32 protein-coding genes and 3 pseudogenes are annotated in these 43,832 nt (G+C 66.7%); 13 read left to right on the forward strand and 22 right to left on the reverse strand.

What is annotated here, in order from left to right; all coding sequences use genetic code 11:
- Positions 1 to 144, forward strand: a pseudogene (locus tag A9W95_RS26500) (cytochrome P450); the annotation flags it as partial.
- Positions 144 to 398 (forward strand): annotated as a pseudogene (locus A9W95_RS26505) (TetR/AcrR family transcriptional regulator); the annotation flags it as partial. The pseudogenes A9W95_RS26500 and A9W95_RS26505, both read left to right, overlap by 1 nt.
- On the opposite strand, the pseudogene A9W95_RS19945 reads toward A9W95_RS26505, so the two are convergent.
- The 3 genes and pseudogenes from A9W95_RS19945 to A9W95_RS19955 all read right to left on the reverse strand — a co-directional run.
- A pseudogene (locus tag A9W95_RS19945) lies at positions 387 to 1,553 on the reverse strand (cytochrome P450); the annotation flags it as partial. The pseudogenes A9W95_RS26505 and A9W95_RS19945 overlap by 12 nt on opposite strands.
- Before the next feature lie 154 nt (positions 1,554 to 1,707).
- Positions 1,708 to 3,075 (reverse strand): FAD-binding oxidoreductase, encoded by a 1,368-nt coding sequence (locus tag A9W95_RS19950; RefSeq protein ID WP_067416688.1) that lies wholly within the window; start codon positions 3,073 to 3,075, stop codon positions 1,708 to 1,710.
- Between the two features lie 9 nt (positions 3,076 to 3,084).
- Positions 3,085 to 4,332, reverse strand: a complete 1,248-nt coding sequence (locus A9W95_RS19955; protein WP_067416766.1) for an MFS transporter — start codon at positions 4,330 to 4,332, stop codon at positions 3,085 to 3,087.
- Positions 4,333 to 4,407: 75 nt separating this feature from the next.
- Here A9W95_RS19955 and A9W95_RS19960 point away from each other — a divergent pair, with 75 nt between their 5' ends.
- Genes A9W95_RS19960 through A9W95_RS19970 form a run of 3 tightly spaced genes read left to right on the forward strand, consistent with a single transcriptional unit; the run spans position 4,408 to position 7,416 of the window.
- On the forward strand, positions 4,408 to 5,220 hold the full coding sequence (locus A9W95_RS19960) for a uracil-DNA glycosylase (protein ID WP_067416692.1): 813 nt from the start codon (positions 4,408 to 4,410) through the stop codon (positions 5,218 to 5,220).
- A complete protein-coding gene (locus A9W95_RS19965) occupies positions 5,217 to 6,335 on the forward strand; it encodes an FAD-binding protein (protein WP_067416695.1) in 1,119 nt (372 codons plus the stop codon). The genes A9W95_RS19960 and A9W95_RS19965 overlap by 4 nt, the downstream gene beginning before the upstream one ends.
- Before the next feature lie 49 nt (positions 6,336 to 6,384).
- The gene (locus tag A9W95_RS19970) at positions 6,385 to 7,416 is read left to right on the forward strand and encodes an LLM class flavin-dependent oxidoreductase (RefSeq protein ID WP_067416698.1); all 1,032 of its coding nucleotides are present in this window, start codon (positions 6,385 to 6,387) and stop codon (positions 7,414 to 7,416) included.
- A gap of 7 nt (positions 7,417 to 7,423) precedes the next feature.
- Here the strand turns inward: A9W95_RS19970 and A9W95_RS19975 are convergent, their stop codons facing one another.
- From A9W95_RS19975 to A9W95_RS19985, 3 genes are all read right to left on the reverse strand, one after another.
- Complete coding sequence (locus A9W95_RS19975; protein WP_067416769.1) at positions 7,424 to 11,299, reverse strand: bifunctional diguanylate cyclase/phosphodiesterase; 3,876 nt, start codon at positions 11,297 to 11,299, stop codon at positions 7,424 to 7,426.
- 150 nt (positions 11,300 to 11,449) lie between these two features.
- On the reverse strand, positions 11,450 to 11,896 hold the full coding sequence (locus tag A9W95_RS19980; RefSeq protein ID WP_067416701.1) for a nitroreductase family deazaflavin-dependent oxidoreductase: 447 nt from the start codon (positions 11,894 to 11,896) through the stop codon (positions 11,450 to 11,452).
- Between the two features lie 4 nt (positions 11,897 to 11,900).
- Entirely contained in the window at positions 11,901 to 12,335 is a 435-nt protein-coding gene (locus tag A9W95_RS19985; RefSeq protein WP_067416704.1) for an HIT family protein, read from the reverse strand.
- 71 nt (positions 12,336 to 12,406) lie between these two features.
- Here A9W95_RS19985 and A9W95_RS19990 point away from each other — a divergent pair, with 71 nt between their 5' ends.
- From A9W95_RS19990 to A9W95_RS20000, 3 genes are all read left to right on the forward strand, one after another.
- A complete protein-coding gene (locus A9W95_RS19990; protein WP_067416707.1) occupies positions 12,407 to 13,798 on the forward strand; it encodes an amidase in 1,392 nt (463 codons plus the stop codon).
- A 69-nt stretch (positions 13,799 to 13,867) separates the two neighbouring features.
- A complete protein-coding gene (locus A9W95_RS19995) occupies positions 13,868 to 14,980 on the forward strand; it encodes an adenylate/guanylate cyclase domain-containing protein (RefSeq protein ID WP_067416709.1) in 1,113 nt (370 codons plus the stop codon).
- Positions 14,981 to 15,231: 251 nt separating this feature from the next.
- On the forward strand, positions 15,232 to 15,813 hold the full coding sequence (locus tag A9W95_RS20000) for a hypothetical protein (protein WP_067416712.1): 582 nt from the start codon (positions 15,232 to 15,234) through the stop codon (positions 15,811 to 15,813).
- A 3-nt stretch (positions 15,814 to 15,816) separates the two neighbouring features.
- Here A9W95_RS20000 and A9W95_RS20005 read toward each other — a convergent pair whose 3' ends face one another.
- The 11 genes from A9W95_RS20005 to A9W95_RS20055 form a co-directional block, all read right to left on the reverse strand.
- Complete coding sequence (locus tag A9W95_RS20005; protein ID WP_067416714.1) at positions 15,817 to 17,748, reverse strand: serine/threonine-protein kinase PknH/PknJ; 1,932 nt, start codon at positions 17,746 to 17,748, stop codon at positions 15,817 to 15,819.
- A 95-nt stretch (positions 17,749 to 17,843) separates the two neighbouring features.
- Positions 17,844 to 20,180 carry an FHA domain-containing protein gene (locus A9W95_RS20010; RefSeq protein WP_067416772.1) on the reverse strand — a complete coding sequence of 779 codons (2,337 nt, stop codon included), beginning with the start codon at positions 20,178 to 20,180 and terminating at the stop codon, positions 17,844 to 17,846.
- A complete protein-coding gene (locus A9W95_RS20015; RefSeq protein ID WP_082983218.1) occupies positions 20,177 to 21,886 on the reverse strand; it encodes a serine/threonine-protein kinase in 1,710 nt (569 codons plus the stop codon). Before A9W95_RS20015 ends, A9W95_RS20010 begins: the two co-directional genes overlap by 4 nt.
- 104 nt (positions 21,887 to 21,990) lie before the next feature.
- Positions 21,991 to 23,769: a serine/threonine-protein kinase gene (locus tag A9W95_RS20020; protein ID WP_067416774.1), complete on the reverse strand. Its 1,779-nt coding sequence runs from the start codon at positions 23,767 to 23,769 to the stop codon at positions 21,991 to 21,993.
- Positions 23,770 to 24,006: 237 nt separating this feature from the next.
- Positions 24,007 to 25,167 carry an ATPase/transcriptional regulator EmbR gene (gene embR / locus A9W95_RS20025; RefSeq protein WP_067416719.1) on the reverse strand — a complete coding sequence of 387 codons (1,161 nt, stop codon included), beginning with the start codon at positions 25,165 to 25,167 and terminating at the stop codon, positions 24,007 to 24,009.
- Between the two features lie 101 nt (positions 25,168 to 25,268).
- A complete protein-coding gene (locus tag A9W95_RS20030) occupies positions 25,269 to 25,979 on the reverse strand; it encodes a C39 family peptidase (protein WP_067416722.1) in 711 nt (236 codons plus the stop codon).
- Between the two features lie 94 nt (positions 25,980 to 26,073).
- Positions 26,074 to 26,442, reverse strand: a complete 369-nt coding sequence (locus A9W95_RS20035) for a DUF4189 domain-containing protein (RefSeq protein ID WP_067416725.1) — start codon at positions 26,440 to 26,442, stop codon at positions 26,074 to 26,076.
- A gap of 25 nt (positions 26,443 to 26,467) precedes the next feature.
- Positions 26,468 to 27,196, reverse strand: coding sequence for an LppX_LprAFG lipoprotein (locus A9W95_RS20040; protein WP_253851711.1), 729 nt, complete (start codon positions 27,194 to 27,196; stop codon positions 26,468 to 26,470).
- Positions 27,197 to 27,320: 124 nt separating this feature from the next.
- Entirely contained in the window at positions 27,321 to 27,653 is a 333-nt protein-coding gene (locus A9W95_RS20045; RefSeq protein WP_067416730.1) for a DUF732 domain-containing protein, read from the reverse strand.
- 102 nt (positions 27,654 to 27,755) lie between these two features.
- On the reverse strand, positions 27,756 to 29,663 hold the full coding sequence (locus tag A9W95_RS20050) for an ABC transporter ATP-binding protein (protein ID WP_156746302.1): 1,908 nt from the start codon (positions 29,661 to 29,663) through the stop codon (positions 27,756 to 27,758).
- A complete protein-coding gene (locus A9W95_RS20055) occupies positions 29,660 to 31,399 on the reverse strand; it encodes an ABC transporter ATP-binding protein (RefSeq protein ID WP_067416732.1) in 1,740 nt (579 codons plus the stop codon). Before A9W95_RS20055 ends, A9W95_RS20050 begins: the two co-directional genes overlap by 4 nt.
- A 162-nt stretch (positions 31,400 to 31,561) precedes the next feature.
- Here A9W95_RS20055 and A9W95_RS20060 point away from each other — a divergent pair, with 162 nt between their 5' ends.
- Together A9W95_RS20060 and A9W95_RS20065 are read left to right on the forward strand one after the other, a co-directional pair.
- On the forward strand, positions 31,562 to 32,119 hold the full coding sequence (locus tag A9W95_RS20060; protein ID WP_067416735.1) for a DUF3558 domain-containing protein: 558 nt from the start codon (positions 31,562 to 31,564) through the stop codon (positions 32,117 to 32,119).
- Positions 32,116 to 32,673 (forward strand): DUF3558 domain-containing protein, encoded by a 558-nt coding sequence (locus A9W95_RS20065; protein WP_067416740.1) that lies wholly within the window; start codon positions 32,116 to 32,118, stop codon positions 32,671 to 32,673. Before A9W95_RS20060 ends, A9W95_RS20065 begins: the two co-directional genes overlap by 4 nt.
- Here A9W95_RS20065 and A9W95_RS20070 read toward each other — a convergent pair.
- Together A9W95_RS20070 and A9W95_RS20075 are read right to left on the reverse strand one after the other, a co-directional pair.
- Positions 32,670 to 33,173, reverse strand: coding sequence for a histidine phosphatase family protein (locus A9W95_RS20070; RefSeq protein WP_067416743.1), 504 nt, complete (start codon positions 33,171 to 33,173; stop codon positions 32,670 to 32,672). The two genes, A9W95_RS20065 and A9W95_RS20070, sit on opposite strands and share 4 nt — an antisense overlap.
- A gap of 27 nt (positions 33,174 to 33,200) precedes the next feature.
- A complete protein-coding gene (locus A9W95_RS20075) occupies positions 33,201 to 34,592 on the reverse strand; it encodes an HNH endonuclease signature motif containing protein (RefSeq protein WP_067416748.1) in 1,392 nt (463 codons plus the stop codon).
- Positions 34,593 to 34,782: 190 nt separating this feature from the next.
- On the opposite strand from A9W95_RS20075, the gene A9W95_RS20080 reads away from it, so the two are divergent.
- From A9W95_RS20080 to A9W95_RS20090, 3 genes are all read left to right on the forward strand, one after another.
- Entirely contained in the window at positions 34,783 to 35,934 is a 1,152-nt protein-coding gene (locus A9W95_RS20080; RefSeq protein WP_067416752.1) for an exonuclease SbcCD subunit D, read from the forward strand.
- Positions 35,931 to 38,552 carry an AAA family ATPase gene (locus tag A9W95_RS20085; RefSeq protein ID WP_067416755.1) on the forward strand — a complete coding sequence of 874 codons (2,622 nt, stop codon included), beginning with the start codon at positions 35,931 to 35,933 and terminating at the stop codon, positions 38,550 to 38,552. The genes A9W95_RS20080 and A9W95_RS20085 overlap by 4 nt, the downstream gene beginning before the upstream one ends.
- A 77-nt stretch (positions 38,553 to 38,629) precedes the next feature.
- Entirely contained in the window at positions 38,630 to 39,898 is a 1,269-nt protein-coding gene (locus A9W95_RS20090) for an alpha/beta hydrolase (RefSeq protein ID WP_067416757.1), read from the forward strand.
- Here A9W95_RS20090 and A9W95_RS20095 read toward each other — a convergent pair.
- The 3 genes from A9W95_RS20095 to A9W95_RS20105 all read right to left on the reverse strand — a co-directional run.
- Complete coding sequence (locus A9W95_RS20095; RefSeq protein ID WP_067416761.1) at positions 39,885 to 41,549, reverse strand: ABC transporter family substrate-binding protein; 1,665 nt, start codon at positions 41,547 to 41,549, stop codon at positions 39,885 to 39,887. The genes A9W95_RS20090 and A9W95_RS20095 overlap by 14 nt on opposite strands.
- Positions 41,542 to 43,380 carry an ABC transporter ATP-binding protein gene (locus tag A9W95_RS20100; RefSeq protein ID WP_067416763.1) on the reverse strand — a complete coding sequence of 613 codons (1,839 nt, stop codon included), beginning with the start codon at positions 43,378 to 43,380 and terminating at the stop codon, positions 41,542 to 41,544. Before A9W95_RS20100 ends, A9W95_RS20095 begins: the two co-directional genes overlap by 8 nt.
- Positions 43,377 to 43,832, reverse strand: a 456-nt coding sequence (locus tag A9W95_RS20105; protein WP_082983219.1) for an ABC transporter permease, incomplete at its 5' end; no start/stop codon positions are given. The genes A9W95_RS20100 and A9W95_RS20105, both read right to left, overlap by 4 nt.

The following is a 43,832-nucleotide window of genomic DNA, read 5'->3' on the forward strand; positions in this document are numbered from 1 at the left end:
GCCGCCCGCATGCAATCACGGGTCGCCCTGACCGAGTTGTTGACCCGGTGCCCGGATTTCGAGATCGACGAGGCCGGCATCGTGTGGTCGGGCGGCAGTTACGTCCGGCGCCCGTTGTCGGTGCCGTTTCGAGTGACGTCCTGATGGGCGGTGACTGGCTGGGCCCGCGGCGCATCGAGGTAGCCGCGGACCGGATCCTCGATGCCGCCGCGGGGCTGTTCGCCGAGCGTGATCCGGCCTCCATCGGCATGAACGAGATCGCCAGTGCGGCAGGCTGTTCCCGGGCGACGTTGTACCGCTACTTCGAAAATCGCGAGGCCTTGCGAACCGCCTATGTGCACCGCGAGACCTACCGGGTCACTGACGCGATCAAGCAGCAAGTGTCCGGCCTCGTCGATCTCGAAATCCGGGCACCGGGTCAACAACTCGGTCAGGGCGACCCGTGATTGCATGCGGGCGGCCGCGGCGCCCAGGCAGTGGTGCGCGCCGTGACTGAAGGTGAGGATGTTGCGGGGGCGGCGGGTGACGTCGAGTTCGGCTGCGTCCGAACCGTATTGGCGTTCGTCGCGGTTGGCCGATCCGTACAGCAGCAGCACCTTGCGGCCGGCGGGAATGGTGGTGTCGCCGACGGTGACGTCGCGGGTGGTGGTGCGCGCCAAGCCTTGCACCGGCGAGGTGAGCCGCAGCAATTCGTCGACCGCGTCGCGAATCAACCCCGGATCCTCGACCAGTAGTCGCCGCTGGTCGGGACGCTGGTGCAGCAGCGGCATGGAACCGCCCAACATGCCGGTAGTGGTGTCGTTGCCGCCGGTGACCATGGTGAAGGTGAACGCGAGCACCGACAGCGTGCCGGCGATGTCGCCGTCGGCGCCGACACCCGCGGCCACCAGGTGCGAAATGGTGTCGTCTTCGGGTTCGGTGCGCCGGCGTTCGATCAGGCCGGTGAAGTAGGCCATCATCGATCCGACCGCGTCGCCGACAGTCTCCAGCGCGCCCGCGATGCCGCCGTCGCCGGTGTTGGCCGCGACGATCGTGTCGGTCCACCCGTCGAATTGGGCTCGGTCTTCCTCTGGCACACCGAGGTAGTGGGCGACCACCATCGATGGCAGCGGCTTGAACAACTCGGTGACGATGTCACCGCCGCCGTCGGCCCGTAGCTTCTCTATCCGGTCGACGACGAAGGCCCGCACCTTGGGCTCGACCGCCTCGACCTGTCGCGGGGTGAAGCCGCGGGCCACCAGCTTGCGAAACTCGGTGTGCACCGGCGGGTCCTGCATCACCATCGGCGGATTGTCTTGCAGCCCAATCATTTCCAGGTCGCCGTAATTGACCGTCAGGCCTTGGGCGGAGGAGAACGTCTCGTGGTCGCGCGCCGCCGACCAGATGTCGGCATGCCGAGACAGCACGTAGTAGTCCTGGTCGGGACGGCCGGGCGGCACCACATGGTGCACCGGGTCGTGGTCGCGCAGCGCCCGGTACATCGGCCACGGGTTGGGCCAGGTCTCGGCGGTGGCGAGTTGGAACTCGACGGGTTGAGACAAAGTAGCGGGCATGTCTCATGGATACGACATCCGGCTCGAAATGTCAATCGCTGGACGTGCCTCCACGGCGTCGACAGTGAACAAGCGGCGGCGCGCACGCCGAAATCGCGCCCTGGACGCTCACTCACCGCCCAGGGCGCACACTCGACGTACACAGCAAGAAAGATCAGATCCCCGCGCCCGGATTCAGAATCCCCAACGGGTCCAGCGCCTGCTTGATCCGCCGGTTGAGGTCCATCACGTCGGGACCCAGATAGTCGCCCAACCACGGCCGCTTCAACCGGCCGACGCCGTGCTCGCCGGTGATCGTTCCGCCCAGCCCGACGGCCAGGTCCATGATTTCCCCGTACGCCACCTGGGCCCGCTCGGCCATCGCCGCATCGGCGGGGTCGAACACCAGCAGCGGGTGGGTGTTGCCGTCACCGGCGTGCGCGATCACCGAGATCATCAGGTCGCGTTCGTCAGCGATGCGCGCGATCCCGGTGACCAGTCGGCCCAGGGCGGGCAGCGGCACGCCGACGTCTTCCAGGAGCAGCGATCCCTTGCTCTCCACCGCCGGGATGCAGAACCGGCGCGCGGCGACGAACGCTTCGCCCTCGTCGGGATCGTCGGTGGAAAACACCTCGGTGGCGCCGTTTTCGGCGAAGACGGCGGCCATCACCTCGGCGTCTTCGGTGCCGGCCAACCCGCGTTCGTCCGAGCCGGCCACCAGCATGGCCGCCGCGGACCGATCCAGGTCCATGCGCAGCGTGTCTTCGACGGCGTTGATGGCCACCGAGTCCATGAACTCCAGCATCGCCGGACGCAGACGCGCGGTGACGCCGAGCACCGCGTCGATCGCCGAGGAAACCGACGGGAAGCTGGCCACCACGACACTCAACGCGTTCTGCGCCGGCATCAGCCGCAACGTCACCTCGGTGACGACGCCCAGCGTGCCCTCGCTGCCCACGAACAGCTTGGTCAAGCTCAGCCCGGCGACGTCCTTGATCCGCGGGCCGCCCAGCCGTACCGCGGTGCCGTCGGCCAACACCACCTGCATGCCCAGCACGTAGTCGGTGGTGACGCCGTACTTCACGCAGCACAGGCCGCCGGCGTTGGTGGCGATGTTGCCGCCGATGCTGCAGATCTCATACGACGACGGGTCCGGTGGGTACCACAGCCCGTGTTCGGCCGCGGCCTTCTTCACTTCGGCGTTGAACAGCCCCGGCTGACAGACCGCGGTCCGGGTGACCGGATCGATGGTGATGTCGCGCATCTTCTCGGTGGACAGCACGATCCCGTCGTCGACAGCGGTCGCGCCGCCCGACAGGCCACTGCCGGCGCCGCGGGTCACCACCGGCACCCGGTGCGCGGCCGCCCAGCGCAGCACGGTCTGCACCTCTTCGGTGCGCCGGGGCCGCACCACGGCCAGCGGTTTCCCCGCCGCCGGGTCCAACGCGCGGTCTTGCCGGTAACCCTCGGTCACCGCGGGATCGGTGACGACCATGCCCTCGGGCAGCTCGGCAATCAGCTCCGCCAGCACCCCTACGCTCACGGGCCGATCTTACGGCCCGGCACCGGCGACGAACTCCGGCTCGCGGTCCAGCTCCCGCAACGACGGCAACCGGACGCAGACCAGCCCGGCGAGCAGGATCGGCAGCGCCAGGGCGAAGAAGGTGGCCCGCAGCCCCGCCGCGTCGGTCAGCGGGCCGGCCAGCAACAACCCCAGCGGCCCGGCGGCGTACGCCAGCGACGTCATCACGCCGAACACCCGGCCCCGCAGGTGGTGCGGCGCCCGGGTCTGCATCACGTAGTTGTAGATGGGCTGGATGGGTCCGTAGACCAGCCCGATCAGCGCGCACAGCAGCAAAATGACCGGCAACGGCGGCAGCAGCGCGATCACCGTCGTCGCCACTCCGAGGGTGATCACCGCGGTCAGCATTATCGTGCGCCGGGACAAGATCTTCGACACCATGGCGTAGCCCAGAGCGCCGATCAGCCCGCCGATGGACAGCGCCATCAGCACCGATCCCAGCTGGGCCGGCTGGTGGCGGTCGGTGAAGTACTTGGGGAACAGCACGCTCTCCATGGGCAGGTACAGCGCGGTGACGCACAGGTCGGTCAGCGCCAGGACCCGCAGCACCCGCAGGCTCCAGACGAACCGCAACCCCTCGGCCACCCCGGACACCAACCCCTCGGGGCGAGTCGTGTGGTGCGGCTTGCCCGCTCCTTCCAGCCGCAGCGCGGCGATCGCCAGGATGGACAACCCGAAGGCCGAGGCGGTGAGCCACATGGTGGCGATGCCCCCGACCGTCGCGATCATCAGCCCGCCGATGCCCGGCCCCACCACAAAGCCCAGGTTGAGGATCGCCTCGTAGCTGCTGTTGACCGAATCCAGTGACCAGCCCGCCCGCGCCGCCGCCTCGGGCAGCATCGACTGCCGCGCGGTGATCCCCGCCGGGTCAAAGGCGGCCGCGCAGGCACCCAATGCGGCCAGCACCGCGACGTTCACGGCGTCGACACCCCAGGTCCAGGCCACCAGCGGGACGGCCGCCACCGCGGTGCCCGAGAGCGCATCGGTGACCATCGACACCCGGCGACGACCGAAATAGTCGACGGCTGTGCCGGCGACCAGGGTGGAAAACAACAGCGGTAACGTCGTCGCGCCGGCCACGATGGAGGCCTGCCCGGCGCTGCCCTGACGCTGCAACACCAGCCACGGGAACGCGACAATCGAGATGCCATCGCCCGCACACGCCGTCAGGGTGGCGAACAGGACCAGAATCGCCGGGCCTCGGCTGCTGTTGCTCATGGGAATCGGGGCTGAATCTAACGCCGAATCGGTGACCGAGACCACCGATTTTCCCCGGCCGGGCAGGATGTTGCTGTGCTCAAGCATCCCTTCACCGGTCAGAGCTTCGGTTCACCGGTTGCGCCCGGAACCGGCTGGCCCGGTGATCTCGCGACGGCGCAGACGCCAGTGGCCGCCGATGCGGCCGCGGTGTCGACGCTGGCCGCCCGGGTCGGCTCTATTCCGGAACTCGACGCGATGGTCAGCGTGTGCCGGGCCTGCCCGCGGCTGGTCACCTGGCGCGAGGAGGTCGCGGTGGTCAAACGCCGCGCCTTCCTCGACCAACCGTACTGGGGCCGGCCGGTCCCGGGATGGGGGTCCGAACGGCCGCGGCTGTTGATCGTTGGCCTGGCTCCGGCCGCACACGGCGCCAACCGCACCGGACGGATGTTCACCGGCGACCGGTCGGGCGACCAGTTGTACGCGGCACTGCACCGCGCCGGGCTGGTCAACCAGCCCACCAGTGTGCATGCCGCAGATGGGTTGCAGGCGAATCAAATTCGGATCACCGCGCCGGTGCGCTGCGCGCCGCCGGCCAACGCGCCGACGCCGCAGGAGCGGGTGACGTGCTCGTCCTGGCTGGAGGCCGAGTGGGGCTTGATCGCCGACCATGTCCGAGTGATCGTCGCGTTGGGCGGCTTCGGCTGGCAGGTGGCGCTGCGGCTGCCGCCGGCGGCCGGCCTCCCCAAGCCGCGCTTCGGCCACGGCGTCGTGGCACCGCTTACCGACGGCGTGCGTTTGCTGGGCTGCTACCACCCGAGCCAGCAGAATATGTTCACCGGTAGGTTGACTCCGGTGATGCTCGACGACGTCTTCAGGAACGCGAAGAAGCTGGCAGGGATCAAGTGAGAGACGTTCTGGTATCCGGCGCCAGCGTCGCCGGCACGGCGCTGGCGTATTGGCTTGGCCGGCATGGTTATTCCGTCACTGTGGTGGAGCGTCATCCGGGGCTGCGGCCGGGCGGCCAGGCGATCGATGTGCGTGGTCCGGCCCTCACGGTGTTGGACGCCATGGGTTTGCTGGCCGCCGCCCGGGAGCGCAAGACCGGCATCCGCGGCGCCTCGGTCGTCGATCGCGACGGAAACGAACTGTCCCGGGACACCGAGTCCACGCCGACCGGCGGTCCGATCGACAACCCCGACATCGAGCTGTTGCGCGACGATCTTGTCGAATTGCTCTACGGCGCAGCCAAAGACAACACCCAATACCTCTTCGACGACAGCATCGTCAGCGTGGCCAACCGAGGCCCGGCGGTCGATGTGACGTTCCAGAATGCACCGCCCCGTAGCTACGACTTGGTCATCGGCGCCGACGGGTTGCATTCCAATGTGCGCAGCCTGGTGTTCGGCCCCGAAGAGCGTTTCGTCAAGAGGCTGGGCACCTACGCCGCCATCTTCACCGTGCCCAATTTCCTGGACCTGGACCACTGGCAGATGTGGCACTACGGGGACGTCAGCATGGCCGGGGTCTACAGCGCCCGCAACAACACCGAAGCCCGCGCCATGTTGGGCTTCATGGATTCTGACTTGCGCATCGACTACCGCGACACTGAAGCGCAATTGGCCGAGGTGGAGCGGCGGCTGGCCGACGACGGCTGGGTGCGCCCGGAGTTGCTGCGCTACATGCGGTCTGCGCCCGACTTCTACTTCGACGAGATGTCGCAGATCGTGATGGACCACTGGTCGATCGGCCGGGTGGCGCTGGTGGGTGATGCCGCATACTGTTGCTCACCGCTGTCCGGTCAAGGCACCAGCGTCGCGCTGCTCGGCGCATACATCCTTGCCGGCGAGCTCAAATACGCCGGTGACGATCACGGGCTGGGGTACACGAACTACTTCAAGCGGTTTCACGCCTACACCGAGCGCACCCAATTCCTGGCCACCGACAACATCCCCGGCGGTGCACCCATCTCACAGGAACAGTTCGAGCTCATCGTCAACTCGATCACGTTGATGAACTACTGAAGCCCCCCCGCCCGGGAACGTTCGCACGGCCGCATGCGTTGACGCCAACGTGCGACTTTCCGTCCTTGATCTGGTGCCGGTGCGAAGTGACCAGTCGACCAGCGACGCGCTGGCGGCCACGGTGGCGCTGGCTCAAGCCGCCGACCGCCTGGGCTTCACCCGGTACTGGGTCGCCGAACACCACAACATGCCGTCGGTGGGGGCCACCAGTCCACCGGTGCTGATCGCCTACCTGGCCGCCCAGACCTCGCAGGTGCGCCTGGGTTCCGGTGGAGTCATGCTGCCCAACCACGCACCGCTGGCGGTGGCCGAACAGTTCGCGCTGCTGGAGGCCGCCGCGCCCGGACGCATCGACCTCGGTATCGGTCGTGCGCCCGGCTCCGACCCGGTGACCTCCTATGCGCTACGCGGCGGGCGCGACGACCGAGACATCGAACACTTTCCCGAATACCTCGACGACGTCGCGGCGCTGATGAGCGCACGCGGAGTGCGGGTGCCGCTGCGGTCCGGCAATTACATCCTCAAGGCCACCCCGGCCGCGAGCAGCGAGCCGCGGCTGTGGCTGCTCGGCTCGTCGATGTACTCCGCGCATCTGGCCGCGGCCAAGGGGCTGCCCTACGTGTTCGCGCATCACTTCTCCGGCAACGGAACCGAAGAGGCGCTGGCCGTATACCGGTCCCGCTTCCAGCCCAGTGAGCTGGCCCCCGAGCCGGTGACGTTCCTGACGGTGAACGCCGCTGTAGCCGAAACACGCGAAGAGGCAATGGCTTTGATGCTGCCGAACCTGCACATGATGGCGCGGCTGCGCACCGGACAACCGTTGGGCCCAGTGCAACTGGTGGAGGAGACTCAAGATGACCAACTCACCCCAGAGCAGCAGCGCATCGTCACCGGTGGTTTGGAGCGCGCCGTCGTCGGCGCACCGGCCGAAGCCGCCGAACAACTACACCGGCTGGCCGATCGATTCGGCGTCGACGAGGTGATGGTCCATCCGGTCGCCTCGGCGCACCGCGGTACCGATCCCGCGACCGCACCCGCGCGCGTCGACACCCTCGAGTTGTTGGCCAAAGAACTGTTCTAGACCGGCCTCAATCCGACACCGCCTGCGGCGACGGACGCCCGGCCGCTGGTGCCGACCGGCCGATGATCCACTCGCGTAAGTCCTTGGCCGGCAACGGCGGGCTGTGCACGAAGCCCTGGGTGATCGTGCAGCCGTACTGGCGCAGTTTGCTCAACGTCACCTCGTCTTCGACGCCTTCGGCCACCAGGTCGGCCCCGAGGCTGCGGGCCAGCGCCACCGTGGATCGCACGATCGCCACCGAGCGCGGGTCACTGGCCAGTCGGCCCACGAATACCCGATCGAGTTTGAGCTCGTCGACCGAGACGTCCTGCAGCCGCGCCAGCGACGACCAGCCGGTGCCGTAGTCGTCCAGCGAAATCCGAACTCCCAAGCGCTGCAACGCCGCCACGGTGTTGCGGGAGCGCACCGAGTCCACCAGCGTGCTCTCGGTGATTTCGATGATCAGGGTCTTGGCGGGCACGTCGTGGTCGCTCAGCAGGCGCTCGATCGTGCCCACCAGATCGAGGTCGAGCAGATTGGTCGTCGACAAATTCACCGCGACAGTCAGCGGCATGCCGTCGGCGCGCCAGGATTGGGCTTCGGCCAGCACCATGCTGAGCGTGCGATAGGCGACCTTGCGCATGAGCCCGGCGCGCTCGGCGGCCGGCAGGAACTCCTCTGGAAGCAGTAGGCCGCGGCTGGGATGGTGCCAGCGCAACAGCGCCTCGACGCTATGCACGCCATCGTCGCTCGCGTTGATCTTCGGCTGGTAGTGGCACGTCAACTCGTCACCGCTGGACAGGGCGGCGCGTAATTCCTCGATCAGGTTGGGGTCGTTGTCGCGATACAGCTCGTACGTCGAGTCGTACACCGCCATCTTGCTACTCACCGATTTGGCATGTGGCAGTGCGGTTTCGGCTCGGCTCAGCAGCTCCTGCGGGTGATCGCAGTGATCGGGACACAGCGCAATGGCGATGCGAGCATCGACCTGGACGGTGATGGGGTCCAACGTGAACGGTTCGCTGAGGGCCTCGAGCAGACGGCCGGCCTGGGCGCGCGCCGCGACCAGGTCCGCTCCTTCGGCCAGCAAGATGGCGAACGCGTCCTCTCCGACGCGGGCCAGGAAATCTTCGCGACGGACGTTGTTGGACAAGCGGTTCGCGACATCACACAACAACTGGTCGCTGAAGTGGTGGCCGATCGAGTCGCTGATCTCCCGAAACTCGTAGAGCTCCAACAGCAACAGCGCTCGCCGTGCCGGTGTTCTGGTCGACAACGACGGACTCACCGGTGCGGTGGTCGGCACCGTCGTCAACGCGGTGGCCAGCGATCGCCGATTCGGCAGCGAGGTCAACTCGTCGGTCATCGCGCTCTTGTGACTTTCGGCCAGCACGCTGACGTCGCGGAAGGTGAATGAGAAGCGCGCGGCGACGGCCACCAAACTCAACGCCGCCAGCGTCGCCGCCAGTCGTGAACTCGGCCCCGCCACGGTGACCCCAAGCGCGACCACGGTGCACGCGACCGGTGCGGCGTACGAGCCGAGTCCGCGCTTGGGCGTCGGCGGTGTCGAGGAGCGCGGCGCCCAGGAAGCCATCGCCACCAGCAACGCCGACAAGGGCCATCCGACATCGAGCAAGGTGCCGGCCCGATAGTCACCGGCTGAAGTCTCGAACAGATACCGCGTGTCGGCCAGCGCGACGAGGATGAATCCGGCGGCCAGTACGCCCCAACGCAACTCGTGGCGCCACCCGAGAATCGGCAGCATCCCGGCGGCCAGCGCCAGCAGCACCAGGTCACCCCACGGGTAGACCAGTCCGACCAAAACGGTGGCCGGTGCCCGCAGCGCCGCAGCGTGGACGGGGCCGGCCGCCAGCGCGGCGGCCACCGCCGCCGCCGCCAGCCCGCACACCAGCGAGTCGAGCCGCAGCGGAATCGGAACCCCTTGCAGGCGCGCCCGCATGAGCAGCAACAAGCCGGCGTAAGCCAGCGGATAGAAGGCGAGATACAACGGGTCGGCGGCCGACGGCGACTGACCGTCCGGCACCCACAGGGTGTAGACGACGTCGCCCAACGCCGAGATGGCCAGGGCGGCCGCAATCAGGCTCCACGCCAACCGGTCCGCGGCGACCCGCGCGGCCCGCAGCCCGACCAGCAAGGCCGCCGCGGCGTTCAAGATCGGGTAGAGGATGTCGACGAAGAAGGTTTCGTAACGGGCATGGTCGTCCAGCACGCTCGACACCGTGAAAGCCGACACGCCCAGGGTCACTGCGGCGATCGCAAGCCGGATCGTCACGGGAGGCCACCGCACGCCATCGGCCGGTAGCTGCGCCCTCTCATCAGGTGCGGAGGTCACCTCGGCCAGGGGCCCCAGGGTTCGGGTGAGCACCGCGGCGGTATGCGCCGCGTTCCCCGGCGTGGAGTTACCGCTTAACGCGGTCGCTCCGCCGGCCGGCTGGGGCAAGGCGTACGGGAACGGGGCATCCGGCACAAAGCTGCGAATGCACTGTCCGCCTTCCCGTTTGGCCGCGTACATGGCCAGGTCGGCGTGCCGCAGCAGTTCGTCGACGGTGCATCCGGAGGTGGACGCGGCCGCGGTGAAGCCGATGCTCGGGCGAATGCTCAACGGGACGCCGTCGATAACGATCGCGGCGGTGAATGCGTCGAGCACCCGATGCGCTGCGGCTTGGGACTCCTCGACCGAATCTTGCAGCAGCACCGCGAACTCATCGCCACCGAGCCGCGCGACGGTGCCCGAGCTACCGACCGCGGTGGTGAGACGGCCCGCCACCCGGATCAGAAGTTCATCGCCGGCGGGATGCCCCAACGCGTCGTTGACCGACTTGAAGTTGTCGAGGTCCAGGCACAGCACCGCGATGGGCGCGCTGTCTTGGCGTTGATCGGCGACGGCTTCTTCCAGTCGGTGCAGGAAGTGGGCCCGGTTGGCCAGGCCGGTCAGGCTATCGCGGAACGCTTCTCGCGCGACCTCGCTCAACAGCTCCTGATTCTCGACCAGCACCACGAACTGCCTGGCCAGCACCGCCACGGCCAAAACACCCAGTGCGCCGAGCAGCGGGCCGTGCTCCATGTGGCCCATCGCGTGACCCAGCCCCACGGCGGTGGCCAACAGCAGCGGAAGATAGGGCAACCAGAGCCGGGCGCGGAACCCGATGTGTTCTCGCGAGGCAGCTGTGGGCGCCTCGTGGACACTGGACAGCCCGGCCACCGCCATCATTCCGAGGCCGGCCACTCGCCCCAGGGCGGCCAGGTCGCCGACGTGATAGCTGCCCATGCCGGTCTGGAACACCATGGTGATGTCGGCGATACCGACTGCGGTGATCCCGCCGGACAGCAAGCTTCGGCTCGGCAGATCGCCGGGACGAACCCGCGACAGCATCAGGATCCCCGTCGTCATGAGCACGACATCGGCGAAAACCTGGACCAGGGTCGCCGGTTGTGCGCCGCTGTCTTCGCGCAGCAGCTTGTCCAGGACGAACACCCAGGACACCACGAACAGCGACGTCGCCACGATGAGGCCGTCCAGCACGACGCGCCGATGACTGTGCCGCGACAGGTTCGACAACAGCACCAGGGCCGCCATGGCGCCGATCGGGTACAGCAGCAGCACTATCTCCCCTGCCGCCGGATGCTTGGCGTGATCCGCCTCGGGGCGCACGTCGTACCACGCCCAGATGATTTCGCCGGCCGCCCAGCCGAGCAGTGCCGTCAGCAACGCCACCCAGCCCAGCCGGCGCCGCGTTCCAGCCGTGCCGCGGGCGGCATACCCGGCGCAACCGGCGGCGAAGGTCACGCACAGCAGCGTGACCAGTTGGTCGACCGTCCGGCGACCGTCAACGGCCAGCCAGATCGGAGCGGTGGCCACCACCAGCAGCGCGACGACGTACAGTCCGACAGCCACCCAGCCCACTGGTGCGCGCAGCCCGAAGCGCTGCCACGGATTGCCCGTCCAGCGTGTCAAGATCGCTCCAGCCGGTTGGTGTGCTGCGGTGCCGGCCCGCGGTAGCAGAATAAGCCGCGTGCGCTCGTCGTGGCTCGGTTACCGCGGCGTCATGGCAAAGATCGGGATGGGTCGAGACGTCTTGCGCTGATAGTTGCTGTAACGGTCGGAGTTGTTCTCGTTGACCACCCGCCAGAGGCGCGGGTAGTCCGAGTCCTCCGGGGTGATGCGGCGGGCCCGCACCGCCAGCCGCTTCGGCCCGACGTTGATTTCGCAATCCGGGTGTTTGCGCAGGTTGTGGTACCAGCCGGGGTAGCGCTTCGCGCCGGCGTTCGACGCCACGATCAGATACGACTCGCCGTCGCGCGCGTAGGTCAATGAGTTGGTGCGGGGCTGCCCCGTTTTGGCACCCACGGTATGCAGCAGCAGGCTGGGCGGTACGCCCGGGATCTTGTGCCCGATGCGGCCATTGGTCTTCTGGTAGAGGGTGTCGTGCAGACGCAGCAGCCGGAAGGCCAGTCGCTGCAGCGTGACTCGTGTGCTCATGGGATCAGTCTTGCTGACTGGCGTCGATGCGGGCGAGCGCCTCCCGCAGCAACTGACCGGTGGCTTCGCGGTCCGGATCCCGTCGCACCAGCAGACCCTTGGCGACCGACAGCTTGTCGCCGTTGCGCCGCGGCAGCACGTGCAAATGGATGTGGTTCACCGTCTGGAAAGCCGCCCGGCCGTCGTTGATGCCGATGTTGGTGGCGTCGGCCAACTCGGTGGAACGGGCCGCCCGTGCGACCCGTTGGCCGATGGTGATCATGTCCGCCAGCGTCTGCGGCGGAGTGTCGGTGAGGTCCACGGTGTGCCGTTTGGGCACTACCAGGGTGTGGCCCCGGGTGAACGGGCGGATGTCGAGGATCGCCAGGTAGCCGTCGTCTTCGAAAATCCGGATGGCCGGCGCCTCACCGGCCGCGATCGCACAGAACACGCAGGACATAGCGCCACGGTAGCTGAGCCCGCGGCGAGGACCTCCGCAACGCCGGCTTCGGGTCGGGATACGCTGCGGCAGTGGACGCTCGCGAGTTGGCCTTCCTCGGCGCCGCCGCGCAGGTGCAACTGCTGGCCGACGGCGACATCACTGCGCCGATGCTGCTGGAGACCTATCTGGAACGCATCGAGCGGCTGGACAGCGAATTGCGCGCCTACCGCGTCGTGCTCTACGACAGCGCCCGCCAAGAAGCCGAGGTTGCCCAGCAACGCCTCGACGACGGTGAATGCCGGCCGCTGCTGGGTGTCCCGATCGCCATCAAGGACGACGTCGACATCGCCGGCGAGGTGACGACGTTCGGCAGCGGCGGACATGGTCCGGCCGTCACGGCCGACGCCGCGGTCGTGCGCCAGTTGCGCGCGGCCGGCGCGGTCATCATCGGCAAGACCAACGTGCCCGAACTGATGATGATGCCCTACACCGAATCGCTGACCTTCGGTGCGACCCGTAATCCATGGCACGCGGGCCGCACACCGGGCGGCAGTAGCGGTGGCAGCGCGGCCGCGGTCGCCGCCGGGTTGGCCTCGCTGGCGTTGGGATCCGACGGCGGGGGCTCCATCCGCATCCCGTCGGCATGGTGCGGCCTGTATGGCCTGAAACCGCAACGCGATCGAATCTCGTTGGAGCCGCACGACGACGCGTGGTACGGGCTGAGCGTCAACGGGCCGATCGCGCGGTCGGTCACCGACGCCGCGCTGTTTCTGGATGCGACGACCACGCTGCCGGGTCCCGAGGGCGAGTTCGCCGCCGCGGCGCAGCGTGCCCCGGGACGGCTCCGGATCGCTCTGAGCACAAAGACTCCAACGCCGTTTCCGATCAGGTGCGGTAATGCTCAGCGCGCAGCGGTGCACCAGGCCGGTGCGCTGCTGCGCGAACTCGGCCATGAGGTCATCGTGCGGGATCCGCCGTACCCGACCGCCCAGATCTACGCCAACTTCCTGCCGCGGTACCTACGCGGCATCAGCGATGAAGCCGACGGGCAGGCGCATCCAGAACGTCTGGAACCGCGCACCCGCAACATGGCCCGGATGGGTTCGGTTTTCTCCGACCGGCGCATGGCGGCGGTGCGGGCCGCGGAGTCCGCTGTCAGCAGCCGAATTCAGTCGATCTTCGACGACGTCGACGTCGTCATCACCCCGGCCACCGCGGCGGGTCCGTCGCGCATCGGCGCATACCAGCGTCGTGGCGCGCTGTCCACGTTGCTACTGGTGGGTCAGCGAGTTCCCTATCTGCAGGTATGGAACATGACCGGCCAGCCCGCGGCGGTGGTGCCGTGGGACTTCGACGGGGACGGGCTGCCCATGGCGGTACAACTCGTCGGCCGGCCTTACGACGAGGCGACGCTCCTGTCGCTTTCCGCGCAGATCGAGACGGCCCGCCCGTGGGCCCACCGCCGGCCTCCGGTGTCCTGAAATGGCTGTGGCGCAAGCTTTCTGATTCGATCCCAGCGGCGGCAGTACCGGTGTGCGAACCTTGATCGCGTGGACGAGAAGGTCGACATCGACGGGTTACTCGACGGATTGGCTGGCACCGCGCGCGCCGAGCGCGCCGAGTTGGTCGAGTGGTTGCTCGAACAGGGCATCACCGCCGACGAGATCCGCACCACCAACCCACCCCTGTTGCTGGCCACCCGCCACCTCATCGGTGATGACGGCAGCTATGTGTCCGCGCGCGAAATCAGCGAAAGCCACGGTGTCGACCTCGAGTTGCTGCAGCGGGTGCAGCGCGCCATCGGGCTGGTCCGGGTGGACGATCCAGACGCGGCCGTCCACATGCGTGCCGACGGTGAAACCGCCGCGCACGCCCAACGTTTCGTCGACGTGGGCCTGCATCCTGACCAAGTGGTCCTGGTGGTGCGAACGTTGGCCGAGGGCTTGTCACACGCGGCTGAGGTGATGCGGTACACCGCGCTGTCGGCAATCATGCGTCCCGGGCTCAGCGAACTGCAGATCGCCCAGGCGTCCAAGGCCCTGGTCACCCAGATCGCGCCGCTGTTGGGCCCGATGATTCAGGACATGCTGTTCCTTCAGCTGCGGCACATGATGGAGACCGAAGCGGTCAACGCCGGTGAGCGCGCGGCCGGCAAGCCACTGCCGGGGGCGCGTCAGGTCACTGTCGCGTTCGCCGATCTGGTCGGTTTCACCAAGCTTGGCGAGGTGGTGTCGCCCGAGGAACTCGGCCAACTCGCCAACCGCCTGGCCGACCTTGCCCGGGACGTCACCGAGCCGCCGGTGCGGTTCATCAAGACGATCGGCGACGCGGTGATGTTGGTCTGCTCCGACCCGTTGCCGTTGCTGGACACCGTGCTCAAACTGGTCGAAGCCGTGGACACCGACAACGACTTCCCGCGGTTGCGTGCCGGAGTCGCCTGCGGCATGGCGGTCAGCCGGGCCGGCGATTGGTTCGGTAGTCCGGTGAACGTGGCGAGCCGGGTCACCGCCGCGGCGCGGCCGGGCACCGTGCTGGTCGCCGACTCGGTAGCCGAGCACGTGGGCGACGACGCTGGGTACGGCTGGTCGTTCGCTGGGGCGCGGCGCCTCAAAGGCATCAAGGGAGAAACCAAGCTCTTCCGCGTCCGACGGGGCGACAGCTAAGAGCTACCGAGACATAGGGCAGGCCCGGAGGACTCTGAGGGGGCGTACTGACTCCGTCGTATGCGGGTCGACGCGGCCGGCTCTCACCCCGTTCCCCGGCACTTCGAATTGGTCACTTCCGGGCCTGCTTCGCTAACAAAATACAACGCCACCTAACCGCGAGCAACGGTTTCGGAGATCATCGAGAACCCCTCATTTCACCTACGGAGAACACTCTTTCGTTGCTCGTGTAACGGTGTAATCATGTAATCATGACACGCCAACACATGCATGGACGCCGTTACGGCCGCCCGGGAGGGTGGCAGCAGGCGCAACAACCCGATGCCAGTGGCGCGGCGGAGTGGTTCGCCGGACGCCTGCCGGAAGACTGGTTCGACGGCGATCCCACCGTCGTCGTGGACCGCGAAGAAATCACCGTGCTCGGCCGACTGCCCAACTCCGACAACGCCGAAGAAGCAAGCGCCGCGCGCGCTGAGGGCAGAGCGTCGCGGTTTCGCGAGGAGACCCGCGGTGAGCGGATGAACATCGCCGACGAAGCTCAAGCCCGCTACGGCCGCACGGTCTCCTGGGGCGTCGAGGTTCCCGCTGAAGGCGGCGCCAAGCGAATCCTGTTCACCCACATCGCCGTTCCGGTCATGACGCGATTGAAGCAACCGGAGCGCCAGGTACTGGACACCCTCGTCGACGCTGGAGTCGCGCGGTCCCGCGCCGACGCGCTGGCCTGGTCGGTCAAGCTGGTCGGCGAGCACGCCGAGGAGTGGCTGGCGAAATTACGCAGCGCCATGTCCGCGGTGGACGACCTGCGCGCGCAGGGGCCTGACCTGCAGAACTGAGGGTCAGCCCTGATTGACCTTGGCGATGATCTTGTCGGCGATCTGCGAACCTTGGTCGATGACGTGATAGCCGCAGGCGTTGACGTCGACGATCACGTTGTTCGCCACACTCATCGCGCGCTGGCACTCCCAGCCGTCGGCGCCTTCCTGGGTGTCCACCACCGTGATCTTGGGCGGGCTGCCCTTGACGTCGGCGAACGTCCACCGGTAGGTCTTGCCCTTGTTGGTGACGGTGACGGTCTTGCCGGCGCAGTTCTTCCACCGATTGGCCGACCTCTGCAGGAACGCCTTGGCTTTGTCGACCGACGGGAACGCCACCGCGGCCTGGTTGACCCAGTGGTCGTAGTTGTCGCCGGGTTCGGAGGAGACCAATCCGCTGATGCCGGTGTAACCCGACCCGGCGTATGCCGGAGACTGGCTGGTGTAAAGCGCGCCCTGACAGTCGGGCAGCGACACCGTGACGGTCGAGGTGTCCATCGACGTGATCGGTTTGCCCGGCTGCATGCTGGAGGACCCCATCACCGAGTTCACCTCTGAGGGCGACAACAGCAGCGAACTCAACCGGTCCTCGGCGATGGGCTTGGGCGGCGGCTTCGGGTCGGGCCGGGTGACCAGCCAGATGCCGACCCCGCCGACGACGAGCACCAACACAATCACGACGGCCGCGACGATGGGCCACGGATTACGCTTCCGAGCCGGGGGCATCGGATGTCCAGGGGCCCAGTGTGGAGGACCGCCGAGTTGTTGCGGCGGTGGCGTGCCGCCCCAGCCGCCGCCCGGGTAGTACTGCGGGCCGCTGACGGGTTGGGCAGGCGTGGGGATGGGGCCGCTCGGTGGGATCCACCCCGGCTGGCCGCCGGGCGGGCGTTGCTGGGGTATCGGGCCCGATGGACCGGCCGGCCCCGAATGGCCGGAACCGAGCGCGCCGGCGTACGGCGACTGCTGCACCCGCGCAGCGGGCGGCGGCGTGATCGGGGTCTGTCGTGGGGGAGGCGCCAGGGCGGTGGCCGGCAGGGTGGCGTTGGGAACCTCCGCCGGCGGCTCGTTGACCGTCGCTTCCTGGCTGCGGCGCAGGATGTCGGCGGCGTGGTTCTGATCGGGGTCGCTGAGCGCCTCATGCGCGGCTAGGGCTAGGTCGCCGGCGCTGGCGTAACGGTCTTCGGGCTTCTTGGCCATGGCGCGGGCGATGACGGCGTCGAATGCCTTGGGGATACCGGCCCGGGCCGTGCTGGGCCGCGGGATGGGATCCATCAAGTGGGCGGTGACCAGCGTCCCGGCACTGTCCGCGCGGTAGGGCGGGGCCCCGGTCAGGCACTCGTGCAGGACGCAGCCCAGTGCATAGATGTCGGCGCGATAGGTGACTTCGTCGTTCGAAAACCGTTCGGGCGCCATGTATTTCCACGTGCCGACCGCGGTGCCCAACTGGGTCAGCTTCTCGTCGGTGGTGGCGCTGGCGATGCCGAAGTCCACCAGATATGCGAAGTCCTCGCGGGTGACCAGGATGTTCTGGGGCTTGACGTCACGGTGCATGACACCGGCGGCGTGCGCGGCGTCCAGCGCGGAGGCGATCTGGATGACAATGGCTACCGCGCGGGGCGGGGTGAGCGGACCGAATCGCTTGAGCACGCTGTCCAGGTCGGTGCCTTCGACCAGGCGCATCTCCAAGAACAATTGGCCGTCGTATTCGCCGTAGTCGTGAATCGGCACCACGTGTGGTTCTTGCAGGCGACCGGCGATGCGGGCCTCCCGCTTCATCCGCTCCCGAAAGATCGGGTCCTTGCTGAACTCGGTGGACATCAGCTTGAGCGCCACGGTCCATTCCTTGACCGTGTGCTCGGCCTCGTAGACCTCGCCCATCCCGCCGCGCCCCAGCAACCGCGTCAAGCGGTAGGGCCCGAACATCGACCCCACGCGCGAGCTTTGCGCGTCGCTCATCGCTGATCCTCCCAGTCAACCCGCAGTGCCGCCGACACTATCAACACCTGCGGCGACGACCGCGTCGTTTCAGTCGTGGCCGGGTCTGCCAAACCTCACGTGCGGGCTTTGCGCTGCGGGTCGAGCTGACGCAGCCGTACCGCGATCAGCACGATCAACACCAGCGCCTGCACCGCGCACGCCGCGGCGGCCAGTACCCAGCTGCCGATCTTGTAGTCCCACAACGGGTCTTGCTCCCCACCCGGAATGGTCCTGCGCAAGTCGTTGAGGTCGACGGTCGACGCGCTCATCGCAAACGCCCACCGCGACGGTGACAACCAGGCCAGCTGTTCCAGCGGGACGCGGCCACGCACGCCGAACATGCCGCCGCACAGCACCAGTTCGGCCATCACCACCAGCACCAGCAGCGGCATGCCGCGGTCGGCGTTGCCGATCAGCGCCGAGATCAGCAGTCCGATCATCATCGAGACGACGGTCACCGCAACCACCGCCACGGCGATTTCCAGGATGGGCCAAGGTAGTACCACCGACTGGTCGGCGGGGGGCAGGAAGGCGGGTCCGAGGAAACCGAGGACCAGCCCCTGCACCGTCGTCAACACGGTGAGGACTGCCAGTTTCGACGCCAGATATGCGCCGCCGGAAAGGCCGATGCCGTGTTCACGGCGATAGATCGCCTGCTCCTTGACGATCTCGCGGATGGAGGCCGCACAGCCCATCAGCGCGCCGCCGATGATCAACAGCACCAGCAATTGCGCGGGCTGCGTCGACTTCTGTTCGATCGCTTTGGTCAGCGAAAGACCCGCCCCACCGGGGACGGCATGAGCGAACAGGCTCAACAGCAGTGGCAGCGCCAGCAGGAACACCGAGTACTGCCGGTCGGCGGCGATGACGGCCAAGTATCGCCGGCACAAGATCGCGAACTGGATGGCTGCGCTCTGCTGTGCTACCGGCTTGGTGGGTGCCGAGTCATGCTGCGGCGCAGGCTGGTTGGGGCGGGGTGCGATCGCCGCGCGTAGTGGTGAGGCGATGAAATTCGCGGTCCAGTCGGTGGTCGTGTCGTGTTCGAGCAGGGTGAACAAGTCCGCGTAGTCGCCGCAGTCGAAGTAACGCAGCGCCTGCTGCGGCGGACCGAAGTAGGCCAGCCGCCCCCCGGGAGCCAGGATCAGCAGCCGGTCGCACATGTTCAAATGGGCGATGTTGTGGGTGACCACCACCACCGAGCGGCCGTCGTCGGCCAGCGTCCGCAAGGTCTGCATCACCGACTTCTCATACCCTGGGTCCAGGCCGGAGGTGGGTTCGTCCAAGAACAACAGCGACGGTTTGGTCAGCAACTCCAGTGCGACGCTGGTGCGCTTGCGTTGTCCACCCGACAGACTGTCGATGCGCTGATCGGCCTGGGTGGCAAGCCCGAGTTCGTCCAATACTTCCTCGATGCGCTGATTGCGCTCTGCGGCCGAAACGTCCTGCGGAAACCGAAGACGCGCAGCATATTTCAGTGCCCGACGCACGGTCAGCGGGGTATGCAGGATGTCATCCTGCGGCACGAAACCGATGCGGTGCCGCAGCTCGGCGTAGTTGTCGTAGAGGTCGCGGTCGTCGTAGCGCACCGTGCCGCTGCCGGCGGGCTGAAATCCGGTCAACGCGCCCAGGAGCGTCGACTTGCCGGCACCGCTCGGGCCCACCACCGCCAGCAGACTCCGTTGCGGCAGAACAAAACTCACCCCTGAGAGCAGCACGCGACCCTGCTTGGTGACGACCCGCAGGTCGGTCGCCTGGTACGACACGTCACCGGTGTCGATGTACTCGACCAGCCGATCACCGGACAGGTGCAACAGTTGATGCCCGATGCCGACGATGTCGTTGCGCCCGATCACCCCCCGGCTGATCCGATTGCCGTTGACATAGGTGCCGTTGGCGCTGTGGTTGTCGACAAGCTCCCAGCGGTCATTCGAGCGTCGCAAGAGGGCGTGCCGACGCGACACCAGCAGGTCGTTGAGTACGACGTGGTTGTCGGGTGCGCGGCCGATCGTGACCACCACCTGGTCGATGGCGTGCACCGCCGAGGGGGAGCGCGAGACCGTCGTTTCGGCCTGACCGTCGGTGGACGGCACCGGCTCGGCCGACGGGGCTATCTCCACCAACTGTCCGGACGACGCCGAACCCAGCAATACCTGGACGGCGCCGCTGATCGGCAGCCGTTCCACCCGCCGGCCGTCGACGAACACGCCGTTGCTGCTGCGATTGACCAACGTCCACCCGTCCGGTGACGGCTCCAACACCGCGTGGTGCCGCGATACCCGCGGGTTGTCCAGACAGATATCGGTTTCGCTGGCCCGGCCGATGGTCCAGGCACGGTCAGCGGTGGTGCGCCAGGACCGACCCGCGGCGCACACCTGTAACCGCGGCGGCTCGGTCGCGTCGTCGGTGCTCACGAGTGCTTGGCCCACCACTTATAGAGCTGGTCGAGGGTGGGTCCCTGCGGGCTGCCCGCCACCAGGGCGTAGACCAGCGTTTGCTCGTTGCTCCACATAACCTGCGGCTCATCGCCTTTGTAGTTGCCGCACGCCAGTTGGCCCAGGACGGTGTTCGGGTCCTGGGTGTGCCACCACGTACCCGGTGAGGCTTTGCCGCCCGGGCAGCCGGCGAGGGTGAAAGTTCCGGTGAAGCTGGTGAACGCTTTCTTCAGCGCCGCTACGTCGGAGTACAAGCCGTACGCCGAGACGCGGGGCCCGTTGACCTCGGTGTTCTGTCCGCAGCTGACCGACACCAACGCACCGGGCATGGGGCGGCTATCCGGTGTGCAACTGCCGGCGGGATAGCCCGACGGCACCAGGCTCAACAGCCGGGCCTGGGCGGCCGAGCCGGTCGACGTCGGCGGGCTCGTGGTCGTGGTGGTTGTCCGGGTGCTGGTTCTGGTCGTCGTGCTGGTGCTCCTGCGACCGCTCGCGTTGTCGTCGCCGCCGTCCTTGGTGGCCGCCCAGATTCCGATCGCTCCGAGAATGAGCACCAGCACCAGCGCGGCGACGACGGTGACGATCAACCACGGGTTGCGGGGTCGCGGCGACGATTGAGGCAAGCCCGGAGGCAAGCCGGGGTTCCAGGCCGGTGGGCCGGCGAAGTGTTGCGGCGGGAGGGCCATCGGGGCCGGCGGTGGTGCCGGCGGACCGGGCGGCGCGGCGGGGTACCTGAGGGGTGCGGGTTGCGGCGGCCGCGGGTGCTGCAGGGTGGCCGGCTCGGCCGGCGGGGCCGGCAGCACGGCTTCCTGGCTACGCCGCAGGATCGTCGCGGCCCGGTTCTGGTCGGGAGCGCTCAGCGCCGCGTGCGCGGCGCGCGTCAGCTCGCCCGCACTGGCGTAGCGGTCGGCGGGCCGTTTGGCCATCCCGCGCGCAACCACCTCGTCGAGCGCGCCGGGGATACCGGAGCGGGCGCCGCTGGGCCGCGGGATGGGTTCCATCATGTGCGCGCTGATGAGTACCCCGGCGCTTTCCGACGAATACGGCGGGGAACCGGTCAGGCACTCGTACAGCACGCAGGCCAACGAATAGATGTCGGCGCGAAAGGTCACCTTGTCGTTCGTAAAGCGTTCCGGCGCCATGTATTTCCAGGTGCCCACCGCGGTCCCCAGTTGGGTCAGTCGCTCGTCTGCGGTGGCACTGGCGATACCGAAATCGACCAGGTAGGCGAAGTCGTCGCGGGTGACCAGGATGTTGGGCGGTTTGATGTCGCGGTGTGTCACCCCGGCTGCGTGCGCGGCGTCCAACGCCGAGGCGACTTGGCTGAGGATGGCCACCGCGCGCGGCGGGGCCAATGGACCGGATTGCTTGAGCATGGCGTCCAGGTCGGTGCCCTCGACCAGGCGCATCTCCAAGAACAGCTGCCCGTCGATTTCGCCGTAGTCGTGAATGGGCACCACATGGGGTTCCTGCAGACGACCGGTGATGCGGGCCTCACGCTTCATCCGTTCCCGAAACACCGGGTCGTTGCTGAACTCTCGGGACAGCAGCTTGACCGCGACCGTCCACCCTTTGCCGGTGTGTTCGGCCTCGTAGACTTCGCCCATGCCGCCGCGGCCCAGCGGCCGTTTGAGGAGGTAGGGGCCGAACATCGACCCTGCCCGCGAGTCGCGTGCCTCACTCACCGCTGATCCTCCCCAGCTAGCCCTGATACCGGCAACGCCCCGCCGGCGGCGGCTAGCACTGTCTCAATCGCGCTGCGCTCCAAACGCTTTCGCGATGCGTAACGTCAGCCGTACTTGCCCCACCAGGCGTGCAGATCCGCCAAGGTGACTGGGTCGCCGAAGGTGTCACTGAGCGTCAATTTGGCCTCATTGCTCCAGACGATGTTCGGATGGCCATGGTAGGTGCCGCAGGCGAGTTGGCCGGCGGTGACATTAGGCGACTTCTCGTAGTGCCAGCCCTCAGGCGATTTACCACCGTCAGGGCAGTCCGACAGCTCGATCTGGCCGATGTCGTTCTTGAAGGCCTGCTGCAACACCTCGACGCTGGGAAACAGCCCGTAGACCGCGTGGTTCGGGCCGCCCTGGTTGGTGTTCTGCCCGCAGCTGACCATGGCCACGGCAGTGGCCCAGACGGTGTCGGGCTTGGGTGTGGTCGGCTTACAGACGCCGGCGGGGTAGCCCACCGGCAGGTTGCTCATCAGCCGACTCTGGGCGTCACCGCCGGGCGTCGTCGAAGACGGCGTGGTGGACGTGACGCTGCTCGGCGTGGTGACCGGCGTAGTGGTGTCCTTGCCGTTGTTGTCGCCGCCGTCGCCCTTAGTGGCCAGCCATATCCCGATACCGGCGGCGACCAGGACGACCACCAGCGCCGCCGCCCCAGCCACGATGGGCCAGGGACTGCGCTTGGGAGCGGGTTGGTTGCTCTGGTTCCACGACGGCGGACCCCCGGGCTGACCGGGCGGCGGCCCACCCCAGCCGCTGCCTTGAAAAAACTGCGGGGTCTGCGTCGGCTGATTCGGGACGGGGCCGCTGGCCCATGCCGGCTGCGCCGGACGCTGCTGCGGGCCGGAACTGAACGGGTCTGCGCCGTACCCGGATTGCTGAGGAGGCGGCGCGGCCATCGGCGGTGTTCCGCTCGGGCGAGCCAGTTGCGGCGCGGCGGCCATGGTGCCGGGCAGCGTCGACTCCTGGCTGCGACGCAAGATGTCCTCGGCGTGGTCCTGATCGGGGTCGCTGAGCGCCTCATGGGCGGCCCGCGCCAAGTCACCGGCACTGGCGAAGCGATCTTCGGGCTTCTTCGCCATGCCCCGCGCGATGACGTTGTCAAACGCCCTCGGGATTCCCGCGCGCACCGTACTGACCTGCGGGACGGGGTCCATCAGATGCGCGGTGACCAAGGTCGTCGCGCTGTCGGCGCGGAAGGGCGGGGTTCCGGTCAGGGCTTCGTACAGCACGCACGCCAGGGCGTAGATGTCTGCCCGGTAGGTCACCTCGTCATTCGAAAATCGTTCCGGCGCCATGTATTTCCACGTCCCGACGGCGGTCCCTAACTGAGTCAGCTTTTCGTCGGTGGTGGCGCTGGCAATGCCGAAGTCCACCAGATAGGCGAAGTCGTCGCGGGTCACCAGGATGTTGGGCGGTTTGACGTCGCGATGCATGACGCCGGCGGCGTGTGCGGCGTCGAGAGCCGAGGCGATCTGGGTGATGATGGCGACCGCCCGGGGCGGGGTGAGCGGTCCGTACCTTTTCAGGACGCTGTCGAGGTCGGTGCCCTCGATCATGCGCATCTCGAGGTACATCTGCCCGTCGATTTCGCCGTAGTCGTGAATGGGCACCACGTGCGGTTCTTGCAGGCGGCCGGCAATGCGAGCCTCGCGCTTCATCCGCTCCCGAAACACCGGGTCCTTGCTGAACTCGGCGGTCATCAGTTTGACCGCGACGGTCCATTCCTTGACGGTGTGTTCGGCCTCGTACACCTCGCCCATTCCGCCGCGGCCGAGCAGCCGTTTGAGGTGGTACGGGCCAAACATCGACCCCACTCGCGAGTCTGGCCCGTCACTCATCGTTTGACCCTCCTCATACCAACCCGAATCCGCCGACACTATCAATCGCCGCAAATGATCGCATCGAACACAACCAACGGGTCCAGCAACCATGACCGTAGCCGGGCCGGTGAGCGCTTGCCAATATGACCGCGCCAAATTCGTCGGATCAGGCCGCTCGCAGCAACTCGGGTAAGCAGCCGATGACGTGGCCGATTATTGCGTTGTGCCGCATGGCGATCGTGTGCCCGAGTCAGTTCAGCCGTGCGCCTCGGCAGTGACTCGGAAGGTGAATTCGTGGTCGCAGATGCGGATATGGTCACCGTCGTTGAGGGTGGCCGCCGCCCGAATGCGTTGGTGCTCCACGTACACGCCGTTGGAGGACCGAAGATCGTTGATGATGTAGTTGGTGCCGGTGTCGACGATGACGGCGTGGTGACGGCTGACGTTGGGGCTGTCCAGGACGATGTCGTTGTCACTGAGGCGCCCGATGCGCGTCGCCGCCTGTCGCAGCGCGTAATCCCCGCCGGTAGCGATGTCGTGCAGGTAGGCGACGACACTCTGGCCGGGGGCCATCGTGCGCAGGTCGAGTGCGGTGACCGTGCCGACGGCGGTGACTTTCGCGTTGTGCTTGGCATCCAACGGTTCCTGCCGCAGGATGCGTTCGTTCAACGTGCGCAGGGTGGGGCCAGGATCGATGCCGAGGTCTTCGGCCAGCGTTGTCTTGACCCGGCGATAGGCGTTCAACGCGTCGGATTGGCGGTCGGTGAGGTAGTAGGCGGTGATCAGTTGCACCCACAGCGGTTCGCGGTACGGATGCTCGACGGTCAGCGCCTCCAACTCGGCGATGACACCTGAAGCGCGCCCGCAGGCGATCTCCGCCTCCGCTTTGGCCGTGTGAACCAGGATCTTGTCCTCGACGAGGGCGGTGGCGAACGAGTTGACGAACTGAAAGTCGCGCAGGTCATCCAGCACCGCACCCCGCCATTCCCGCAGCGCTGCCGACAGATGCCTACTGGCCTCGTCGAACCGGCCGACGGCGGCCGCGTGCGTACCCGCGTTCTTGGCCGCGACGAACCGACCCAGGTCACAGGTCTCGTCGGCGATACTGAGCCGATATCCCGGCGGTGCGGCCGCCAGCACAACACGGGGATCAATTCCCCCGCCGCCGAGCAGTTTTCGCAGATTCGACACATAGGAGTGAATGCTGGCTCGGGCGCCCGCGGGCGGCCACTCCTCCCACAGGGCGGTGATGAGCGCGTCGACCCCTACCGGTCGATTCCGGTTGATGACCAGCATGGCCAGCACCGCCCGCTGTTTGGGCGTGCCCAGAGGCACCAATCTGCCATCAATGGTCATCTCCAGCGGTCCGAGCAATCCGAACTGCAGACGTTTGTCCACCATCGCGCTACCAGCCATTCGGGTCCTCCGCGGCGTCAATTGCCAAGGTGCCAGCAAAGCCATTGTCGGTCATTGTGCTGGCAACGGCGCGGATTGGGTAGCAACTATGTCCCAACGGTTCACCTGCGGGATTCCTTGGTGACGGTCAGGAAGTTGTGGCTGGTGGCCCAGGCCTTGACGAAGACGTCCATCCGTACCTGCTCGTCGCGGCCGTCACGACTGCCGCTGTCGTTGAGGTGCACGATGCCATTTGCGGTGTCGACACCGGTGACGACAACCGCGTGGTCGGCGCGCGGTTTGCCGTCTTTGCCCGTGGTTTCGACCGGCCGATTCCAGATCATCTCGGCGTTCAAACCGACGATGACCGCGTGCCCGCCGCCCAGGTAGTGCTCGAGTGCCTCCATACCGGTGGCCACACCGGTCTGGCCCGCGGCCTCAGCGTCGGTGTTCACAGCGTCAATCCCGTAGTGCGACAGCAGCGTCGGCAGGTCGTCCGGGTCGGTGCCCATACCGGAATTCGGGTCGTTCTTGTCCGCCGGCTTGACGTAGACCGAACCGGGGTGAGTAGTGCTGGGCGTGGACTGGGCCACCTTGATGATTTCGCGTTCCGACGGCAGCTTGCCGGTGATCTGACCGACAACGTCGGCGCTGGACATGATCGCGCAGTCGTCGAAGTTCTGGTGACGCCAGTACTTGGCGACCGCTGTCGGGTCGCCGTACATGGTGCCGCCCGCGGATGCTGCTGCGGGGCTGGCCAATCCGACTGCGATAGCACCGGCGACGGTGGCGAAGATGGCGGTCTTGGCGGCGTTGGCGATCGTGGCCTTCATCGTCGTGTCCTTCTCTCGTTCCGCGGTGCGGAGGGATGTTGAGAAAAGGTTCTGACGGGGGCCTGTTCGTTATCTCAAGGAATTCTTGACGTGACTAATTGCAGGCCCAGGTGTCGATGTAACCGCCGCTGAGCTTGCTCAGCGCGTCCTTCATGGCGGCGCTCAGATCGGCGCCGGTGCCACCCTGGTAAGCGTGGTCCTTGGCGGCGACGGCACCGCAGGCGGTGAATGTGGTCAGCACTTTGCAGTCGGAGTAGCCGCAGGACTTGACGGCCGTCGCTTCGGCGGCCGCTCTGGTCGGGTAGGCGTAGGACCGGCCCCAGGATCCGTTGCCGGAGTAGGCGATTGCGCCGTAGGAGTCCGCGGCATGGGCTGCGGGAGCCAGCGCGACGGCAAGCACGGTGACGCTGGCCACGCGGGCGACGGACATCGCCAAGCGCCGGCGTGTCGTCATCGTCGTCATTGGTAGGTCCTTTCCGTGTGCCGAGCTAGACCGGTTTGGTGGCGGTGACCTGCTTGCCCCAATCGGACATCGTCAACGTCACCGAAGTGTCTGCGGTCGGGACGATCTGGATCTGCACCAGGTGCGACGAGCCGTCCGAAGCGGTCCAAATGGTGGTGGGGACTGTGGTGACGTTCTGATCAGTCAGTCGGGAACCGGCAAGGGTGGCGATGTCGTCGGCCGACGAGTCGCCGGTGATCTTGGTGGTGGCCACGCCGTTCATCTGCTGACTGCCTGCCACTGACCCGTTTTTGAGGTTGGTCAACAGATTGGCCAACCCCTTGTTGGGGTCGAGCAGCACTGACACGTTGTAGATGGAGGCGCCGTTGCCGAAGTCGGTGTACGAGCCGGGTTGACCCAGATCCGAGTAGAGATGGCCGTCGACGAAGACGAATCGGGCGTCTTCGCTGTTGCTGCCGACGAGCAGCGTCGCGACGCCGGTGGCAACGGTTTGCGGCGTGTTGGAGATGTCGCCGTCGAGCTTGGTCACCCGGAGGTTCGCGACGTCGCCCTGCACGGTGAGGTTGACGTGCATCCCGGTGACCTTGCGCATCACGTCGGCGGCCTGCTTGAGCAGCGTCGCTGCCTCCCCACTGGTGGCGGTGGCGGTGGCGCTGGACGACTTGGCGCCCGTCGGCCCCGGGTTGCCGCAACCGGCGACCACACAAACGACAGCAAAGGCGGCCAGGCCGGTCAGGAGGGTTCGAAGCTTCATCGACATCTCCTTAGGTTGGTCGACGAACCCCGAGCTTAGTGAGGTCTCCATTGCCGATCCGGGGCACTCCACGACGCAATGCGGGGATCCCGATACCGGGATCCCCGCACGCTGGTTGGGACGATCAGGTCAACTGGCTGGCGTACTGCGGGCAGTACGCGTTGGTGGCGTTGACGACCAAGTAGGCGGCCTGCTTCGAGGTGAGGTCGGTGTGGTTGAGCACGTCCTTGGCAACTTCGGTGCCGGACTTGCCGCTGGCCAACTCGCTGCAGACGTGATGGCCATCCTGGGCGGCGGCCTGCGGTGAGGAGAAGGTCACCCCGACCGACGCCATCCGGGCGATGAAGGCGTCGTCGGTGGTGCTGGCCCCCGCAGCACCGGCGGTCGCGACGGCGATGCCGACAGCGCCCGCGGCGAGTGCGGTGGTGATGCCTGCGGTGATGCGGGGAGAGAACATTGCCCTGATCCTTTGTTTCGTAGCGTGTCGTTGGACAAGCTCAGGTTCAGGCGGCCCGCTCGGCGGATCCTTGGAAGATTCTTGGCGGCCGGGCTGCAGCCGTTAAGCGCGGGTCATCTCGTAGTAGGCGCCACGGCGGGCCAGCAGTTCGGTGTGACTGCCCTGCTCGACAATCCGGCCGGCCTGCATCACCAAGATACGGTCGGCGTCGTGGATGGTCGAAAGACGGTGCGCGATGACGAAACTCGTTCGGTCTCTACGCAATTCGCACATCGCGCGCTGGATCAGCGCTTCGGTACGGGTGTCGACCGAGCTGGTGGCTTCGTCGAGGATCAGCAACTGCGGTCGGGCCAGAAACGCCCGCGCGATCGTGATCAGCTGTTTTTCTCCGGCGCTGACGTTGCCGCCGTCGCCGCTGATGCGGGTCTGGTAGCCCGCGGGAAGGCTGTGCACGAAGCGGTCGACATAGGCGGCCGTGGCGGCCCGCACGATCTCGTCGTGACTGGCGTCCGGCCGCCCGTAAGCGATGTTCTCTTCGATCGTTCCGTCGAACAACCAGGTGTCTTGCAGCACCATGCCGATTCGAGACCGCACCGCGTGCCTGCTCAGCGACGCGATATCGATGCCGTCGAGCAGGATGCGGCCGGAGTCGACGTCGTAAAAGCGCATGAGCAGGTTCACCAGCGTCGTTTTCCCTACGCCGGTCGGACCCACGATCGCTACCGTGCTGCCCGGTTCGGCTATCAGGGACAGATCCTGGATCACCGGATGCCCAGGGCGATACGAGAAGCTGACGTGTTCGAACTCGACGCGTCCGGCAGTCACCCGGTCCTGCTGCGCCGCCCGCTCGGGGTCGGGGGACTCTTCGGGTTCGTCGAGCAGGTCGAAGACTCGTTCGGCGCTGGCCACTCCCGATTGCAAGGTGTTGTACATCCCGGCGACTTGACCCAGCGGCGTATTGAATTGGCGGACGTACTGGATGAAAGCCTGGATGCCGCCGAGGGTGATCTGGCCGCTGGCGACCTGAAGGCCGCCGATGACGGCGACCGCGACGTAGCCCAGGTTGCCGATAAACGATGTCGCCGGTGCTACCAGGCCGGAGAAGAACTGCGCTCCGAAGCTGGCGCGGTAAACGTCGTCGTTCAGTTTGCCGAACTGCTCTCGGGCCGCCGCCTGGTGGCCGAAGGTCTTGACCACCGTGAACCCGCTGTAGGTCTCTTCGATATGTGCGTTGAGCCGCCCGGTGCTGGCCCAGTGCGCGGCGAACAGCGGTTGGGAGCGACGCGTGATCGCACGGGTCGCCAGCAGCGACAACGGCACCGTCAGCACGGTGATGAGGGCTAACAGAGGCGAAATCCACACCATCATCGCCAGCACCGAGATGACCGTGAGGACGGAGGTGACGAGTTGGCTGATCGTCATCGACAGCGACGACTGCATGTTGTCGATGTCATTGGTGACTCGGCTGAGCAACTCACCACGCTGCCGTCGGTCGAAGGAGGACAGCGGAAGCCGGTGCAATTTGTCCTCGACGTCGGAGCGCAACGCGGTGATGGTCCGCTGCACGACACTGTTGAGCAGTCGGGCCTGCGCCCAAATCAAGCCCGCGGCAATCACATACAACACCAGCGCCAGGGCCAGCGTGCGCAGCACCGCGCCGAAGTCGACGCCGCGGCCGGGCACCACGTTCATGCCGGACAACAAATCGGCGAAGGCGTTGTCGCCGCGAGCGCGAGCGGCGGCGACCGCTTGGGCTTTGGTGATGCCGGGTGGCAGTTGACGACCGATCACGCCGTTGAACAGCAGGTCGGTGGCGTGGCCGAGGATCCGTGGTACGACGACGCCGACCGCGGTGCCGGCAATGCCCAGGATGATGACGGCAAAGCTCAGACGGCGCTGCGGCGCAAGCCGTTTCACCAGTCTGGTCGCCGACCCCCAGAAGTTACGCGACCGCATGTTCGGCGGCGCCGGGGCCGAGCCGCGGGCGCGGGCGGTCATCGGGGCGCTCACCAGGGGCCACCGACGCTGGCGCCCACCGATTGCGACGCGGCGAACTCGGCATAGGTGGGGCACTGGGCGAGCAACGCCTCGTGACTGCCGGCGCCCACCAGCTTTCCGTTGTCGACGACGATCACCTGGTCGGCCTGTGCGGCGGTCGAAATGCGTTGCGTGACAACGATGACGGTGGCGTCCTGGCTGACGGCGCGCAGCGCGGCGCGCACCCGCGCGTCGGTGTGTACGTCGAGGGCCGAGAACGCGTCGTCGATCAGATAGATCCGCGGCCGGCGGATGACGGCTCGGGCGATCGCAAGGCGTTGCCGTTGTCCGCCGGAAACGTTGACGCCGCCTTGGGCGATGGGCATCTGTAACCCGTGGGGGCGCACGAAGTCGTCGGCGGCCGCCACGCGCAGCGCTTCCCACATCTGTTCGTCGGTGGCGTCGTGCTTGCCGTAGCGCAGGTTGTCGGCCACCGTGCCGGAGAACAGGAAGCCGCGTTGAGGGATCAGACCGATCGCCGACCACAACCGCTCGGTGTGGTAGTCACGGACGTCGATGCCGTCGACCAGCACGGCGCCGTCGGTGACGTCGTAGAGCCGGCAGATCAGCGAGATCAGGGTGGACTTGCCGGAGCCGGTGCCGCCCACGATCGCCGTCGTCGTGCCCGGTCGCGCGGTGAACGAGATGTCGTGTAGCACAGAGGCATCGGCGCCTGGGTAGGTGAACGCCACCGCGTGCAGTGCGACGACGCCTTGGATTGCGCCGGACGGATATTTCGGGTCCGGGGGGCTGTTGACGGCGGCCGTGGTGCGCAGTACTTCGGTGATGCGGTCGGCGCAGACCGACGCGCGCGGCAGCACGACCAGCGTCATGGTCGCCATCAGCACCGCCATGAGTATCTGAGCGAAGTAGGACAGGAAGGCGATCAGCGAGCCCACCTGCATCTGCCCGCGATCGATGCGCAGTCCGCCGAACCAGATCAGTGCCACGCTGGAAACGTTGATGGTCAACGTGGTCACCGGCAGCATCAGGGCTTGCCAATTGCCGGCCGTCAGCGCCGTGTTCGACAGCGCGGTGTTGGCCTTGGCGAACTTCTCCTGCTCGAATTGTTCGCGGGTGAAGGCACGGACCACTCGCACGCCGGACAGCTGGTCGCGCAGCACGCGGTTGATGCCGTCGATCAGCCGCTGCATGTTGCGGAACAGCGGCAGCATGTGCGTCATGACCCGGTAGTTGGCCGCGGCCATGACCGGCACGCTCACCAGCAGCAGCCAAGTCAGCGCCGCCTCCTGGTGGAGGGCCATGACCACCCCGCCGACACACATGATGGGCGCGGTGACCAAGACCGTAGCCGTCATCTGCACCAGGAACACGATCTGCCGTACGTCGTTGGTGGTACGGGTTAGCAACGTCGACGCGCCGAAGCGGGCGGTCTCTTGCTCGGAGAAGGTGATGACGTGTTCGAACATTGCGGCGCGCAGGTCGCGCCCGAATCCGGTGCCGGTTCGCGCGCCGAAGTAGGTGGCGCCGACGGCGCAGAGCACTTGGAACCCGGTGACCGCGAGCATCACCACGCCCAGTCGGACGATGGCGGCGGTGTCACCTTTGGCTACGCCGTCATCGATGATCGCCGCGTTGATCGTAGGTAGGTACAGCGATGCCAGGGTGCTGACCAGCTGCAGCACCATCAGCACCGCAACCAGCCGTCGATACGGCCGGATGTACTGGCGCAGCAGTGCCAGGAGCATTGGGTAACTGTCGCACATCGGGCCGTCTCGGTGCCCGGTAGCTCGCGACCGCCGCCGAGTTGGCATCAGGCGCCGAAACGCCTGCTCAGGTGGCGTGTCGGTGGTTGACCCGCAAGGCTGCCGCTACAGTGCATCGTGTGACCAGCAGTAGGAGAGGCAGCCGTGCGGCGTAATGTGACGACGCTGGCCCTGGCCGTGTCGGCGTTGATGGCGTTCAGCCCGGCGGTCGCGGGGTGCTCCAAGTCTGGCGGCGACAATCCCGGGGCGAGTGCCTCGTCCACGGCTAATGGCTCAGAGGGCCGGCACGGCCCGATGTTCCCGCAGTGCGGGGGTGTCAGCGACGAGACGGTCACTCAGCTCACCAAGATCACCGGGCTGATCAATACCGCAAAGAACTCCGTGGGTTGCCAGTGGCTGGCCGGTGGGGGGATCTTGGGTCCGCACTTCTCCTTCTCCTGGTATCGCGGCAGCCCGATCGGGCGCGAGCGCAAGACCGAGGAGCTGTCGCGCGCGAGTGTCGAGGACATCAACATCAACGGCCACGGGGGTTTCATCGCCGTCGGGAACGAGCCCACGCTCGGTGATTCGCTGTGTGAGGTCGGCATTCAATTCCAGGACGACTTCATCGAGTGGTCGATCAGCTTCAGTCAGAAGCCGTTCCCGCCGCCGTGCGACATCGCCAAAGAACTGGCCCGGCAATCGATTGCGAATTCAAAATGAGGCGTGCAGGAGGACGGGTCGTCCTGGTCGGGATCGCGGCACTAATGGCAGTGCTGGTGGTGTTGACCGGGTGTTCGAGGTCGGTTTCGGGCACCGCGGTCAAGGCGGGTGGAGGCGGCGTTCCGCGTAATGACAACTCCGAGAAGCAGTATCCGAACCTGCTCAAGGAGTGCGAGGTGCTGACCACCGACGTGCTGGCCAAGACCGTCGGCGCCGACCCGCAGGACATTCAGAGCACGTTCGTCGGGGCCATTTGCCGGTGGCAGGCGGCGAACCCGGCCGGACTGATCGACATCAGCCGGTTCTGGTTCGAGCAGGGCAGCCTGAGCAACGAGCGCAAGGTGGCGGAGTACCTGAAGTATCAGGTCGAGACCCGCCAGATTCAGGGCATCGACTCGATCGTGATGCGACCCAACGATCCGAACGGCTCATGCGGTGTCGCCAGCGACGCGGCCGGAGTGGTCGGCTGGTGGGTCAACCCTCAGGCACCCGGGATCGACGCCTGCGGCCAAGCGCTCAAGTTGATGGAGCTGACGCTCGCCACCAACGCCTAACGCGGCACGTGGAAGCCGATCAGTGTGGCGCCGCCGGGTTCCAGATCGCCCCACCGGCCGGGCACGCTGAGCACCGCAATGCCCGACGTTGGAAACTTCTCCGAGATCCGTTCTGCCGCTTGGAGGTTCGATCCGTCGCGGCCGCACAGGATGAGCGCTAGCGAGGACGTCGTCGGTTCGTGTCCGACAACGAGCAGGGCCGAGACATCGTCTGCTACCCGGTTGATCTCCTCGATCACCATGCCCGGCGTGGCGCCGTAGAGCCGTTCGGTATACCGCACCGAAGCGTCAACCCCGCTGCGCGCCAATGTTTCTCGGGTACGGGTGGCCGTCGAGCACAGCACGCCATCAATCGGCGGAACGTTGGCGCGCAGCCACTCGCCGGCCAGCCCCGCCTCCCGGATTCCGCGCCCGGCCAACGGCCGCTCATGGTCGGCGACACCGTCCGGATACGCCGACTTGGCGTGCCGCATCAGCACCAGAGTTCGCTGTCCTTCCATCGGCCTCACGTTAATCCACTGTGTGATCTATGCCGCGTCCTCCTCCTCGTCGTCGTCGCCGTCCGCCTCGTCGTCGCCGTCGCAGAGCAGTTTTTCTGGGTGGTGGTAGGTGTTGGTGCGGGGTTGGCCGTAATCGAGGTGGGGTGGGGGGATCCATTCGGTGTCGCCGTGGGTGTTTTGACGGGTGAGGTAGCCCTTTTCGGCCAGGGCGTGGTCGCCGCCACAGGCGAAGGTCAGGTCGTTGATGTCGGTGGTGTGGCATTGGGCATAGGGGGTGACGTGGTGGACTTCACAGTAGTAGCCGGGGACGTCGCAACCGGGGGCGCTGCAGCCACGGACTTTGCTGTACAACACGATTCGTTGCGCGGGGGAGGCGAGGCGTTTGGTGTGGTAGAGCGCTAGGGCTTTGCCGCGCTCGAAGATCGCCAGATAGTGATGGGCGTGGCGGGACAGCCGGATGACATCGGACATGGGCAACAGGGTGCCGCCTCCGGTCAGGCCTTTGCCGGCGGCGGCTTCGAGCTCGCGCAGGGTGGTGGTGACGATGATCGAGGCGGGCAGGCCGTTGTGCTGGCCCAGGTTGCCGCTGCACAGCAGGGCGCGGCAGGCGGCCAAGACACCGTCGTGGTTACGTTGGGCCGCCGAGCGCAGGTCGCCTTTGATGCCTTGCTCGGACGGCGTGCCGCTGACGCACGGTGTTTCGTCGTCGGGGTTGCACATGCCCGGCGCGGCCAACTTGGCCAGCACCGCTTCCAGGGTGGCGCGGGCTTCAGGAGTCAGGTAGCCGCTCAACCGCGACATCCCATCGACGTCTTGCTTGCCCAACATCAGGCCGCGGCGGCGGGCGCGGTCGTCGTCGGTATAGTCCCCGTCGGGGTGTAGGCAGTCCATCAGCCGCTCGGCGAGCTTGGCCAGCTGATCGGGCCGATACTGACCGGCCAGCTGGGCGAGGTGGGCTTCGGCTTTCTCCTCGGTCTCTACATCGACATGGGCGGGCAGCCGGTGGAAGAACTCGCGGATCACCCGCACCTGGCCCTCACCGATGCGGCCCTCGCGTTGGCCGTGGGCGGTGGCGCTCAATCGCGGCGCCAACACCTCCCCGGTCAGCGCGCGCCGCTCACCGAGGTCGGCGGCTTCCCCGATGCGCCGGTTGGCTTCCGCGCGGGTGATCCGCAACCGGGCCGCCAACGCCGCGGGCAACCGACCACCCAGTTCTTCCTCGCTGGCTTGGGCGACAAGCTGGTTGATCAATTCGTGCCGCGCCGCGGGCAACCGGCGCGCCACCCGCTCCACCCGCTCGAGCACCCGCAGCCGCTCGGGGGTGGTCAGCGCATCGAAAGACAACTGACACAAACGATCCACCGCAGCATCGAGCACGCTGAAGACCTCCACAATCTCCTCACGCGTACTCGAACTCATGTTCGAATAATACGTCCGCGGCCCGACAAGACTTGCCGCCCTGAGACCAAAGTGACTAACGGTTCAAAAGATACTCAAGGGATTGTCTGCCTCACCGACGTGCCGATCGGCTTCCCAAGACTTGTCGGTCCCCACTTTTATGCTCGCCATGCCTTGAACGACACGACGTTTCGGAAAGGGGGTCGCCGGCATGAAATTCCTGCATACCGCCGATTGGCAACTGGGTATGACGCGACACTTCCTGGCCGGCGACGCGCAGCCGCGCTACTCGGCGGCCCGCCGCGACGCGGTCGCCGGGCTCGGTGCACTGGCCCGCGAAGTCGGTGCCGAGTTCGTCGTCGTCTCCGGTGACGTTTTCGAACACAACCAACTCGCGCCGCAGGTCGTCAGTCAGTCGCTGGAAGCCATGCGCGCCATAGGCATTCCGGTTTACCTGTTGCCGGGCAACCACGACCCGCTGGACGCGTCTTCGGTTTACACCAACCCCCTGTTCACCGCCGAATGCCCCGACAACGTCGTCGTGCTCGACCGCGCCGGCGTACACGAGGTTCGACCGGGGCTGGAAATCGTCGCTGTACCTTGGCGGTCCAAGGCGCCCACCACCGATCTGGTCGCAGAAGTACTGAAAGACATACGCCCAGACGACGTCACCCGGATACTCGTCGCGCACGGCGGTGTTGACTTGCTGGACCCGGACCCGGACAAGACATCTCTGATCCGCCTCGCCAACGTTGATGCCGCCCTTTGCGCCGGCGCGATTCACTATGTCGCACTAGGGGATAAACACTCACTCACCCAAGTCGGAGGCAGCGGCCGCATCTGGTATTCCGGCTCACCGGAAGTCACGAACTTCGATGACATCGAGGCTGCCCCCGGCCATGTCCTCGTAGTCGACATCGACGAGAGCGATCCGCAACGACCAACCACCGTCGAAGCCCGCCACATTGGGCGCTGGCGGTTTCTGACCCTACACAGGCAGGTCGACGACAACCGCGAGATCGCCGACCTTGACATCAATCTCGACCAACTGGCAGACAAGGAACGCACCGTCGTGCGGCTCGCGCTGACCGGTACGTTGACGGTTACCGACCGCGCCGCCCTCGATGCATGCCTGGACAGGTACGCACGGCTGTTCGCCTGGCTCGGGTTGTGGGAGCGTCACACCCATCTCGCGGTCATGCCTGCCGATGGTGAATTCAGCGATCTCGGCCTGGGGGGCTTCGCCGCCGCAGCTGTGGAGGAGCTGGTCGAGACGGCGCGCACCGGCGACGCCGAGTCCGCTAGCAACGCGCAAGCGGCGCTGGCACTTCTGCTGCGACTCACCGATCGGGGCGCGGCATGAAACTACACCGGCTGACATTGACCAACTACCGCGGCATTGCACACCGCGAGATCGAGTTCCCCGAACAAGGCGTGGTAGTGGTATGCGGCGCCAACGAGATCGGCAAGTCGTCAATGATCGAGGCGCTGGACCTGCTGCTGGAATTCAAGGACCGGTCGACCAAAAAAGAAGTCAAGCAGGTCAAGCCGACCAACGCGGACGCGGGCTCCGAAGTGACCGCCGAAATCAGCAGCGGGCCGTATCGATTCGTCTATCGCAAGCGCTTCCACAAGAAGTATGAGACGGCGCTGACGGTGCTGGCTCCCCGCCGCGAGCAGTTGACCGGCGACGAGGCGCACGACCGGGTCCGCGCGATGTTGGCAGAGACGGTGGACGCCGAGTTGTGGCGGGCCCAACGGGTTCTGCAAGCCGCGTCCACCGCCGCGGTCGACCTCTCGTGCTGCGATGCGTTGTCGCGCGCGCTCGATATCGCCGCCGGAGACGCCGCGACGTTCTCGGGTGCAGAGCCATTACTCATCGAGCGCATCGACGCCGAATATGCGCGCTACTTCACCGCTACCGGGAGGCCGACCGGGGAATGGGCCGCCGCGATCAACCGACTCACTGCCGCGGAGAAGACTGTGTCCGAGTGCGCCGCGGCCGTCGCGGAAGTGGATGACCGGGTGGCTCGTCACGCGGACCTCACCCAACAGGTGGCCGGCCTGTCGCAGCAACTGCATGACGTTGCCCCGAGGCTCGCGGCCGCGCAAGCAGCGGCGGCCGAGATCGCCGCCCTGAACGACAAAGTGCACGACGCAAACCTGATTGCGGCCGCGGCCGCCGCGACCAGCGCCGCCTCCAAGGCCGCGCACGCCGCACGCCTCGCTCTCTGCGCCGAAATCGAAACGCGCACAGCGGCTTTGAAGGCCACTGAAGAAGAATGCACAGCCGCCGCTACCGAGTTGGCAACGGTCACCACCCACGCCCAAGCGTGCGACGGCGCCATGCAGGACGCCGAACGAACCTCGACCGCCGCCCAACAGCGCGTCGAAGCGGCTCGTCACACGCTCGACCAGATCGCCGCCCGCGAGGAGGCCGACCGGTTGACCACCCGCCTCGCCAAGATCGACGAAATCGAACTCGCCCGAACACAAGTAGCCGCCGACCTAGCCGCCATCACCTTGACCGACGAGCTGCTCCGCCGCATCGAAGACGCCGCGGCGGTGGTCGATCGCACCGGCTGCCAGCTCGAACTGCTCTCCGCCGTCGTCGAATTCACCGCGGAGTCCGACATCGAGCTCACCGTTGACGCCGAATGCGTGTCACTGCGATCCGGGGACTCGTGGTCCACCACCGCCACCGGTCCCACCGAGGTCCGAGTGCCCGGCATACTGACTGCTCGCATCACCCCTGGCGTGACCGCGCTGGACATCCGAGCCGAACACGTTGCCGCACAAGACAACCTCACCGCAGTCCTGCAGGCTGCCGCGGTCACCGACCGCGCCGCAGCGCGATCTCTGAACCAGCGGCGCAGGGAACTGGAGGGCATCCGCGACCAACTCGCCGCCACGCTGACCGGCCTGCGCGGCGACGAGCAAGTCGACCAACTCCGAGCCCGACTTGCGCAATTGCAAGCCACTCAACCCGCCGAACCGGACTTGTTCACCACGGACGCCGCCACCGCCCGCGCCGGCCTTGCCGCCGCCGAGGCGGCCCGCAAAGTCGCCGAGAAGGATTGTGAAACCACTCGGCAAAACGCCGCGGCCGCCAGTCGGCGGCTCGCCGAATCGACCACGAAGGCAACAGTTCTGCAGAACACCCTCCAAACCCAACGCGCCGCCTTGGACGCGGACACGACGCGCCTGGCCCACCAGCGGTCAGCGCTCAGCGACGAGGACCTCGCCGCCCAGGCCGAGGCCGACCTACGCGCGATGCAAACCGCCGAACACGAAGTAGCCGAACTCACTGCGACGCTGAACGCTCGGGAGGCGCCCGTGATCACCGCCGAACTCGCCGCTGCCACCCAACTGGCGGAAACGTTAAGCGATCAACACAGCGCCGCCGTTGCCGCGCTGCGCCAGGTCAGTATCGAACTGTCGGTGATCGGCAGCGAAGGCCGGCAAGGCAAACTCGACGCCGCCGAAACCGAACGCGAACATGCGCTCAGCCACCATGGCGGCGTTAGCCGTCGAGCCCAGGCGGCGCAGTTGCTGCGCACGGTGATGGGGCGTCACCGCGACACCACCCGGCAACGCTACGTCGAGCCCTACCGCGCCGAACTGCAGCGCCTCGGCCGCCCGGTGTTCGGACCCACCTTCGAAGTCGACGTCGACAGCGACCTGCGCATCTGCAGCCGCACCATCAACAACGTCACCGTGCCATACGAATCCTTGTCCGGCGGAGCCAAGGAGCAACTCGGCATCTTGGCGCGACTGGCCTGTGCGGCCCTGGTCGCCAAGGAAGACACCGTTCCCGTACTGGTCGACGATGCGCTGGGCTTCACCGATCCCGATCGGCTGGCCAAGATGGGCGAGGTGTTCGACACCGTGGGGGCGCATGGCCAGGTGATCGTCCTGACCTGCAGTCCGTCCCGTTATGACGGCGTGAAGGGAGCACAGCGCATCAACCTGACCGCCTGAGCGACAGCACCCTCACCCACCGATCGTGCCGGTGCGCACCGACGTCGGCACAATGGACCTATGGCGGACCAACAGCGATGACCATGAACGCGATGCGGCGGCGAACGCACCAGAAATTGGCGAAGCTGCCCGGGGTCCGAGCGGTGCGCCGTCCCGTGTCGCCGGACAGTGCCGAGGAATTCGACGTCTATTACGTGCGCACCGGCCGCAAGTCGGCGCACCCGCTGGTCGTGATTCCGGGCGGGCCGGGCATGGCCTCAATATTGGCTTACAAGGGATTCCGCCGCCGAGCCGCAGCGGCCGGTCTGGACGTCCTCATGGTGGAACACCGCGGCATTGGGATGTCGCGGTACGACGACAAAGGCGCCGACCTGTCTCCCGAGGCGATCACCATCAATCAAGCGGTCGACGACATCGCCGCGGTCTTGGCCGACGCCCATGTGGACTCGGCGGTCATCTACGGGATCTCCTACGGCACCTACCTCGCTGCCGTTCTCGGTGTCCGCCACCCCAACCTGGTGCGCGCGATGATCCTCGATGGCACCGTACTGTCCCGTCACGACATCGCCCAAGTACGGGACGCAATTCGTGCGGTATTGCTCAAGGGTGACAGCCCAGAGACCGCAACCTTGGCTCCGAAGGTCCGGCGACTGGTCGAGACGGGAAAGATGACCGCCGCGGACGGCCAGGTCGCCGCCACCGTCTACGGTTATGGCGGCCCCGAACTGCTCGAGCGCCATCTTGATCTCTTACTCGCCGGCCGCACGCTGCTGTGGCGGACGTTGTCGAAGGTCAGCTATGTCGTCACCCGCAAGGTGCCCTACCGCTACGAGACCGACTTGGTCGGCCGCATCGCGTTCCGTGAACTCGATTACGCCGCCGAACCCGACGGTCTGCCCCTCGACCCCGCCGTCGCCATGCGTGAAACACTGGATGTTACAGACGACTTCGTGGCCGAACCCTATGACCTGGTGGACGAGTTGCCCAAGTTCGGCTGGCCCACGGTGATAGTGGCCGGAGGACGCGACCTGGTGACCCCACCCGCGGTGGCCGAACGGGTGGCGTCATTGGTCCCGAACGCCACGCTGCTGAAGCTGCCCACAATGGCGCACAGCGCGCTCGACTTCCGCGAACCTGCCGGACTGCAAATCGCCGCAGCGGTAATTCGCGGCGAGATCGACGGACTGCTGGACCGTATTCCGGCGCTCGATGCGCTGCCGCCACCGCTGCCCATCCGCCTGCTCTGGAAAACGCTCGGCCTGCTCGCCCGGGCCGAACACGCACTGCCAAAACCGAAACTCCCGAAGCTGCCATCGTTACGGCGGCGCGCAGTCAGTCGCGCATGAAACCGATTGCCGTGTAATCCAAGTCCGCCAAGCCCCGCGCGCCGAAATTGGCCAGCGTGCTGCGCACGGCGGTGGTGCCCGGCGACTGAGTTATCGGCAGGCTGAACCCTTCGGCCCACAACTGCCGGTCGACCTCGTTGGCCAAGTCTCGGGCCTTCTCGGGGTCCAGTTCGGCCAGCGTCCGCTGGATCGCGGCGTCGATCTCCGGGCTGCCGATCTTGCCGAAGTTGCTTTCCCCATCGGAGGCGTAGATCTGGGTGAGCCCGGATAGCGGGAACGCGTCACCTTGCCAACTGAACAGGGCAATGTCGAAGGCACCCACATTGACGTAATTGCTGAAAAAGCCGCTGCCCGAACGCGCTTGCAGCTCGAGCTTGACCCCGATTTGGGCCAGACTGTGCTGAGCGATCTGGGTGAACACTTTGGCGTTCGGCGATTCGTAGAACAGGAGGCGGACGACAAGTTGCTGACCGTTGCGCTCCCGGAACTCCCCGTTGCGCAGCCAGCCCAACCGGTCGAGTTCGCTGTTGGCCCGTTGTGGGTCATAAGGGGTGCTGTTGTCGCGGTATCCCTTCTGCCCGGCGACGAAGACGTGATTGTTCAGTGGCGCAGGGTCATCGGTGAGGCCGTGCAGCGCGACCTTGGCGATCGTTCGTCGGTCGATTCCCGCGCAGACAGCCAGCCGCAACTGGGGGTCGGCCAAGATCGAACCCTTCGCGCCGTTCATGGTGAAGTGCGTCCAACTCGGCGCTGGTGCCCGCCGGATGGAGATTCCCTTGGTGCGCTCGGCGATGATGAGTTGGTCCAGGGAGCCGACGCCGGTCGCGTCGATGGCGTTGTTCTGCAGTGCCGGCAGTGACGCGGCTGGGTCGAGCACCAGAAAGGTGATGGAGTCCAGGAGCGGGTGCTTGCCCCACCATGTGGGGTTGCGCTGCAACGTGATTCGCTGCGTGGCCCGGTCCAGTTTAGTCACGATGAACGGGCCGGCCGATGCGCCCGGTCCGGAGAGCCAGCCGGTGTTGAACGCCTCGGGGGTCGCGGTCAGGCTGGCGGGCAGCAACATGCCGTTACCGGCGAACATGCCGCGCCATTCGGCGTAGGGCTTGGCGAACGTCATGACGGCTTGCCGGTCGTCGACGCCCCGGGTCACCGACGCGACCCGCTCGGCGCCGTTGCTGCCGGCGATCTCGAACGCTTTGTCGGCGCCGCTGGTGGCATGGATCTGACTGGCGATGTCTTGCCAGGTGATAGGTGCCCCGTCGGACCACACCGCTTTGGGGTTGATGGTGTAGGTGATGACCTGCGGGTCGGTGCCGGTGAGTTCCACGCTGGTGAAGTAGTCGGTGTTCACCGTCGTCGACCCGTCCGGGCCGATGATGAACGCGCTGGGCAGGGTGGCTTTGAGCATCGACGACGTTTCGGCGCTGTTGCCGTCGATGTGCAAAATGTTGAAGTTGGAGGGAAACTCGCTCAACGCCAGCCGCAGGTTGCCGCCCTCCTGCAGGCTAGCGGGGTTCTGGGGGTTGATGTCGCTGCTGGTGCCGATCGCGCCTTTTCCGGTGGGCGGCGGCACCTGGCTGCCGGCCGAGCATGCCGCCAGCATCAGCGCGGCAACCAGTACGGCGAGGGCGACGCGGACGCGGTTAGTCATGCAGATCCGCCTCCGGTTGCGGCACCGCAGCCAGTAGCCGCCGCGTGTACTCGTGCTGGGGATTGGCGAAGACCTCGTCGCTGTTGCCCTGCTCGACGACCGTGCCGCGCAACATCACCACCACCTGGTGGGCCAGATGCTTGACCACCGAAAGGTCATGGGAGACGAACAGATACGACAGCGAAAAGCGCTCCTGCAGGTCGAGCAGCAGGTTGATGATGCCGGCCTGGATCGAAACGTCCAGCGCGGACACCGGCTCGTCGAGCGCCAAGATCTTGGGCTGCAGTGCCAGCGCCCGCGCGATGCCGATGCGCTGTTTTTGCCCGCCGGAGAATTCGGCCGGATAGCGGCTGGCATCGGCGCGGCGAAGTCCCACGATGCCCAGCAATTCGGCGACCCGCCCCTGCGTATCGCCCTTCGTGAACCCGTTGGCCTGCAACGGTTCGGCGATCAGGTCGAAGACGGGCAGGCGCGGGTCCAGGGACGCCACCGGGTCTTGAAATACCACCTGGATGTCGCGGCGCAGCGCGCGTCGGCTCGCGCGGGTCAAGTCGGCAACGTCAGTGCCGAGCACTTCGATCGAACCGGATTGCGGGACAGCAAGTTCCAAGATCTGATGCAACGTGGTCGACTTACCAGATCCGGACTCCCCGACGATGCCTAACGTGCGGCCTTGCTGTAGTTCGAAACTGATACCGTCGACCGCTCGCACCTCACCGATGCTGCGGCGCAGCACCACGCCTTTGGTCAGCGGGTAGGTCTTGACCAGATCGCGTACCCGCACTACGACGGAGCCATCACTGGGCGCCGACGCGCTGGTGTCGGTATTGACCCCGTAGATGTCGGCGGCGCTGCGTCCGACGACATGTTCGGTGCGGATGCAGGCGGCTCGATGATTCGCGCCGACTTCCAGCAACGCCGGTTCGTCCGCGCGACATTCGTCAATGGCCAGCGGGCAGCGCGGCGCGAACGGGCATTCCCGTGGCAACGCGGTCAACGCCGGCGGCGCCCCGGGAATGGGCACCAGCCGGGTGCCCTGCGCGGCGTCCAACCGGGGAACCGAGCCCAACAGCCCCACGGTGTAAGGCATTTGCCGATCGCGGTAGAGATCGTGCACCTGCGCCGATTCGACCACCCGGCCGGCATACATCACCAGCGCCCGATCGGCGAACTCCGCCACCACACCTAGGTCGTGGGTGATGATCAACACCCCGGCGCCGGTGACGTCGCGCGCGGTCTTGAGCACGTCGAGGATTTGCGCCTGCACGGTGACGTCCAAGGCGGTGGTCGGCTCGTCACAGATCAACAGGTCGGGATCGTTGGCGATCGCGATGGCGATGACCACGCGTTGCCGCTCCCCGCCGCTGAGCTCGTGCGGGAACGCCCGGGCGCGCCGCTCCGGCTGCGAAATACCCACCAGCTCAAGCAGCTCCACCGCGCGAGCACGCGCGGCCTGCTTGCCGACCTTCGGTTGGTGGACTTCGATCGCCTCGGCGATCTGATCACCGACGGTGTACACCGGGGTCAACGCCGACATCGGGTCCTGAAACACCGTGCCGATCACCTTGCCGCGAATCTGCGACATCGCGCCGTCACCCAGTCCGACCAGTTCGGTGCCCTGCACTCGCACCGACCCGCGCACCTGCGCGTAGTCGGGCAGCAGCCCCACCACCGCCATCGCCGCCGCGGACTTACCCGAACCCGACTCGCCCACCATGGCCACCACTTCGCCGGGGTTCACCTGGTAGCTGATGCCGCGGACCGCCGTCACCGGGTCGGCGTCGGTCGGGAAGGTGACGGCCAGATCGGTTACCTCGAGCAACGCGCTCATCGACCACCACGCCGCAACGTCTGGCTGCCCGGATCCAACGCGTCGCGCAGGCCGTCACCGGTGAGGTTGGCGCACACCAGAATCAGCACCAGGACCCCGGCCGGGAACAAGAACACCCACGGGAAGGTCGTGGCGGATTGCGTGCCGTCGGCGATCAACGTACCCAGCGACACGTCGGGCGGTTGCACGCCGAAACCCAAGAAGCTCAATCCGGTTTCGGCCAGAATCGCCGCGGCGATGTTCAACGCGGCGTCGATGATCAGAATCGACGCCACGTTGGGTATCACGTGGCCGACGATGATGCGTCGACTGGTGACGCCCATATATTTTGCCGCGCGGATGAATTCGCGTTCCCGCAAGCTCATCGTCATGCCACGCACCATTCGGGAGCTGATCATCCAACCGAAGCCGGCCAGCAACAGCACCAACGACAAGATGTTCGACGAGTTCTT

Source organism: Mycobacterium sp. 1423905.2 (genome assembly GCF_001673155.1).
In the GTDB taxonomy this organism is placed as follows: Bacteria; Actinomycetota; Actinomycetes; order Mycobacteriales; family Mycobacteriaceae; genus Mycobacterium.

Coding starts and splice junctions, on each gene's coding strand:
- A9W95_RS20040 (WP_253851711.1), bottom strand. CDS start 27,196: ATGAAGCTTCGAACCCTCCTGACCGGCCTGGCCGCCTTTGCTGTCGTT.
- A9W95_RS20005 (WP_067416714.1), bottom strand. CDS start 17,748: ATGAGCGACGCGCAAAGCTCGCGCGTGGGGTCGATGTTCGGGCCCTAC.
- A9W95_RS20095 (WP_067416761.1), bottom strand. CDS start 41,549: ATGACTAACCGCGTCCGCGTCGCCCTCGCCGTACTGGTTGCCGCGCTG.
- A9W95_RS20055 (WP_067416732.1), bottom strand. CDS start 31,399: ATGCTCCTGGCACTGCTGCGCCAGTACATCCGGCCGTATCGACGGCTG.
- A9W95_RS20035 (WP_067416725.1), bottom strand. CDS start 26,442: ATGACGACGATGACGACACGCCGGCGCTTGGCGATGTCCGTCGCCCGC.
- A9W95_RS20085 (WP_067416755.1), top strand. CDS start 35,931: ATGAAACTACACCGGCTGACATTGACCAACTACCGCGGCATTGCACAC.
- A9W95_RS20075 (WP_067416748.1), bottom strand. CDS start 34,592: ATGAGTTCGAGTACGCGTGAGGAGATTGTGGAGGTCTTCAGCGTGCTC.
- A9W95_RS19955 (WP_067416766.1), bottom strand. CDS start 4,332: ATGAGCAACAGCAGCCGAGGCCCGGCGATTCTGGTCCTGTTCGCCACC.
- A9W95_RS19980 (WP_067416701.1), bottom strand. CDS start 11,896: ATGAGCACACGAGTCACGCTGCAGCGACTGGCCTTCCGGCTGCTGCGT.
- A9W95_RS20045 (WP_067416730.1), bottom strand. CDS start 27,653: ATGTTCTCTCCCCGCATCACCGCAGGCATCACCACCGCACTCGCCGCG.
- A9W95_RS20070 (WP_067416743.1), bottom strand. CDS start 33,173: ATGGAAGGACAGCGAACTCTGGTGCTGATGCGGCACGCCAAGTCGGCG.
- embR (WP_067416719.1), bottom strand. CDS start 25,167: ATGGCTGGTAGCGCGATGGTGGACAAACGTCTGCAGTTCGGATTGCTC.
- A9W95_RS20080 (WP_067416752.1), top strand. CDS start 34,783: ATGAAATTCCTGCATACCGCCGATTGGCAACTGGGTATGACGCGACAC.
- A9W95_RS20020 (WP_067416774.1), bottom strand. CDS start 23,769: ATGAGTGACGGGCCAGACTCGCGAGTGGGGTCGATGTTTGGCCCGTAC.
- A9W95_RS20090 (WP_067416757.1), top strand. CDS start 38,630: ATGACCATGAACGCGATGCGGCGGCGAACGCACCAGAAATTGGCGAAG.
- A9W95_RS19985 (WP_067416704.1), bottom strand. CDS start 12,335: ATGTCCTGCGTGTTCTGTGCGATCGCGGCCGGTGAGGCGCCGGCCATC.
- A9W95_RS20030 (WP_067416722.1), bottom strand. CDS start 25,979: ATGAAGGCCACGATCGCCAACGCCGCCAAGACCGCCATCTTCGCCACC.
- A9W95_RS20100 (WP_067416763.1), bottom strand. CDS start 43,380: ATGAGCGCGTTGCTCGAGGTAACCGATCTGGCCGTCACCTTCCCGACC.
- A9W95_RS20000 (WP_067416712.1), top strand. CDS start 15,232: ATGACACGCCAACACATGCATGGACGCCGTTACGGCCGCCCGGGAGGG.
- A9W95_RS20065 (WP_067416740.1), top strand. CDS start 32,116: ATGAGGCGTGCAGGAGGACGGGTCGTCCTGGTCGGGATCGCGGCACTA.